The sequence below is a fragment of the Gammaproteobacteria bacterium genome, assembly GCA_013697705.1.
Taxonomy (GTDB): domain Bacteria; phylum Pseudomonadota; class Gammaproteobacteria; order UBA6002; family UBA6002; genus UBA6002.
On record JACCWJ010000027.1, the window covers coordinates 115,343 to 173,013 of the forward strand.

27 protein-coding genes (1 of these 27 cut by a window edge) are annotated in these 57,671 nt (G+C 39.4%); 13 read left to right on the forward strand and 14 right to left on the reverse strand.

Features of this window, described 5'->3' with window-relative positions; genetic code table 11:
* Nucleotides 1–165 precede the first annotated feature (165 nt).
* On the forward strand, nt 166–1,518 hold the full coding sequence (locus tag H0U71_06945; protein MBA2654787.1) for a hypothetical protein: 1,353 nt from the start codon (nt 166–168) through the stop codon (nt 1,516–1,518).
* A gap of 35 nt (nt 1,519–1,553) precedes the next feature.
* Here H0U71_06945 and H0U71_06950 read toward each other — a convergent pair whose 3' ends face one another.
* From H0U71_06950 to glmS, 4 genes are all read right to left on the reverse strand, one after another.
* Nucleotides 1,554–2,525: a tRNA-dihydrouridine synthase family protein gene (locus H0U71_06950; protein ID MBA2654788.1), complete on the reverse strand. Its 972-nt coding sequence runs from the start codon at nt 2,523–2,525 to the stop codon at nt 1,554–1,556.
* Between the two features lie 22 nt (nt 2,526–2,547).
* Nucleotides 2,548–2,994 (reverse strand): YaiI/YqxD family protein, encoded by a 447-nt coding sequence (locus H0U71_06955; protein MBA2654789.1) that lies wholly within the window; start codon nt 2,992–2,994, stop codon nt 2,548–2,550.
* 85 nt (nt 2,995–3,079) lie between these two features.
* Entirely contained in the window at nt 3,080–9,292 is a 6,213-nt protein-coding gene (locus H0U71_06960) for an ankyrin repeat domain-containing protein (GenBank protein ID MBA2654790.1), read from the reverse strand.
* 374 nt (nt 9,293–9,666) lie between these two features.
* On the reverse strand, nt 9,667–11,496 hold the full coding sequence (glmS, locus tag H0U71_06965; protein ID MBA2654791.1) for a glutamine--fructose-6-phosphate transaminase (isomerizing): 1,830 nt from the start codon (nt 11,494–11,496) through the stop codon (nt 9,667–9,669).
* Nucleotides 11,497–11,580: 84 nt separating this feature from the next.
* Between glmS and H0U71_06970 the strand changes: the two genes are divergently transcribed.
* Together H0U71_06970 and H0U71_06975 are read left to right on the forward strand one after the other, a co-directional pair.
* Nucleotides 11,581–12,876, forward strand: coding sequence for a nucleotide sugar dehydrogenase (locus H0U71_06970; protein MBA2654792.1), 1,296 nt, complete (start codon nt 11,581–11,583; stop codon nt 12,874–12,876).
* Between the two features lie 14 nt (nt 12,877–12,890).
* Nucleotides 12,891–13,865: a GDP-mannose 4,6-dehydratase gene (locus tag H0U71_06975; protein MBA2654793.1), complete on the forward strand. Its 975-nt coding sequence runs from the start codon at nt 12,891–12,893 to the stop codon at nt 13,863–13,865.
* Here the strand turns inward: H0U71_06975 and H0U71_06980 are convergent.
* From H0U71_06980 to H0U71_07005, 6 genes are all read right to left on the reverse strand, one after another.
* The gene (locus H0U71_06980) at nt 13,862–15,244 is read right to left on the reverse strand and encodes a glycosyltransferase family 2 protein (protein ID MBA2654794.1); all 1,383 of its coding nucleotides are present in this window, start codon (nt 15,242–15,244) and stop codon (nt 13,862–13,864) included. The genes H0U71_06975 and H0U71_06980 overlap by 4 nt on opposite strands.
* 3 nt (nt 15,245–15,247) lie before the next feature.
* On the reverse strand, nt 15,248–16,312 hold the full coding sequence (locus H0U71_06985) for a HEAT repeat domain-containing protein (GenBank protein ID MBA2654795.1): 1,065 nt from the start codon (nt 16,310–16,312) through the stop codon (nt 15,248–15,250).
* 12 nt (nt 16,313–16,324) lie between these two features.
* Entirely contained in the window at nt 16,325–18,100 is a 1,776-nt protein-coding gene (locus tag H0U71_06990; protein MBA2654796.1) for a tetratricopeptide repeat protein, read from the reverse strand.
* A gap of 55 nt (nt 18,101–18,155) precedes the next feature.
* Nucleotides 18,156–19,073 (reverse strand): NAD-dependent epimerase/dehydratase family protein, encoded by a 918-nt coding sequence (locus H0U71_06995; protein MBA2654797.1) that lies wholly within the window; start codon nt 19,071–19,073, stop codon nt 18,156–18,158.
* A gap of 91 nt (nt 19,074–19,164) precedes the next feature.
* Nucleotides 19,165–23,034 carry a polyketide synthase dehydratase domain-containing protein gene (locus H0U71_07000; protein ID MBA2654798.1) on the reverse strand — a complete coding sequence of 1,290 codons (3,870 nt, stop codon included), beginning with the start codon at nt 23,032–23,034 and terminating at the stop codon, nt 19,165–19,167.
* A gap of 7 nt (nt 23,035–23,041) precedes the next feature.
* Nucleotides 23,042–31,690, reverse strand: a complete 8,649-nt coding sequence (locus H0U71_07005; protein MBA2654799.1) for an AMP-binding protein — start codon at nt 31,688–31,690, stop codon at nt 23,042–23,044.
* A gap of 188 nt (nt 31,691–31,878) precedes the next feature.
* Here H0U71_07005 and H0U71_07010 point away from each other — a divergent pair, with 188 nt between their 5' ends.
* Nucleotides 31,879–33,519 carry an aromatic amino acid lyase gene (locus H0U71_07010; protein MBA2654800.1) on the forward strand — a complete coding sequence of 547 codons (1,641 nt, stop codon included), beginning with the start codon at nt 31,879–31,881 and terminating at the stop codon, nt 33,517–33,519.
* 38 nt (nt 33,520–33,557) lie between these two features.
* Here the strand turns inward: H0U71_07010 and H0U71_07015 are convergent, their stop codons facing one another.
* Nucleotides 33,558–34,847 carry an outer membrane protein transport protein gene (locus tag H0U71_07015; GenBank protein MBA2654801.1) on the reverse strand — a complete coding sequence of 430 codons (1,290 nt, stop codon included), beginning with the start codon at nt 34,845–34,847 and terminating at the stop codon, nt 33,558–33,560.
* Nucleotides 34,848–35,067: 220 nt separating this feature from the next.
* Here H0U71_07015 and H0U71_07020 point away from each other — a divergent pair, with 220 nt between their 5' ends.
* Genes H0U71_07020 through H0U71_07030 form a run of 3 tightly spaced genes read left to right on the forward strand, consistent with a single transcriptional unit; the run spans nt 35,068 to nt 38,851 of the window.
* Nucleotides 35,068–35,850 carry a hypothetical protein gene (locus H0U71_07020; protein ID MBA2654802.1) on the forward strand — a complete coding sequence of 261 codons (783 nt, stop codon included), beginning with the start codon at nt 35,068–35,070 and terminating at the stop codon, nt 35,848–35,850.
* A gap of 41 nt (nt 35,851–35,891) precedes the next feature.
* Nucleotides 35,892–36,737: a hypothetical protein gene (locus H0U71_07025; GenBank protein ID MBA2654803.1), complete on the forward strand. Its 846-nt coding sequence runs from the start codon at nt 35,892–35,894 to the stop codon at nt 36,735–36,737.
* 14 nt (nt 36,738–36,751) lie between these two features.
* Entirely contained in the window at nt 36,752–38,851 is a 2,100-nt protein-coding gene (locus tag H0U71_07030) for an EAL domain-containing protein (protein ID MBA2654804.1), read from the forward strand.
* Nucleotides 38,852–39,031: 180 nt separating this feature from the next.
* Here the strand turns inward: H0U71_07030 and H0U71_07035 are convergent, their stop codons facing one another.
* Nucleotides 39,032–44,263, reverse strand: a complete 5,232-nt coding sequence (locus tag H0U71_07035; GenBank protein ID MBA2654805.1) for an AAA family ATPase — start codon at nt 44,261–44,263, stop codon at nt 39,032–39,034.
* A gap of 158 nt (nt 44,264–44,421) precedes the next feature.
* Here H0U71_07035 and H0U71_07040 point away from each other — a divergent pair, with 158 nt between their 5' ends.
* The 3 genes from H0U71_07040 (at nt 44,422) to H0U71_07050 (ending at nt 51,334) form a co-directional block, all read left to right on the forward strand.
* The gene (locus tag H0U71_07040; GenBank protein MBA2654806.1) at nt 44,422–50,124 is read left to right on the forward strand and encodes an EAL domain-containing protein; all 5,703 of its coding nucleotides are present in this window, start codon (nt 44,422–44,424) and stop codon (nt 50,122–50,124) included.
* A gap of 131 nt (nt 50,125–50,255) precedes the next feature.
* On the forward strand, nt 50,256–50,717 hold the full coding sequence (locus tag H0U71_07045; GenBank protein MBA2654807.1) for a VOC family protein: 462 nt from the start codon (nt 50,256–50,258) through the stop codon (nt 50,715–50,717).
* Between the two features lie 89 nt (nt 50,718–50,806).
* On the forward strand, nt 50,807–51,334 hold the full coding sequence (locus tag H0U71_07050; protein ID MBA2654808.1) for a hypothetical protein: 528 nt from the start codon (nt 50,807–50,809) through the stop codon (nt 51,332–51,334).
* A gap of 35 nt (nt 51,335–51,369) precedes the next feature.
* Here H0U71_07050 and H0U71_07055 read toward each other — a convergent pair whose 3' ends face one another.
* A complete protein-coding gene (locus H0U71_07055) occupies nt 51,370–52,959 on the reverse strand; it encodes a Na+/H+ antiporter (GenBank protein MBA2654809.1) in 1,590 nt (529 codons plus the stop codon).
* A 29-nt stretch (nt 52,960–52,988) separates the two neighbouring features.
* Entirely contained in the window at nt 52,989–53,318 is a 330-nt protein-coding gene (locus H0U71_07060) for a hypothetical protein (GenBank protein MBA2654810.1), read from the reverse strand.
* A gap of 278 nt (nt 53,319–53,596) precedes the next feature.
* Here H0U71_07060 and H0U71_07065 point away from each other — a divergent pair, with 278 nt between their 5' ends.
* The 3 genes from H0U71_07065 to H0U71_07075 form a co-directional block, all read left to right on the forward strand.
* Entirely contained in the window at nt 53,597–54,508 is a 912-nt protein-coding gene (locus H0U71_07065) for a cation transporter (protein ID MBA2654811.1), read from the forward strand.
* 71 nt (nt 54,509–54,579) lie between these two features.
* On the forward strand, nt 54,580–55,980 hold the full coding sequence (locus H0U71_07070; GenBank protein ID MBA2654812.1) for a homospermidine synthase: 1,401 nt from the start codon (nt 54,580–54,582) through the stop codon (nt 55,978–55,980).
* A 12-nt stretch (nt 55,981–55,992) separates the two neighbouring features.
* Nucleotides 55,993–57,671, forward strand: the 5' portion of a protein-coding gene (locus H0U71_07075; protein ID MBA2654813.1) for a cyclic nucleotide-binding domain-containing protein. Its footprint extends 1,393 nt past the window's final position; only the first 1,679 of its 3,072 coding nucleotides appear in the window; the start codon lies at nt 55,993–55,995; its stop codon lies off the right edge, out of view.

Sequence of the window (57,671 nt, forward strand, 5' to 3'; positions counted from 1 at the left end):
ATCCCGCAAAAGAGAATTGAGCTCTCTTGAATAGTTAGATATGATACTTTTCCTGTAATTATTCAGCATCAATTTCGAATTGACAAGAACGTCCCTATTTGGCTGAACTGTTACCTTTTTCTCGAATAAGAAGTAGCACAATATAACATCAATGGATTGAGATAGATGAAAAAAATTACTCTGTTTTTAGCTACTTTTGCCTTAAGCCTTAGTGCCTACGGGGCATTACCTACTGGCTCCGGTGAATTCGAAGTGGATATGCCACTCTTTAATAGGGCATTTGAATTTGGCGCCCGAGCGCTATTCATTAAAACCTCCGCCCCTGAAGTAGACTATGCGTTGCTATTCCCTTCTCCGACCTCTAGAAGCGATGGTCGCTATAAAAGTTCCAGACCCAGCTATGATTTTGGTTACAAATTGTATCTAGGCTACTTTATACCGTGCTCGGGTAATGATATTAGACTTACCTACAGTGACTTTGAACAAAAAGATAGAAGCCATTCTGGGGCGCCTGAAGGTTTCGTTAATCCCCCGAATCCCCGACAATTTCAGGTTCCCGTGCGGGCATTTGTTCCGGGAATCATAGGCGATGTCATCGTCAGCGATGGCGGCGGCCCTGTAGAAACATTTCCGGGTGGACTCGTGTTTGATCCTGCGATAGTCGAAGCAACAGGTTCGGCCATTGAAGGCGATGTAAAAAATACTATTCGGCAAGGTTCTATTGACTTAGATGCTGGCCAATTTATTAATATAGATAACTTTATTCGTCTACGATTTTTTGGCGGATTACGTTATTCGCGTTTAAAAAATAATTTCAATACTACCTTTGTTATTGGCAATTTAACCGCCTCTGAGAGTACGCTTTCAGGTCCTTTTATAGGCACCATTGAACCTTTTACGGTCTCTGGGCTTTCGACAATTACGTTAGCAAGTCAATCGCAATTGCTAGAAAGTATTCGACAAACTAGTACCTATAATGGCATCGGTCCTCGGATGGGGGGGGAAGGCGCATTTCATATTGGGGGAGGTTTCGGTTTAGTAGGAAGTCTTTCTACAGCGATGTTAATTGGCAAACAACAAAGTGCTTTATCAAAAACCACCACAGGTGAACTTGCGCTTGCACTCGCTGGGATTACGACAGTGACAGAGGGGACGCCCGGATTTGACATCTCTATTGATGACTTGACCCCTCCAATCGGGAGTGTATTTACTACCTCTATAAACGAGATTCAAGATTTTGAATTTGATCGCACTACTAGAATTGTACCTAACTTAGAAGCAAATATAGGAATTAATTACACCATTCAATTAGAACATTGTAGAACAGTCACTATAGAAGTAGGTTATTACGTTAATCATTTTTTTAATGCAGTAGATCGATTAGCTGCAACAGCTACCAACCCTTCTTCTGGACCTCTCACTGACGACTCTCCGATTGTTCCGGTAGGGGTCCGGACCCGCCACACGATCGATGCTAGTTTTGCAGGGCCTTATTTGGAAATTGAAGCAACATTGTAATACTGTTGACGGCGAAGCGCTTAATAAGCGCTAATTTATGCAACAAAATGTAAAGAACAAAGGGTTTTTAATTCGTTTAAACTATTTATCTTGTTAGATGCATTAATTAAATCAACTTTGGTGCGAAGTCCTCTTGCATAATACTTCACTAATTTACGTGCTTGAATAATTGCAAATCGTTCGCTACCACAGAACGTAATTAAATTCTCTACATGTTCTAAAAAAATCGCTCCTATTTCTGGATAGGTAGGCATGTGGAATTTTTCTTGGTTAACCTCAGCAATTAATTTTTTGATCAGCCAGGGTTGACCCACCCCCGCACGTGCAATCATGACACCCGCACAGCCGGTAGCAAACATTTTCTGAAGTGAAACTGCACAGCTAATATCACCATTGCCAATTACAGGTATTTTTAAATTTTCTACGAAAAATTTTATTTCATCATAACGACAGGGAATGTCGTAATTTTCAGTCCAATGGCGTCCGTGGACTATGAGGAAATCCGCGCCTGCGTCAGTAACTACTTTGGCGATCTGTGCGTTAAATTTTTCATCACTGTCACCTGCCACTCGTATTTTAATTGAGACTGGAACGGTAGTATTTGATTTTAAGGCAACGATTAATTTAAATAACTGTATTGGATTTGCGAGCAAACTCGAACCCACGCCTTTGCGACGAATTTTTTTGACTGGACAGCCGCAATTCAAATCGATCAAATCAGCTCCCGCATCCGTGGCCATTTTGGCGGCTTGCGCTAATTCATCAGGATCGTTTCCTGAAAGCTGAAAACAGACGGGACCTTCGCCAGGATTTTTTTGGATATAGCGTTTTGATAAATGAGGTTGATGGATTAACGCTTTAGAAGAAATCATTTCTGTACAAGTAAAAGTGGGCCGGCTATGTTGCCAGGTGAGTAAGCGAAAGGGAGCGTTACTGTATCCTGCTAGAGGGCCTTGAATAAGATTAATGGGAAATTCGTGGTTTCCGAGGCGGAGAGGTTTTATCAAGTTTTGAGTCATAGTTTAAAATTTATTTGGTTTTAGTGAGTAATCTATCTAAACAATTTGCAAATGCTTGAATCTCTTTCGCACTTAATTTTGCAGGACCACCCGTTCTAACCCCACTACTACGTAGCTGTTCGTTGAAGTCACGAATTGAAAGACGTTGTTTAATATTATTAATTGAATATAACTCACCGCGCGGGTTAAGTGCAATCCCGCCCTTCTCTACGACTGCATCAGCCAATGGAATATCCGCCGTGATGACTAAATCTCCGGGTTCCATTTGTTTGACAATTTCTTTATCAGCAACGTCAAAGCCAGCTGACACACGCATTTTTTTTATGAATGGGGACGCAGGAATTTGCAAAAATTGATTCGACACTAGCACTACCAAGGTTTGAGTGCGCCCCGCTGCTTTGTAGAGAATATTCTTGACCATTAAAGGACAAGCATCTGCATCTACCCATATTTTAATTGTCATGGAACCAGAAACTCCTTAATGACGGCGAATGGCGCTCGGGGTCTAGACATCTCATACATTGTTCGACAAGTCGGGGGAATTAGACTTTCACTCCAATCGACTGCTTTAATTCCTTTACTACTTTTGCAGTTTCCGTCTCAGATGGCTTGCTAGCGCCTGTTGTAAAGAATAAGAATTTTTTCACATTACGTGGTGTGAATAAAGGCGCCGCATCATTCAATCCACCAAGTATTCCTCGTTGCTCTAGCACATTCCCACTAGCCAGGTCACTCAGAAGTTTATCTATGTGCCCTAGTTTCATAACGGATTCAGCGTCCTGCTTCTTAGATAAAATCTTTTTGCGGTTCACTAAAGCATAAAGAGCGCTTACATATTTTTTGAAATGCGGGCTATCTCCATTGCTGTGCTCAAGTTCCTGTAACGGTGTTCGACCCTTTGCATTCTTGATATAAAAAAGGTCATAAAAATTAGCAGTCGCCATTAATGAATTGAATGATTGGATATTGCCACTTCTACATATTATATGTAATGGCGTATCACCATTATTATCTTTTAAGTGACAATCTGCGCCCTTATCCACTAATGTTTTAATGATTTTATATCGCTTCGAAATAGCAGCACAATGAAGTGCTGTATTATTAAACTTATCAACAGCATTCATTTGATCATTTGCAGCAGGTAGATTGCTAATAAGCTTTACCAACTCCAAATTACCTGAAATACACGCATAATGTAGCGGAGTACGACGAAACACTTTATCGGGAGATAAAACTTGGTCATCTCCGATCTTGAATTCAAAATCATAATCGCGCATACAAATATAATGCAGAGGTAAGCACCCATCATAATCTTCAATTGTCAAACATCTCTGCATTAATGGCTGATTTATTAAAGTTTCGATATCCCGGATATTTTTCATGTGCATAAAGGCGTAATGTAAGGCGGTTTTTCCATATAATGCATCAGGCTGAGCGCCTGCTTTAAGTTCCTTCTGGTTTTCAAGAAGCGGTACGAAGTCGGTTTGCTCACTGCAGGCTTTGTGAAGTGAACTATAGCCATGACAATGATAAGCTGGTGAATTTTGTATATTTTCTGACCGTGACCGAATGACTTTCTCCAGTTCTTTTAAATGATGCGAAACATATTCATATTGTGCAGCCCACATTCTCGCTTCGATTATCAAGCTTAGTTTGCGATTGATGTCCACCGTATGAATAATGGGATAAAGATAATTTTCTAGAAAAAATTGTTTGTCCGCAGACCCGAATGTTGCATCAGCCTCATGTATAACATTTGAATATATGGATTTAAATTTACTGCTAGCAAGCACCGCGTTCGAGGGAATTTGACCCTTCCACAGCAAATCATCAATAATTGTTCGCTTGAAAAAAGAATCTGGTTTACGCATGATATCACTTAAAAATGTACCGCCCTCTAATTGATTACTTTGCAGGGCAAGGCCAGGAACATTTAAATTATTGAAGCGTGAGAATATCTCATTGAAAACAGCATAGTTACCGGTTTTATAAGCCAACAATAACAAATCATCGTTCTCTACCGCGGCAAACATTTGTTGAGTAGAACGCGACGCTAATCTATCCAGTAAAATTTTAGCCTTATCCGCCTTTTTTTGAATAACCGCGATTTTTACTAAACTTCCGCCTTCAGCGTTTACAAGATTTACTTCTTTATTTTGAGCCAGTAATTCCAGTATTTTTAGACTTTGTGGAGTTTGGTCTTGGCATGCGAGCGTTATAAGAGTAGAGCCACCCTCTGGCCAAGGGAGATTCAACCCCGGAACATCAAAATTGGTAACAGCGGATAATAATAATTCAAAAGCTGCAGGGTTAGAGTTAGTTTGAGCATGTAAAAGTAAATTTGGCAATGCTTCCTTGAATTCAGCATTGCCCCGCATAGTAGAAATTAAACCTCTCACACACATCGGCTGATTATTTTTTATGGCATACTCGAGTAATGGCTTAACTTTCGCAAAGTCAAACTTTTCATTTAGATAAGCAAATAACCCCGCTTTCTCCCACCGAGCAAAATAAAAATCAGCGAGAAAATCCTCGCTTTGCAAAATTTTTTCCAAATTGTTATCGTAAAATTGCGCTCTCTCATCAGCATCAGTAATCATTTTTTTGGCAAGCACAAAAAATACTGATTGACTGTTATCAAAAGCTATCTGCAAGAGTAGCTGCTTCGCATTATTCGATGGAAATTCATTCTTTGTTTCATTTTGTTTAAGAAGAAATTTAACTGCAGCTGGCTCATCAGATAAACATGCTTGAGTCAGCAATGTTTGGCCAGCGTACACTGCATCCAGAGATTTTTCTGCTTGGAGAGCATATTCAATAAATACTTCGAATGAAGCATAATTTGCCTTAGCACTCGTAAAATAAATAAATAATTTTTCTAGAACCTCACTTCGTTTAGTCTTATCTTCAATGGCCTCAATAAGAGCCTTAATCAATTCATCATCGCCTTTCTCAGCGGCAACTTGAATTAAGCTTTTATTTTCGGGAGGTACGCTTATATTAGCGGTGCTCATATCAAATATTTTTTTGTCAATCAGCACTTTTATATGATTTTTTTTCTTATTTAAGCATGCATCGACGAGGAAGCTTACATTGTCCAGGCTCTCAACCGGTTTATATAGATATTGGTTATCTGAAATATAATGCAAGATGGTGCCAAAGTCTTGGGCACTACTTGTATATGCGCGCAACAATAAATCTTTAGCTATGCGTTCTTTTTCTGCGGGGGAATTAATTGCACTAAATAAGGTTACAAAAACTCTTTGCCGACAAAGAATAGGTGCGCCATCGGGATTTAGACCTAGCTGTGTAGGGGCGTCGAATGTAACCGTCCAAACAGATTCACCTTTTGTATTAAGTGAGTTTAGATTTATGCCATGATAAATTAGTGCTTGTACATGCTCAAAGCGCCCTTTGCGACAGGCTTCAGTTAATAGTGTTAGCCCTTGGGAGTTAGGTTTATGTAGGCCAGGTGTCTTTAAATCCGCTACAGCCAAAGCCTCTTGGAAATGCTGGAGATTATAATTGTTGTAAATATCGATTAGGTCTTTTTTATGCTTGGATTTCAGCGTGGCTTTTTGCTCTACATCAGCGTAATGTTCTTCGATGAGTTTCTTAGATATTTTAACTATCTTTTCAATCTTTTCAATTGGTTTGAAATTTTCATCGTATTTTATACTTTTGGAGACTACTTTAACGCCTTTATAGTGTTTTAAAATAAAATGGAATTTGTTTTCATAAGAGGCAGACTTGCCTATACTCGTCAAATATTGAGTTGCAGCTATATCTGCTCGAGCCATGACGGTGTCGAGATCAGCAAAGGTTTCAAGTTTAGTTGCCCATTCTAAGGCAGGCTTTATTCTAGCCTCGACACATCCGGTATTGTAAATCTCTGACAAGAATTCTGAGACTCGATCATGTTGTTTTGCTCGACTATACGCACCGACAAAACTTTCCACCAAGTTATTCAGTTGGTGCTTAGCACCAACATTTTTCTGCTGCTCTTCGGGCTTAGGAGTATAACCTTCATTAGATCGAATTTGCTTCCAAAGATTACCCAGCGACTCGGAAGTATGTTTTTCGCGGATCACCTTGATTTCTTTATTTTTCAGGAGGAAATCTTTAATTTGCGCTAGAGTTTCTTTATCTATGTTAAGTTTTGTTGCTTGGCCTGTTTCACTAATTTTATATAGCGTTGTGGAGTTTCTAGTTAGGAGATAACAATTACCATAATAATTTTCTAACGTTTCTTGTGAAGGTAAATCTCGTATCAGGTGAAGATCATAACCATCCCAATTTCCATGATACCCAAGATGTATCATGCCAATTGATTGACCCGCCCCCCCTTTGTCTCTCACGTTATAATTAGAATTTGTTAGTCTACAGGAATTCTGAAACCTATCGAATTCCAAAAACAAAGAATTTGATTCATCGGGCTGTTCATTCTGTTGTTTAATATGCTCAAGCACACCAAGTGTATAGGAAATTAAACTTCTATTTGAAACATTTTTATTATGGCCCTTAGTAATTTCATCTTTAACTTCCTCAAAGGTCATTGCATCCCCTTGCTGACGCTGAACATTCGTATTACAAGTAGTAGTTGATCTTATAGCGTCTATCGTACGAAGGACGCCAGGGTCTTTCTTGTTTGAATCTTTATACTTCTGCATAAAAAATTTCAATGTGGCGGCTGCATTCGAATCCAACTCTGTTTCTAAAGGCAACCCAGCCTTTTTATGAGCCAAAAGTTTATTAATGATTCTAAGAAGCTCGGGTTTAAAGAAGCGATGTTTTCTTTGTAAAATATCTCTACACTGTTGTAATAATCCATAAGTGAGTGGTTGATTCTGGAATTTTTCTAAATTACTCTCAAAGCAATAGATTTTCTTGGCATGTTGAGTAATCTTGCTTTGCACATATTTGCTACATCCCATAAAGTCCGGATGAGCCGTTATTTGAGCGTATTCAGGATTACGTTTTATGAAATCTTCGTAACGATTCTGAGTTTCTTTTTCTAAATGAGCGAACCCTCTAACATCGACATAGGTATTATCAGGGAATAATTTATCCTTGTATTGACTTAAAAAGGCCTCAGCTAATCTCTCAAATATTATGGGTTTTAATTCTAGGCTTCTAATCGAGTGCTTAATATCATCATCAAATTTTTCGGAGAAATTCGGTGCTAATTTGTCTTTATGATTAGCATAGGTGGGACTAAATTTTTTGAATTGTGAAAATTTTTCTTCTAGTATGTCTTCGTAAGCTTGCAAACGTATAGTGGCAATCCTAGCGCTTGGCAACAATTCTTTAGCAAATTTAGAACGCTGGAATTCCGCAGCGATTGACGAAAAGCTGGAATCATACTCGGCCTGATTCTTTTGTGATTCAAAATCATACTCACCACAATAAATATAGTCCTCTTCGTTCGGAAAGATTGCCAGCTCTTTTTTTTCCTCTTTTAAAGCTGATTCCCACTCGAATCGAACAAGAACGCAAGACACCACCATCTCTTGCTCTCTATGCCTAAAATTTTCTGCATTCAATCTAAGCGCTAGAGGATCGATAAAAAGTTTCTCATCTCTAAAATCAAAGAAAGTATTTTTTTCGGGATCAATAAAACTATTAATAATATCTTGTGCAGTTTGGAGATTGCAAATTCCGCAGTCGGAGCCATTAAATTGTTGCACAATATCTAATGCCACAACATCACATCCTGGAATGGCTTTGGCAAACGCTTGCGCCGATTCTTGAAGTGTTTGAGTCTTATATTTACTATGAGGAGCAGGGTCAACTAGAACTACTGTAGTTCGCCCAGAGGGCCACTTATGGATAAAATTTAGAACATAATGATGTGCTTTATGATAGATACCAATATAAGATTGACAACCTCTCGCTTTTATTGAGTCGGAAATAAATTCAGAGCCAGGCTCGGACTGTATAGGTAAGAAAGTAATCGGAGGAAGGTCAGTCGCTTGAGATTTTTCTGCTTCATAAGATTCTTTGAGAATTATTAAACCAAGGTTAATATCTTTTTCCGTTAGAAGATAACCCTCAGCCTGCTTGATATTCTTGAACTGTCGCGGCTTAGGCGTTGATACTAATTCAAAGGTTTTATTTCTTTCGCGCCACGCTTTACAAAATCTAAACATATCATAATTAATTAGGGCACTAAATCGATTACCCTGGAAATTTCCTGCCTCTTGAGCGATAGCTAAATTCACCGCATTAAGATTGCAATCTCTCAAACTTTCTGCATAGGCATTCTCGAGGGCACGGTATGCAAATTTATTGTCTTTTGATAAATAGCGGGCATATAATTTGCTGCTCCATCCCATGACTTTTGGCTTAAATCTGTCTAGATGTTTTCTTAATTCAGCCAATTGTGCAGTCAAATAGGGATAATTTTGCGACATTTTGCAAAAAGGGACAGGGTCTATCTTATCGAGTTCACGTACATCTAATAGAGCTGCTTTTGCCTTATCGATCTCTTTCTTAATCGTTTCATCTTTACCAGGATAAGCAACATTTTTATAACAATAATACAGGGCCGTGATCAGCCCTAATGCTTTTCGAATTCGAGTTTCTGAATCATAAGTCTTACTCCTCTCAGGTGTTATATACTCTTCGAATATCGCTGACATCTCGTTGAGCTTTTTGATGTTATCCGCATCAGCAAAATAATCGGGGCTGATCTTTCTCCAAGGAGAACAAATTTTTTCAAGTTTTGGGTTTAATTGTTCTGACTTTAATTTCATTTATCTTCCACGCGTTAGGCGATCTCATTACGACACTGGGCGAAGCTTTGTTCTGAACAAAAAATCTCGCGACTTACTTCATTTGTGAGCCTCGTCAGAGGTTTTGCTCTTACTTGTCTGACGAAGACGCTACAGCCAAGAGTTAAGAAAGCACATATACCCGCATTTTACTCTCTTGGAGGTAAATTTGTATATTTTCTTTTCCCCGCACATATCCCATCATAATCTTCTATTATTAAAATAGAATTAAAGAGGAGAATAAACATGCGCACAAATACCCACGATAAAGGCAGTCAAGATGAGCGTCGTCACGAGGGGGATAAAAAACATAATAAGCGAATTCAGCCTTAGGCTTGGTGCTTTTGTCTTTATATTTATTCGACTGTAACTGATTTCGCTAGATTACGGGGTTGGTCAACATTCGCTCCCTTAACCAGCCCTACATAATAAGCCAATAGCTGTAATGGCAACACGTAGAGAATAGGTGCCAAAATCCAATTGACACTGGGCATTTTTATAATTTGAATAGCGGAGTCATCTAAATCTGTCTTATGGTCGGCAAAAACAATGAGCTTGCCTCCTCGCGCCTTTACCTCTTGTACATTAGATTTTAATTTGTTGAATAAATCGTTGTCAGGGGCAACTACTACGACAGGTAATTTTTTATCCACAATGGCGATTGGCCCATGTTTTAGTTCACCCGCCGGGTAGGCTTCAGCATGAATATAGCTTATCTCTTTAAGTTTAAGTGCTCCTTCCATGGCGACAGGGTAGAGACTGCCACGCCCTAAAAACAGCGCATGGTGTTCATTTACGAATTCCTTAGCAAGCTGCCGTATGGTATCCCTTAATCGTAACCCCGCTGCTAGTTTTGCAGGGAGCCCCCAAAGCAGCTTTACGATTTTCTCTTCGTCGGCTGAGGTCAATTTATGATGCCGCCCCAGCGCCACGGTCAACATCAACATGGTAACAAGTTGCGTCACAAATGCTTTAGTAGAAGCAACGCAAATTTCCGGACCTGCATGTGTTAAGCAGGCGAGGTCAGCTTCGCGTACGAGGGAACTTTCCGCCACATTACAAATGGCTAAATTACCTATATATTTTTGTTTTTTAGCTAGATGAAAAGCAGCCAATGTATCGGCGGTTTCCCCTGATTGCGATAACGCAATAAAAAGCGTATTTGGCTTGATCACGGGATGACGATAGCGGTATTCACTTGCAATCTCCACCTGAGCAGATATACCCGCTATTTCTTCGAGCCAATAGCGCGCAATCATCGCCGCGTGATAACTCGTCCCACAAGCCACGAGCATGACGTTCTCCACCTTATGAAAAAGTTTTGATGCTTGAGCGCCAAATGTAACCTCTAAGACTTTATTCTGAGTGAGATGTTCTTGTAACAGAAGAGTGACACACTGGGGCTGCTCAAAAATTTCCTTTTCCATATAATGCTGAAATTTACCTAAGCTAGTATCTTGTTCTGAGGCCGCAGATATTATCACTTTTCGTTTAACATGGCCCCCATTAGCTTCATAGATAAGCACTTTGTTTGAGCTCACCACCGCGATATCGCCATCTTCAAGATAAATAAAATGATGAGTGACAGGGAGTAACGCCGCGCTATCAGAAGCAATGTAATTTTCCTTCTCTCCTAAACCAATCACGAGGGGGCTACCCGAGCGAGCTCCAATAATAGAGTCAGGCTCAGATGTACTCATCACCCCAATGGCATACATTCCTTCCAATAGTGGTAATGATTGCTGCACCGCCTTTAAAAGGTCTCCCGTCAGTTCCAAATTTTGATGAATTAAATGCGCGATAACTTCCGAATCTGTTTCTGAAAGAAACTCATAGCCTGCTTTCTGTAAGGAAGATTTCAGTACTTCATAGTTTTCGATAATTCCATTGTGGACAACAGCCACTTGGTGATGGGAGACATGGGGATGGGCATTGTTTTTAGAAGGGACACCGTGGGTCGCCCACCTTGTATGTGCTAGGCCACAGCTTCCAGCTATAGGAAATTTTGAAAATTCTATACTTAATTTTTTCACTTTTCCTCTCACTCGTTCGCATTCGAGCTGGTGAGCTGGCGTCATAATAGCGAGCCCGGCCGAATCGTAGCCTCGGTATTCCAGAAGTTTTAGCCCCTCGAGTAATACCGGGCCAATTTCTTGAAAAGATGCTCCACCAATAATGCCACACATATTCAAACCTTATAAACAACTGAGTCCTTAATAGTATAGTGTGGGTTGCCGCTGGTTATGAGAGTCTAGTCTATAATAAAGCTCATGAAGACAGAAAAAGAGCAACGGAAAATTGCAATACTAGGCTTGGGCTATGCTGGGCTGCATACAGCTTTAGCCTTCCAACGAGTGAAGTCAATAATAGGTTTTGATTGTGATGAAAGCCGCATTGACGAACTCAAACAACGCATCGATCGCCATGGCGAGTTTTCCAAAGAGGAGTTTGGAGACAGAGAGTTACAATTAACCTGCGACCCTCAAGATATTGCCGATCGCAATTTTTATATAGTAATAGTTCCCACCCCAATTACTGAGGGAAATTTTCCCGACTTTAGCTACTTGGTCGATGTTTCGATCTTAATTGGGGGGATGTTAAAACCTGGGGATATCGTAGTTTATGAATCTACCGTTTACCCTGGTGCTACGAATGAAATTTGTCTTCCCATACTCGAAATGGAAAGCGATTTAGTATTAGGCAAAGATTTTGCGATTGGATATTCTCCTGAACGCATTAATCCGGGCGATAAAATTCATACATTTTTAAATACGGTTAAAATAGTGGCCGCAAGCGATGCCGCCGCATTAAAAATAATTGCTGCAGAGTATGCAAGCATTGTTGAAAAAGGCGTTTTTCTAGCCTCTAGCATTGAAGTAGCTGAAGCGGCAAAAATCATTGAAAACATTCAACGTGATACCAACATTGCATTAATGAATGAATTGGCGCAATTTTTCAAAAAAATAAATATTGACACCACTGAAGTCATTAGAGCAGCAAGCACTAAATGGAATTTTATTCCCTTTCATCCAGGATTTGTAGGCGGACATTGTATCAGTGTTGACCCTTATTACATTCTCTACAAGGCGAGTTTAATTCATTATTCCCCTTACCTTATTCAAGCTTCGCGCAAAACGAATGAACAATTGAGCCATTTTATCGCGGATGAAACTATCAAACTTTTAGTAAAACGAAAACTAATCAAAACTCCTACTAAAATTGCTATTTTCGGCATTACCTACAAAGAAGATTACGATGATGTCAGAAATAATAAAGTAGTGGATTTAAGCAAACACTTAGAGGCCTACGGTATTGAAGTCATATTCTATGATCCTGTAGCCAGCGAAGAATCGGCCTTCCACGAATTTGGAATTGAGTTATCAGCATGGGGAAACATTCCAACAGTTTCGGCAATCATTATTGCCGTTGGGCACAAAAAATTTAAGGCATTGAGCTGTGATGATTATCAAAAAAAATTAGACCCAAAAGGTTTTATAATGGATGTGAAAAGTGTTCTTAATGTCGACGAATTTAAGTCGAGTGATCTGACAGTGTGGAGACTTTAACAAGGAGACGTAATATGAGAGTTTTAATTACAGGGGCTGCAGGTTTTATTGGATCTCACTTAGTAGAGCATCACTTAAATAAGGGTGATATGGTCTATGGCATTGACAATCTGAGTAGCGGTCAAGAATGCAATATAACTCCCTTTATGAATAACCCCAACTTTCGTTTTTCGAATCAGGATATCGTAACCTGGAAGGACATCGACAAAATCGTTACCTGGGCTGATCTAATCTATCAGATGGCAGCAGTGGTGGGGATGTTTAAAGTGTTAGAGGAGCCTGAACGTGTTTTAGCAGTAAATATTGCAGGTTGTGAGCGTTTGCTTCGCGCCATTCGAACAGCCGATTGGAAGCCACGTGTCATCATTGCTTCAAGTTCAGAAGTTTATGGACCCACTAACCAAGCCTTACTTCAAGAAGATGCAAATTTGATCATCGAATCTAATGCCAGAAATCGATGGCATTACGCTGTCAGCAAATTGGCGGATGAATCGTTTGGTTTAGCTTATTATCGAAAATTTGGCATCCCTATTACTCTAATACGATTTTTTAATACCGTGGGTCCCAGACAAACTGGACGCTACGGGATGGTAGTTCCACGATTAGTAGACCAAGCTATTGAGAACGAACCGCTCACCGTGTTTGGTGATGGAGAACAGTCGCGATCTTTCTGCGATGTAAGAGATACAGCGAAAATTTTGGACCAATTAGCCCATTCTGAGAAAAGTATCGGAGAGATAGTAAATGTAGGAAATGACCAGGAAATCACCATTAATAATCTTGCCGAACTAATCAAAAAATTAGCAGGGAGTGATTCACCTATTGATCACATTTCTTACGAGAAAGCGTATGGTGAAGAGTATGTCGATATTCGATGCCGAAGACCGGATCTCACAAAATTACAATCGCTTATCGATTTGAAATTTGATTGGAATTTAGAAGGGACGATTAAAGACGTTATCAAATCGAAAAGAAAACTACAAAGTTAAACGGGCCGTCCTCGGAGCCGATTCCATATGTATTGCATGGTTCCAACAAAACAACAGGCCGCCCGTATCTGACGAAATCCAAACATTTCTAAGGTGACAAGATACACCACACGCAGAGTATCATAAAAATTATGATACTTTTTGTAAGTTATGATATTTAAGAAAAAATTGGCAAGATTGATAAAGGCGGAGAAGGCAGCAGCTAATATGAGGGCCCACACTAAAGGTTTGACCGCTACAGTACTAAAAATGAGCGCAAGGATGAGTAGCATATAAGAGAGAAACTCAACTACCGACCCCATTATTTCGTAGAAAAAATTAAAGGGAACATTGAACATTCCAACAATTCCATAGCGAGGATTGAAAAACATGTTGCTATGTTTGGTAAATGTTCGGAGCATTCCTCGCTGCCAAAAATTGCGTTGCTTCCAATAATGTTTAATTGTGGCGGGCACTTCAGTCCAAGCAAATGCATTTGAAGTAAAATAAGCGGTATATGGATATTTATGTCGACGCATGTAATCATGTATGTGAGTCACTACTTCAGCGTCATAAGCAAAATTTTTAGCGTCAAGCCCTCCCATATCCACGACAACTTGTTTTTCGAATAAAGTAAATGCGCCTGCATAACAAAGGGCGCCGCTAAAAGTATTCCATCCCGCACGACCAAATAGAAAAGAGCGAATGTATTCTACCGCTTGAAAAGCCGCAACTGTTTCGGAGGGTAAACCTGTTTTAACCATTACCCCCTCTTGCACTTCATTACCATTTAGCACATACACTGCCCCACCCACCACGACACAGTGAGGTTTGGAAAAAAAATTAAATAATAGTCTACTGATGGCTTGAGGCTCTACAATCGTATCTGCGTCTACCGTCATATATAATGGAGTATTACATGCATTAATACCCACATTAATGCTATCGGCCCCATTGCCAAAACCATGTCCTTTATCAATGACTAATAAATTTGGATAAAGCGTCGAACGGTAAGTCGCTCTTATAGGCTGTGTTTTAATAGTTTGTTTTATCACTGTGGGAATGACATATAATTGAAATTTTTGGATTAATAAATCCATGGTGTTGTCAGTCGAAGCGTCATTAACGAGGGTGATATTTATCGGAGAATAATCGCTTTTGACCAAGCTATATATTGTATTAAAAACTCTGGTTTTTTCATTCCAAACTGGAACAATGACAGTGAGAATTGGTAGTGAACCAAATGCAGTGAACACATCGGATATGTTGCCATAATCAGCTTCTTTAAATTGTCTGAGTATGTCAGATAATGATGCAAATAAAAGAATGCAATAACCAATAGTTAAGGATGCGAAATAAAATAAAATAGTATAGCTAGCTATTAAAATAAAATTTTCCATAGCTTACTCCTTTAACTGCTTTGAAGTTTGAAGGATACGAGTAGCTACTTCATAGGCATAACGGTCTACCTCAGGATCTTGAGACCGCAAAATAGCTTCGCCCTTTTCCCCAAAACTCATTAATGCTTGCGCCGCATCCATTCTTACCCACCATGCTTCATCCTGGAGACTTTTGCCTATTATATCCAGCGACTCGTAATCCTTTAGAGCACTCAATAGTTTTATAACCACTACACGCACTTGCCAATGTTCATCAGATAAATAACGTCGGATTATTTTAGTTGTCTTTGGTCCTTGATGTGCTAAATATTTAAGCGCAGCAATTTTCAAATCAATAACAGCGCTGTTAATATCTCTTATTACAGTTGGGCACATCTCATCTGGAACGGGGAGTTTAGTCAGTAACGAATAACAAAAGGCCAATATATAAGGATCTGTTTCCACCGCTAGTCGTTTAGACACCATAGCACCAATAGCCGGATCAGACTCAACAAATTTAGCAGAAAAAATAGATTGCTGTAATCTTCTTCCTTTCGAGTAGAAATCAATTAAGGTATCGACGAGAGATTGCGTTGGTTTTTTGACCGCCACTAATGCGGCATTGAGTGAAATTAAAAAGGTATGATCTACTATTAATTTTGCTAATAAAGGTTCGTCTCTTGCATCCCAGCCATAACTAAAACATCTTACCGCAAAGTATCGTTTAGACCAGCGCCTGGATTTTGCATAACGTCTCGCTTTAGGTTTTAAAATTTTTTCTACAAGAATCACCTGGATAGAGGGCCAATGTGGCAAGGATTGCGCCTCTATGCGAGGGAGAATTTGGAGTAAGACTGGAAGGTTTTTTTTAAAAAAGTTTAATTCATGTGAAATGTTCTGCTCAGATGTTGACGCAAGGCTAACGAATAACTTTTCCATATCCGCAGTCGTAATTACCCTACGTTCGGCTTTTTTTCTATAGTAAAACTGAGCACTATAAGCAAATACAATTAATAGAATAACTAAACATATTTCTACAATTGCCGCCCACTTTATGTAGTAGAACGCATTTATACTTATCAATGTCATTGTTTTTCGCACTTAGAAACGTGCTTGGATACCAAAAATACCACCCATCAACTCCCTTTTACGACCAGTCGGGAAAACTTGAGATTGATAGTCTCCTCCGATATTAAATGCCACTTTATTATTGAGAACAGGAAAGTGGTAACCTAGATAAATAAAATCATTTTTAATCACAATAAAATCTACAGTTAATAGGTCGTTCAAATCGGGGCTTTTGCCGGTGCCGAGTGTAACCCACACAAAATGGTCGTTATCATTTTTAAAATATCCTTTTAGATTGAGAATATATAAAGTGGAAGCCTCCCCTACTTCGGGAAGATAACGTATGGATCTGAAATTTATATAGGCTTTCGCGAATTCTTTAGTGAGTGAGTAAGTGGTATAAGAGTAATGGGTTCGTTGAATATCAGCATAATATTGGCCCACTGAAAACTCAATAAATTTTGGAATATTGAAATAGCCTTCTGCACGGGAAGCAAATCGGGGGAACAATGCAATTTTATTAGAAAAGGCCATGTCCACTTCCATGCGCACATTCTTATCCAAAAAAGGCACCCACAATACTTCCTCCTGCGTACCCTTTATCCCTCTTCTTTGGGCAAAATTAACCAGCATATTAAGGTCAGCTGCTTCTCCGTGATGGGTGAGATAAGTAGTAGATGAATTCCACCATTGATCTAGATCTGAGACGTGATCGTCTTGCCTTAAATAACCGATTTCATTTAGGCCGGCTGCATATTTACCGCTGGCACTTTTCAAGTTAGCAATAATTTCTTTGCCCTTTTTGTTCTGGGGATCAAGCGCTAAAGCATCTTTTGCGTAAGCAGCAGCGACATGATGCTGCTTGTAGGAATAAAAATATTCTGCCCTTTTCGCTAACTCCTCAGCACATGCCTGATCAATCTTATAGATTTTTTCGAGTTGAGGCAGCACAGCGGGAACGGGCAATTTGATCTGGGCTAGAACAGTGGTTTGGAGTTTTAATAAGTCTTGATTTTTTGGGTCAAGCTTCAATCCTACTTTCAATTCTTGAAGCGCATCCTCATATTTTTTGGATGCAGCAAATACCCTAATAAGCAACAATCGGGCGTCAGTATACTTGGGCGCATTTTGCAATATTAATTCAGCTGCTTTCTTTGCGTCGTTTAAATTGTTTTCTTGAAAATAGATATTGCCTAAAATTAGCATTGTGTCCCAATCTTTGGGATAATTTTTGAGTTGCTCTAATGCAAGTTGTTTAGCCTTGGCTAATTGGTTGTTATTTTTTAAGGTTTGAATTGTTTTATAAGAAATTGCCATGGGTTTGTTAGTGGTCACCGCTACTGGAGCCACCTGAGGCGGATTTTTTAGAGTCACCAATGTCTGTTGCAACTTTTTCAGATCAGGATTGTTTGGGGCAAATTTCAATCCCTCCTGCAACTGACTTTGTGCTGCATCGTATTCTTTCAATACAATCTGGATCTTAATTAATAATACCCGCGCATCGGTATAAGTTGGCACCTGTGTTAGTACTTTTCTGGCTAAGATTTGCGCTTCGGTCGTATTCCCTTGTTGAAAGTTGATGGAAGCTAACACCAAAATAACATCGCCATCTCTAGGAGTGTCTTTCAGATATTGTTGCGCATCGGCTTTTGCCTTATTGAGCTGCCCTGCAATTCTAAGGGCTTGAATAGACTGCAACGTTATATGGCTATTTGTAGTGGGGTTAACCGCTTTGACATTACCACAAAAAAATAATGCTAAAAAAATTGTTAACGTACTGGTTAACTTCAACAAGTCCTTGTTAAGCATTTTGATCCTTTAAACTATCACTGCAATTCGGTAGCGCTAGCTCCTACTGTTTAAATCAGCGCTTAAGCATCTCGCTCAGACCTTCCTTCATTGTATAACGGGCTCTATATCCTATCTTAGCTGCCTTACTGGGATCACCGCAAGAATATAAAACATCTCCCGTGCGTTTTGAGCTGTATATTTTTTCAACCGGTCTTTGGTAGATTTCGCTAAAAATTTGCACAAGATCATTGATAGTTACCGAATTGCCGGTGCAAATATTATAAACTTCAGCAGTTTCACTTATATTCTCCATGAAAAAAATAAATGCGTCGATCACATCTGCCACATAAATAAAGTCGCGAGTCTGTTTCCCATCCCCATAAATTAGCACTGCCTCATGATCATCGATTTTTGCTATAAACTTTGAAATGACGCCGGAGTAGGATGAAGAGGGATCTTGGCGCGGACCATACACATTAAATAATCTCAGGCCGACATTGGGGATACGATGCTCACACCATGCAGCATTCGCTTGCAGTTCACACCCTAACTTGTCAGCACCGTAAGAAGATATTGGTCGAATAAAGAGTGTTTCATGTAAGGGAAGATGTTCGCAATGACCATAAACCGCGCAGGAAGAGGGATAGACAATAGGGATAGGATTGTCTTTTCGAGCGCGCCTTGCTGCATCAAATATTGTTACTGTGCCACCCAGATTTATATTGTTGGCTGCTACCCAGTGATCTTGATTGTAAGGAATTCCAACGATGGCGGCTAAATGAAAACATCCTTGCATTTGACTTAACAATTTTTGTACTAAGGGGCCATCTAAGACGTCTCCTACGACGAGTTCAGCCTTGGGTGAAAGATTTTCTATTTTGCCCGTTGATAAATTATCCAGCACCACTACTTCGTGATTTGATGCAATTAATCTATCGACGAGATGTGAGCCGATAAAGCCGCAACCACCGGTTACTAAATATTTTGCCATTAAACTCTTCCGTAAGTTTGAGACCGTATCTGGTCCTAAAAATCCTTTTGGGTTTCCTTGATTTCACTGCGTTTCATCAAGGCTACATTTTTTAGGTCACTTGTTCTACGCTGAATTCTATTAATTCTGATCGAATTTTATTTAGCATCCGCTTTTTAAAGGACGCTTCCTTGATAAACATATGGCCACTCTCAAATTCTATTATCTCGCATTCATCCTTGGTATGCATCTTCCATTCAAGATGATCTTCATACGCTACCCAGGTATCAAGTTTACCCGCAAATACAGTAATGGGTATTTCGAGAGGCAAATCGTCGTAGTAATTGTAGCTTTTAACCATACCCATATCACCCATGAAAATGGGCAATAACACTTTAATAATCTCTCTATCCTGCAAATAGTCGCCGTAGCCCATAATGCCATTCTCATTAAAAATCCTCGATAACTGATTAAGTTGTTGCGGGGTGAGCTGATCTATAGCAACAGAATTATTGATATCCTCTAAACGAATATTTATAGTTTTTAATTGTTCAAGTAAGGTATCCAAACTTTTAGTAGGCACACGCGGATCTGGAAAGGCAGAAACAAAAAGATGTTTGGGCGTTGGGAGGTTTTTTCTGCGTAAATTACGGATTAACTCAAAGGCCAGCAGTGAACCAAAGCTATGTCCGAAAAACGCAAAAGGTAAATCCAATTCCTGTTGCAACTGCTCGGTAAGGATATTCACGACCTTCATTAAATCATTGAGAGGTGCTTCACCCATCCGCTCTTCCCGACCTGGCAATTGAATAGGACATACTTCGATGGTATCACCTAACTGTTCTTGCCAATCGCGGTAAATAGAGGCTCCCCCTCCCCCATAAGGGAAACAAAAAAGACGTGTCTTTGCATTAGGTTGTTTGATGCGATATGCAATCCAGGGGTTGACATGCTGAGGCGAAGCTTCCGCATGACCTATTAAATGATTTGCCAATTCGTTAATCGTTGGGCCCTCAAGCAAACCTTGCATCGCATAACTTTTCTCTAACCCTACCTCTATCGCTCGCATTAATACTAATGCCATTAAAGAATCAATCCCTAAATCCCGCAGCGAGGAATGGGAAGAAATATCTTCTTTAGGTAACGAAAAAATAATGGCAATCTGAGTGATTAAGAAATCAGTCACATATTTTTTTCGTTCCAATAAAGGTAGAGCATCAAGGTCGGCTGTACTAATATGAGTTTTGGCTTTTAAAAGCTCTTCTATCTGAATTTTGTTATCTAATTGAGTTAAGCAAATATCTTGAAAGGAGGCGACGACTTCACCTTCGGCATTCATTAACCAACAATTGCCCCATATTTTTTCACCGTTATTTTCAATCTCTTTTAACTTGGCCCATAGATATAACGGTCCTTTTTTTACGCCCGAGAAATATAATTTCTGAGCTCCGGATGCAATATAAGGTTTATTCAATTCAGGAGGTAATACTTGGAACAACGGTTGGATGGAGGCATCAAACACACCAGGATGAATTTTCAATGTGTATTTATCATTTTGACTAACATCGGTCGGTTGTTGGAACTCACAGAGTATTTCCTGATCCCCTAACCAATATTGATGGGTCCAACGGATACTTTCCCCCGCTGGCATGCCCATGGCAATCACCCGTGCGTAAAGTTTGTCAGCCGCTTCATTGATAGCGCAACGTTTTTTGATGATATCAATACTCTCTCTATTTGCTATCACTTCACGCGCTCTACACAATTTCCCCGTGGCATTCTTAACCCAATTCATTTGCTCGGTCGTGCTGCTATAAAACTGAAATGCATAATCACCTTCATCCGTTGGATTGAGTACCAGCTGCACCGTCATAGTATTATTGTTGGGTACAATTATCGGCGATAAAAATTTATGATCTTCAATGACAAAAGGCGTCTCCTTAAAAATTTCTTTTACAGCGAAAGCCATTATTTCTAAGTAATATCCCGCGTGTACAATATTATAGGTATCTTTCAAATCAGGCAGTAATTCATTAGACACTGTGAATGCAAATTGAATAGTTTCCAAGGGAGAATACAGCCTTCTGCCTTGCAAGGGATGAGTGGTCGCTGCAGTTTGAACATGGGACTTTGTTCCAAGGGGAGGCCAATATGCTTTATGCTGCCAAGGGTATAAGGGCATTTCAATATGAGCATAACTTCTAGTCGCTTCAAACTGTCGCCAATCAACACTGGCATTATTAACATAGAGAGTGGCTAACGTGGTTAGCTCGAGGGTGGCGAGTTCTGGTTGAGTTATTTTCTTATGGGTTTTGCTATTTTTTTCATCCCACATAAATACGCTATTAGGATCTACTTGCTTGTCTTCATTTACGCATCGAAGCTGCTGCAATAACTCATTTTTAGTTGCTGCGATGATTGCAAGACGATGAGAATGATGAGTACGCCTTACATGACTGTTATAGCAAATTTCAGCTAATTCTAGTGCAGGATTATTTTCTAAATGATGGCACCATCTACCTACCAATTCTTTTAATGCCAGCAGGTTCTTCCCAGAGACGGTAAAGAGTTCCAAAGGATGTTTTACTGCCGGAGAAGCGTCTGTGTTTTTTTCATAGTCGGCTAAATCACGCATTACGAGGTGCGCATTGGCCCCACCAAATCCAAAGCCGCTTAATCCGGCCACTCTGAAATTGCCATATTTTGGCCAAGATTGCAGTGTGGTTGGAACACGTAAATTATATTTATCAAATGCAATATGCGGGTTAGGTTGACTGAAATTTAAATGCGGCGGTATCTGGCCATATTTTAATCCTAGCGCTACTTTAATAATACTCGCTATCCCTGCCGCAGGTTCCAGATGTCCTATATTTGTTTTAACCGAACCAATCCAACAAGGTTGTGTTTTTTCGCGGTTTTTTCCGAGCACTTCTCCCAACGCCTGAATTTCAATCGGATCACCTAGAAAAGTACCGGTACCATGACATTCCACATAAGAAATATCCTGTGGTGGTATATTTGCCGTTTTATAAGCGGTATTCAATAGTAATTCTTGTTGCAATCCATTGGGTGCAGTTAACCCATTGGTTCTTCCATCTTGATTAATAGCGCTCCCTGTAATGACAGCATAAATTTGGTCTTTATCTTTAAGCGCTTGAGATAGAGGTTTTAAAACGACAACACCCACCCCTTCACCTTGAACATAACCATTAGCCTCTGCATCAAACGTTTTGCATTGCCCATCGGGAGAAAGCATTTTAGCTTTGGTTAATACAAAATTTATATAAGGTAATAAATTGAGTTTGGCACCACAAACCAGCGCAAGATCACAGGCCTTTTTTTGAATATTTAAACAAGCTAAATATAAGGAGGTCATAGAGGATGAACAGGCTGAATCAATGATAACACTCGGGCCTCGCAAATCGAATAAATAGGAAATTCTGTTCGCTGCAATGCTCATAGCATTCCCTGTGGGCAGATAGAGTGCATCCATCTCTGTATCCATTTTTTGCAAATGCGCTAGCTGACTAACATATAAGCTGGAAAATACACCCGTGTTAGTTCCCGCGAGTGCCTCTAAAGGTAAACCTGCATCTTCAATCGCCTCGTGTGCCACTTCGAGTAATAAACGATGCTGCGGATCAATTCTAATCGCTTCGCGGGGACTAATACCAAAATAGTAAGCATCAAAATGGTCAATATCGGACATAAACCCTCCCCAATAGGGATGCGTTCTATCACGCAGTAATGCTTCCTCCGACCCCTCCAGTAATTCCCATCTTTTCTCCGGAATTTTGGAAATAATATTACGTCCTTCTTTTAACATCTCCCAATATCCCTCCTTACCTATCGCTTGAGGGAATCGACAACTTAGGCCAATTATGGCCACCGGCTCGAACGCATTCGTCTGTTGTTCTTGCAGTAAATGTTTAAGTTTTTTTATGGTATAGAGAGCTTTTTGTAAGGTAGTTTGTTCGTTCATACTAATCCTATATTGCGTCGAGTAGTTTATCGATTTCAGTTAATTCATCTTCAAGGAGTTGATTCATTTGAGCATGGCTAAGGTGATTGATTTGATTCAGAAAATCTGCTTCGTCAGGAAAAATTTCAGAGGTGGTTATAATTTCTGGTTGGACAGTGACTGTTGCGCTAGCGATGATGTAATCAATTAATTGGCTTGAGGTTGGGTAACGATACAAATCCATCGGCGATAATAAATCAGAATAACGCTGATTTAATTGAGCAATAAAGTTTATTCCTGAAATAGAATCCATGCCATACGTTAAAAAAGGTTCTTCTATATTTATTTCATCACTGTTTAGTTCGAGTAGTTTAGCCATGAGAGTAATTACATAGTGCAAGGTTTCATCTCTATCCAGAAGAGAAACTATAGGTGCGGGTTGGTCATTGACAGAAGGCACGACCTCCGTCATGAGTGGCTCTTCTAAAATAAGCGGTGTATTTGTAGTTACCCAGCATCTTCTTTTGACGAAAGGATAACGCGTCAGCATCACTCGTTTAATTGGGTGGTCTTCATATAATCTCTCCCAGTTAATTCGAGCACCGCTTATCCATAACCGCGCTAGTGATGAACACTCTTTATTTTGCAAGGCATCTGCAACTTCATTACTTTGAGTTACAGTAGGCCGAGGGCAATGCGCTTGATATAATCCTGGCAAATCTGCGTTTGGATTTTCAGCATGCATTTTTAATGTAGTCATCAGCGCATCATACGAAGGGGCGACAATCGCTAGGCGAAACGCCATCGCTTCACGACCCACTTGTGACGTATGACAAATATCATGTAACCATTGATTGTGTTTTATAGCCGAATACTGCGCAGAGTCGGCCTTCAAAAACAGGTAGGTTTGTTCAACATACTTCTGCAATACTTCTTTATTTTGTGCAGAGATTAACAATAAGAATGGTAAATTTATAGCAACGAGTGGCGCCTCTTCCGCAGCGATATATTCTTCGATGATCACATGAATATTCGTTCCGCCAGCACCAAAAGAACTTAAACCAGCTCGCCTTGGATAAGCATCATTTCCCACCCAATCACTTACTTCACGTTGAACATAAAACGGTGTTTTTTCAAATTCAATAAATGGATTTAATTTTTCTGCATGTAACGATGGCACAAGTTTTTTATGCTTAAGCTGTAGTAAAACTTTGGTGAGTTGCGAAATTCCAGCGGCGGCTTCTAAATGACCAATATTTGATTTAACAGAGCCTACCGCACAGAACTGCCTATCACTTGTGTAGTTTTCAAACGCTTCTTGCAACCCTCTAATTTCGATGGGATCACCTAGAGAAGTACCTGTTCCATGTGCTTCAATATAGGAAATCGTTCGCGGATTTATGTGCGCTTTATCTAAGGCACTCTTTATCAAGTTAGCCTGCGCAGTGGGACTCGGAACAGTATAACCGCTTGTCTTGGCACCATGATTCATAGTAGTGCTTTTTATAATGCCATAAATACGGTCGCCATCTCTTTCGGCTAATGTAAGTGGCTTTAATAAAACACTGCCCACTCCTTCAGAGGGAACATAACCTTCTCCCCCTTCTCCAAAGCTCATACATCGACCATTTGCCGCTAAAAAACCATAGCCACCTAAAAAATGGTATTTCGCGGGATGCAGTGACAAATTTACACCCCCTGCAATCGCAGCTTGGCATTCCCCGCGCTGAATACTTTCACATGCCAAATGCAGTGCAGCGAGTGAGGATGAACACGCAGTGTCAACCACAATGCTCGGTCCATTTAAATTAAGAAAGTAAGATACTCTGTTGGCAATAGAAAACATTTGAATGTCGAGGGGGAGCTTATTACCTTTCGCCCATTCTTCAGCAATCAGAAGGGGATAAAAATTATAAGTGGCGCCTGCAAAAACGCCGACTTCATTATTCACAGTACGTTGCAATGTGTCTCGGGTATAACCCGCATCTTCGATCACCGCCCAGGCACTTTGCAAAAATAAACGTTCCTGTGGATCCATCAACATGGCTTCACGAGGAGAAATATTAAAAAATAAAGGATCAAACTTATCGATATCGGGAATAAATCCACCATAGTTAAAATATTTTTTCTCATCACCCATGTCGACCGGGTGCTGACGATAGTCCCATCTCTCTGCTGGAATTTCTGAAATGCAATCGCGACCTTGAACTAAATTATTCCAAAATTCTTGGATGTTGGCAGCGAGGGGGAAGGTGATATCCAACCCTACTATAGCGATATCTCCATTATGAGTTTTATCCGGAATATTCTTCACAATAGAAGAGCTGCTCGAAATAATTTGTGGGGGGGTATCAGAAATATTTACCACTTCAACCTGGCCACATAGCGATTGAACAATAGGCAAATAATTTTTTATTAAATAGGTTGCGAGTAATGCGATTTTATTTTTTTCATATAATAATGTCTTCGGTAAACTACCAAAGTTTTTTTCAAGTTGCGTTGTTATTTCTAACGTCAATAGAGAATCGATACCGAAAACTTCATAGGTTTCATCCACCGCAATTTGCTCTGGGAGTAACCGAAGTTTCTCTGCAAAAATTTGCTGTAAATAATTGATAACATTTTCCGTATAATTACCCTCCACTATTTTATTCTCAGGGGAATGCGCAGGTATTGCCATAGATAACTCCTCATTAAACCAATAACGCTTTTTAACGAAGGGATAGGAAGGTAAGGCACCGAGGCGCTGTGGTTTCGAATATAGCGTGTGCCAATCGATGGCGTCCCCTTGCAAATATTTCGCCGCTATTTTCTGTAACACGCTGGTTCTGTCTTGATCGGCAGAATGACTGAAGCTCGGTGTCTTCAACTCAGATATTAATTGGTCAAGGGAGCTCACTATAAGCGCAAAGCGATGCTCAAAATGCGCCCTGCCCGCATTCAATGTAAAACTAAGCGACTCTAAATCAACCGTAGCATTACGTTCTAACCAACGGAGGAGATCTATTTTTTTCTGTTGCAGGCTCTCTGGCATTTTTGCTGACAGTGTAATTAAAAAGTCACCGGATGTAGCCCGTGTGCGGCCCAACGACGCAACTATATTTTCTTCAAGCACAATATGCGCTAGGGTGCCTCCGAAACCAAAGGAACTGACACCGGCACGACGAGGAATTGTTGACCCATTCTTATCTTTCAATTGTGGCCAATCTTGAGTCTTGTTGATCAGATAAAAAGGGGTATTTTCTAGATTAATAAAAGGATTTAATTCGTGAAAATGTAAATTCCCGGGTATTGTTTTTGATTTCATGGCGAGTAGCACTTTGAAAAGTCCCGCAATGCCAGAAGCAGGCTCTAAATGGCCAATATTTGTTTTTAATGAACCGAGTCCACAAAATGCGTTAGCGGGTCGAGCATCAGGCGGTATTAGTTGGCTAAATGCGTCCTTCAAGGCTTCGATTTCGGCAGGATCTCCTAACTCTGTTCCCGTACCATGCGTTTCAATATATGAAATGGTAGAGGGTTCAATAGCGGCATCTTTATAAGCTTTAATTAAGAGATCGGTTTGTGCAGAAACATTCGGTGCAGTTAAAGACCGCGCCTTACCTCCATGGTTTACTGCCGAGCCTTTGATCACTCCATAAATAGGATCGCCATCTCTTTCCGCATCACCCAGGGTTTTTAGCATTATCGCAGCAACACCTTCTCCCTTTACATAACCATCTGCAGATTTATCAAATGTTTTACATTGGCCTTCAGAAGATAACGCTCCCAATTGACTGGTAATAACGTAGGTATCCGGATTTAAAATTAAATTAATGCCTCCAACGATGACTGCTTGACATTCACGATTTCGAAGTGAATTCACACCGCGGTGCACTGCCACCAGGGCACTGGAGCAAGTGGTATTAATCACTTCGCTCGGGCCTCTCAGGTTTAAGAAATAGGAAATACGATTCGCTAGCATGGCATGGGAATTACCGGTGGCAACATGCCCATGAAATATTCTTTTTGGAGCAGCAGCAATAAGTGATTCATACTCATGAAATTCCATGCCCACAAAAACACCTATATCTTTATTTGCAAAATCAAAAGGGTTGTACCCTGCATCTTCGATTGTTTTCCAAACTACTTCTAAAAACAATCGATGTTGAGGATCCATCAGATTGGCTTCGCGTGAAGAGATATTAAAAAATGCTGCATCAAAGGTATCAATTTCGCTTAAAAAAGCGCCCCATTTTGAATTTGTTTTTGCCGCATCCTTTTTAGAATCACCATAGTTATTTTGCCAGTTCCATCGCTCTAAAGGTATTTCCGTAACAAAATCATGACCCGCAGTTAGCTTTTCCCAAAAGAGTTGCAAGTCAGCCGATTGAGGGAAATATCCTTGCATGCCCACTATCGCAATGGGCTCTCTTAGATGTGTGGTTTCTCGATGAGTGATTCTTGTACTTATGTCATGCAAAGGAACGATCAAGGGAGTGCTTGTCTTTTCGAGGCGTAACGAGAGGAAGTGTTCACTCAAGGTGTCAATAGAATCATAAGTAAAAAAGAGAGCAGGATTAATTTCGACTTGATACTCTTTTTCCAATTGCAAAATCAGCTCTTTTAAAGCGAGTGAATCTAACCCCATGTCATGGAGAGAATGTGCTGTATTGATAGTTGCACTGTTAATTTTTAGAATGGCACTAATGTGATGAGTTAAATTTTCTTTGAGCAAGGACAAGTTAGCCGTGGTCATGCCAAGTTGAGGAGCGCCATCACTGCGAACAGCAAAATTCTCTGCAATCTCTGGCAACCAATATCTGTTTTTAGCAAAGGGATAGGGGGGTAGAGAAAGTCGTTTTTGTTGTGTGGAGTGCAAAACTTGCCACTCTATTGTGTAACCTTCTGTAAAAAAATTTCCCAGTGCTAATAATTTAGATGTATGCTCTGCGTTAGTAAACTGATCAGACAATACCTCTTTTAAGAGAGATTCACACAGTTTTTGAAGCACGGGTTGTTCACGATAGGGCTTACCACTCATATTAATAATGCAGTTTTCGGGAGGTTTACCCTCGATTAATTTCCTCAAGGTTTCCATCAATTCTTTGACAGTGGCAGCGACGATTATACAGCGCATCTGGAAGTGATCACGGCCGACATTTAATGTGTAACTGATTTCGTCAAGAGAAGATGATGTTGATGTAGAGAGCCAATCATTAAGGTTTTTAATTTTTTCCTGCAAGGCAATGTCTGTTTTAGCACTAAGTGCGATTAAATATGCTTTTTCTTGAGATAGCGGAACAGAGTTTTCTGGAAGTGGTTCACAATATTGTTCCATAATTAAATGCGCATTGGTACCACCAAAACCGAAGGAACTAATACCCGCCCTAAGCGGAGACTGATTATTATTTTCAGTGGCGGGGTTTTGCCACTGGATGCCTTTGTTTACCACATAAAATGGGCTGTCCGCTAGATCAATATAAGGATTTAACGTTTTAAAATGCTGATTAGCGGGTAAGTATTTATTTTTCATGCACAGCAACACTTTAATCACACTTGCGATGCCGGCCGCAGATTCTAAATGACCTATATTGGTTTTAACTGAACCTAAACCACAGGTATTTTCGGCCAACGAAAGACCTTTTTTTTCTGCTAAAAAACTAAAGGCTTTTTTTAGGCCACTTATTTCAATGGGATCTCCAAGCGTAGTGCCTGTACCATGTGTTTCAATATAACTCAGCGTATCAATATGAATATCTGCTTTTTCACACGCATTAATAATAACTTGTGCTTGCGCGTTCGGATTAGGCACAGTAATTGAGCTCACATGCCCGCCATGATTAACCGAGGTTGATTTAATAATCCCATAGATATGATCATTATCACCAATCGCTTGTTGCAAAGGTTTCAGCAAAATTGCGCCAACACCTTCTGAGCGTACATAGCCATTGGCGTCTTGATCAAATGTTTTACATTTACCCTCCATGCTGAGCATGCCGGCATTAGTAGCGGCTTTATAAGCAGTATTAGACAAGAGTGCATTCACTCCCCCCGCAATGGCTATATCTGATTCTCCATTTAAAATCGATTGAATTGCATGATGAATCGCTACTAAGGAGCTCGAACAAGCTGTATCAATCGCTTCACTCGGCCCCTTCAAATTCAGTAAGTATGAAACACGATTCGCTAAAATACTGTGGGTGGTGCCTGTGGTGAGATAAGCGTCTGTAATATTTCGTTGATGTAACAGCTGCGCATAATCATGGCTAAACACTCCGACAAATAAGCCTACTTTTTGCTGCGACAAAGCGCTTATTGAATAGCCGGCATCTTCAATTGTTTGCCAGACCGTCTGCAAAAAAATACGTTGTTGTGGATCTATAATCTCTGCTTCGCGAGGTGAAATATTAAAAAAGTTAGCATCAAATGCTTGGATATTATCGATGAATCCCCCCCAACCTACGCTGGTCTCATCCATTTCCCAACGATCTTTTGGGATCTCGGTAATAACATCCTTGCCATTCACTAGATTGTCCCAAAAATGGGCTAAAGTTGGCGCTCCAGGAAAGCAGCCCTGAACGCCTATAACAGCAATATCGTTAGAATTTGGTGAGATATTATGGTTCATCGATGAATATACGATGGGGTTCTCACTCACTTTAGACGGCAATTCTTTATCAGAATAATAGCCCTGAAAACTCAGGGGATATTGTTTTAAAATGTCATTTATAAATTCATCGAAGTTTACATATTCATACATTACTGCAGGAGAAAGCGTTAACCCATATTTTTCATTGAATAGCGCTATAAATTGCACAATCGTAATGGAGTCGAGACCAAAGGAACTCACATCTGCATGAAGATCGATGTGATGAGGATCAAGCCTAAAAGCACTAGCAAGTATTGTTTTAAAGTCGCTCATTAATTTTTGCGGAATTTTAAAGTTGTTTTTTATGCCGCTTATGCCTTCACGACGATTTTTTGACAGCTCGGGTTGATTTTTAAAATGGGCATAAACAATTGCAAACTCATCTTCCAAATATAGTTTTTTAGCTAAGGTACGTTGCAGTTTGCCACTACTCGTTTTTGGCAATACCGTTTCTTTTACAAAAATTACCCCGTGTATTTCCAACTGGTGTTGCTGAGTAATAGCTTGGCGAATTGAAATTATCATCTTATCAATTTCCGCTGCCTTCGTGGTGGCCTGAATTTCTTGTAAAATAAATATTTCATCTCTACCGCCAAGTTCCACAGCAAAAACAATTTGTTGTCCTGCTGGAAAATTCCGGATGGCATCACGCACAGTCATTTCCAAGTCTAATGGATAAAAATTCTTGCCATAACGAACTATCACTTCTTTCAAACGCCCCGTTACGCAAAGCTCGTTTTTCTTTAGAAAACCCAAATCGCCGGTTCGATAGTATTTAATTTTTGAATGCGGCAGCCTTACAAATAGATTGTCATTTAACCCCTCTGCACCTTGCCAATAGCCATCCATTAACGCTTTGCCGGCAACACAAATTTCGCCTATTTTTCCAGCGGAAAGCGGTTTCAACGTAGTAGGATTAACGATAATTACACGCAAGCCCGGCAATACTCTACCGCTAGCAACCTGTTGAGTATGAGATTTATTTTTATTTACAGTAACCGCTTTATGCTGTGCAAGTTTGGGAATAGATAAATTAAAAATGACGGGTTTTTTTCCAAAGCGACTTGCAGCAATTGTGCCTGCTAATTCAGACATTCCGTAAGCACTACAAAATTGTTTAATGCTAAATCCGGCATGCTTAAATTTTTGGGCAAATTGATAAAGCGTTCCTGCTCGTATATTCTCCCCACCATTGATTGCAATTTTCCAGCTCGTTAAATTCAAATAATGATTTTCTTTACCACTTCTTTGTACGCATAAATCATATCCAAAATTAGGACAGCCACTATGGGTCACCCCATATTTTGTTATCGCTTTAAGCCATAAAAGCGGTTGATATAAAAATGTCTGTGGCGGCATAAAAATTGCCAGGCTGCCACGATATAGAGGAACGAGTAAACCACAAATCAGTCCAAATACATGGCCATGAGAGGCAAAAGTAAATGTGACGCTCTTTCGTGTATAACGCCAAATAGTAGATGATTGTTTTATATTATGAATAAGATTTCTATGTCGAATGATAGCGGCTTTGGGTGTAGATACCGAACCCGAGGTAAATTGTAAATAAGCGATCATATCCCCCTTTATTTTCAGTGATTTATAGTCCCCTGACAATCCAGGATCAAGAAGACTAACATCGGTGATAAATGTCGGTTGTCTAAATAAGGGCGATGATTCTTGCGCAGCTGAGAAAAGTGACGCCTCTGTTAAAACCCCACTGATTTCCAGATCTTTTGAAATAATTTTTAAAAAATCGCGCATTTTATAGCAGTGTTCTATTGTGGGACAAAATAAAGGGACCGCGATCACACCTGCATACAGGCAACCAAAAAATGCCACAATAAAATCGATGCCGCTAGGAAACAACAATAAAACGCGTTCGCCAACAACCGTATTAGCTTGAAGATATGCGGCAATTTCACGGGCTTTTTGATCGAGGGAGGCATAAGTTATACTGGCTGTTTCCTCTTGGCCATCCGCTAAAAACAGATAGGCGTTAAGAGAAAGAGAGGAACGTTTCTGAAGAATAGAAACTATATTTGACATGTATTTTTCCGGTGTGCTGAAGGTTTTTTTAAAAAAATCCCCAGTGAGGCTGAGGCAAAGAGACCGGTACAAAACTTAAGATTTTATTAAATATTTACACAAAAGCTATGATATGTAATTATATGCGCCTCTGTCTACAAAAAATAAAAAAACCCCTCAATTACAATTTACCCCTATAAAGGAAATTTATGTCAGATTTAACCTTTCAAAAATCCATACAAAATCATCCTGACAGGACAACTGGTACGGACGAAATCATAATTGGACGGGGGTGTAAATTAACAATCAGCGATGCAAAGAAACTGTTTCATAACAATCCACGGGTAAATTTAAGCGTAGAATCTAAAAACGAGATGCAACGTTCTTATGATTTTTTGAAGGGCTACATTGATCAACGGCTTCCTATCTATGGCATAAACACACATTTCGGCGATCAAGTAAATTTGCTTGACCCAAACCTCGCCCCCCAAAATACCACTGAAAAATACGGTGAATCAATTAACCAGCGCCAACTTAACTTAATCAAATCACATGCTTGTGGATTAGGTTCAATTCTTTCACCCGATATTGTAAAAACAGCGATGCTGTTAAGAGGACATTGTTTATCACAAGGATTTTCAGGCGCTACCCCTCAGGTAGTCACTGCTATCATAAATTTTATTAATCACGATATTGTTCCCATAGTGCGCTGCTATGGCTCCATTGGTGCTAGCGGAGATCTTATTCCCTTAGCAATGATCGCAGCAGCCATGGTGGGTGAAGAAGTTGATGTCTTATATCAAGGCAAACTTATGAAGGCCCCCCTTGCATTAAAAATGGCAGGGTTACAGAAATTTCAACCGGAAGGTCGCGATGGCTTAGCATTAATCAATGGCACCTCATTAATGACTGCCATTGCATCACTCGCCGTCTATGATCTGCACCGTATCTTTAAACAAGCATTATCGGCTATTGCGATGGCATTAGAGTCAATGTTAGTGATAGAAAGCGCTTATCATCCCCTCGTCCATCAGTTAAAACAGCAACAAGGTGAAATCCTCGTTAATGATTTTTTGCTGGCATTTTGGAAGGGAAGTCAGTTACTAACCGACCTTGATGAATTGCGTCAATCTAATCTAACGCATTTGACCCAGAATGATTCAAAACCAGCACGAGCAGTGCAAGACTTTTACTCGCTTCGATCTGTAGCCCAGGGGTTTGGGCCCTTTCATGAAAACCTAGAGCGCGCTACCACTTGGATTGAAAATGAAATGAATTCGGTGAATGACAATCCCATTGTTGATTACGTCACACAAAAAATACATCACAACGCGAACTTCATGGGGTATTACGTCACAGATGCCTGTGATATTTTAAAAATGAATATCTCACAAGCTTCCACTTGGTTACATGCTCTGCTTGCAAATTTAGTTCATCCACGTAAAAGTCAGCACCTTCCTGCCAATCTAGTTGAAGATCCGGGAACTCAGAATGGCTTTAGACCATTGCAATTATTGGCGGCTTCCTTAGCCGTGCAAAACCGCAAATTGGCACAAGTGCATCAGTCTTATATGTTACCCACTGAGGGTGATAATCAAGATGTAAATAGTCTTGGCACGCACGCAGCGCTCGACTTGAAAGAATCTACTGCTAATTTTGAACGATTAACCGCAATTTTGCTGCTCGCTGCTTGCCAGGCATTAGAATTTAGAGGCTTAGAAAAATCATCACCCAGAGCAAAAGAAATTCACTCTGTGATGCGAGAACACTTTGCTCCCGTGACGAGCTGTCGCCCGCTATCAGATGAGATTGAAAATATTGTGAGTGTTTTACAGAGCGATATAATTTAATCCCTCTCCCTGCTGAGCAGGGAGAAGAAATTATTTAATTACCATCGTGTGTTTGGAAAACTCCAATTCATTTGTACCCCAAATGAATTAGTTTGAGTTTTAACATGACCCACTGCGGAAGTGAGAGGCGTAACCAAGTTGATGGCATTCTCTTTAAAGAAGGCATGTCCGTAACCTAAATCAAAACTCACACAGGGAGTTGATTGGTAACGTAGGCCCGCAGCAAGAATAATGGCTGATCCAACAGGGTTAACCACCGAGCGAAATTTGTCATTAATAGGTGTATCTAAATATTGAACACCTGTTCGCAATGATAATTTGCGCGTTGCTCTAAATTTGAGACCGAGTGAGTAATCATAAGTATGGTGATAATCAAATGGGATATCTAAGGTGAATACTTCACCTCCCAAGGTCACTGCATTCTTAAGCGTGACTTTATCAAATACACCCCAATGAGTGTAAAAAACAGTTCCCATTACGGCCCAGCGAGGAGCAACATCATAATAAAAACTGAATTGAGCTCTAGCAGGTATAGGTGCATCCGCTCTTAATCGGCCTGAATGAAATACATTTGGAGGCAAGGGAACATATAATTTGCTGTCACCACTTGCATGCAACCATGCTTTAGAGTTAAAGCTTGCACCAAAACGCATACAAGGAAGGAATTGATATAAAATACCAGCGTGCCAACCATAACCAGATCCAGCAAGATGATTTTTAAATTCAGCATCAAAAGGAAAAGCAACTGGTGGGCCGAGCATATTATTAAGAGTAAATTGAATGAAATGCACATCAAAACCTGCACCCACTGAAAAATCATCAGTTACTCTGAAACCAAGACTGGGGCCGGTATCAATAACAACGACTTTTCCTTCCGTACCCAGAAAGCGTACCAGGGAATTTTTGCCATAATCTGACCCTAAACCAAAGGGAGAGTTAGTGCTCCAACCAAAAGTTAAACGAGGGGTTACTGGCGCAGAGAAATAAGTCGAGGGTATTAATACCTCTAATCTGTCATGCGCGCTGCCGGTTTCCCTGCGTGTAAAAAAGAAGGGGAATGGGGGCGTTGTGGTACTACCTGAAAAAGTGGTGCCGCCTATAATACCAACGAGGGGTAATACAAATTGGTAATCCTGAATTTTGACCAGACCAGCTGGATTTGAGTATGCCGTGCTAGCATCTTCCGCTGCTGCAGCCCATCCAGCATAAGCGGTTCCTAAATCGGAAACATTTATAAATGGGGTGTTAAAATCAGAAGCGAGTATGGAGGATGAAAAGCACATTGATAATAAAACAGAGGACCAGCGTAGTATTCTTCTGAAGGTCATTTATTTATCGTCCCTAATAAAAAAAAGTGATGTTATCCCAGTTCTAGAAGAGAAACAATAATTATCGGAGTGATCAAAATGTAAACATTGAAACTTACCAAAAAGGCACTGATTTTATTATCATTTGAATAAATTGCAGACAGTTATCTGATTAAATATAACTTCTTTACTTTAATTATTTTTTTTCTAGTATATACCCATACACTTCAAGGAGATTACCATGTCCCTTCAGGAGCTTACCGTTACACGATCACCCACTCATCTTTTCAAAAAAATGCGCAGCAGTTTCAAAAAATCCAAAATCCGTTTCAGTCACTGGTTTGTGCGTACGATGGATATTAGTAATCGCGAGCTAGATCCTGCGCCTACTTTTCTGAATAAGATAGGGGATTTTATTTTAAAACCTTTTATTAACAAAGACTCGATGTCTCAAATTTTAATGGGGCAATTTAGTTTTCAGGCCTTTAAAGTGGGCTATGATCTGGGGTTATTCAACTATCTAAATGATCACCCGGGTTCAAGCTTAGATGACATTGCACGTCAGCTCAAAACTGCGCATTATCCTACTGAAATTTTACTAGTAGGACTTGCAGGCTTAAAACTCATCAAAAAAATAGATGATCTTTATTATAACAGTGCCATTGCGATGATCATGACGCAAAAATCGGCTAACAAATTTACGAATTTTTATCCAAAATATATGCAATATGCTCACAATGTCTTATCGCATGGCATTCAATATCTTCAAGAGTCGGTCGTACAAAATAAACCGGTTGGCTTACATAAAATGTTTGGCCCTCAAGCGACAGATTTTTATTATGAGCTTTCGAAAAATGAAGTTGCAAATCAACATTTTGTACAACATATGTCAGCATTCAGTGAAATTAATGCACAGCGAGTTGCCAGCTTGCCTATTTTTTCTAAGCTAACCCACCTATGGCAAAGGACGCTTCTACAGTGCCGTTCAAATTATGGATTGGATGAAAACCATCGGTTTTACTGAGATCAAGCTGAAACGTTTACCGTCCAGTGAAGCAGTCATTATTGGAAAAAAACCACAATGAAGCTAAGCTATTAAGAATCAGATATAAACGAATGGGAATTCTTCGTATGGGACGCAGGCATTTATTTGAAATTGAAGACCAGCGATGGTGTCCTCACGTCATAAGAGAATCCATTACCGACTGTTTATTGGGGCTTTATAATCTACTCCATATGTATGAGCCGGCATATCAAAAAATTGCCGAGCTTTTGCATCAAACTAATACTAACAGCATTATTGATTGTTGTTCTGGAAGTGGCGGGCCCGTTAAACAACTTCGTGATTATCTCGATTCGAACAATCTACAACATATTACTATTACGTTAACGGACAAATACCCTAATCTAGAATTGTATAAGCGATTGGAGAAATCTTACGACAATAGATTAATTGGTCACCCGTCGGCTATTGACGCTTGTCGGCTACCCCCCTCTTTGAAAGGATTACGCTGTTTTTTTTCGTCCTTCCATCATTTTGGGCCAGCACAAGCAAAAAATATTTTACAAGACGCTGTAGATAACGAAGCCCCCATTGCTCTCTTTGAATGCACGCAACGTCATGTGAGTGATATTCTACGCGCTTTTCTAAGTCCAATAATGGTATGGTTGGTAATACCTTTTGCAAGGCGACTAACATGGCCGAAGTTTCTTCTCACTTATGTGGTTCCCATTACTCCCATTTGCTTCATGTGGGACTATTTGATTTCGAATTTACGAACTTATTCTCAAAAAGAATTGATGCTCATGATAAAAGAGCTGGATGCCCCTCATTATAAATGGGAGGTAGGTAAATTATGGTCGAAAAAAGCTAAAAGCTATATCCCCTATCTTGTAGGATACAAACACTAGCCAAGGATGTAACAATGCTAGAAGAGAAAACAAATAATCCGAGCCATGAAACGCATTTTCTTAGCCCGGAAGAACGTAAAGTTATCGATGAACAAATCTATCTGGAAACTTCCAAGATTGCCATTAATATGTCTACGCTGGGTGGTACCACTAATATTATTTCCGGTTTGTTTGTTCTGTGGGTAATGTTCAATAAGGCAAGTCTTGGTCTCTTATTAGGATGGTATGGCCTTTTAGTGCTAGCAAATTTAGTTAACATCGGCGCTGCGCGATATTATCGCAATAAAATAGCAGACCCGAGAGTGCATAAAATTTGGCGCCTAGTATTCTCAATTATTTTTGGGGTCATCTGTATCTTATGGGGCATTATGCCTATCTTGTTTTATACGCCTGAAATTAATTTTCAAGTCTATACTTTGTCGTTTTTGTTAGCCGTCATTATTGGTTTTAGCTTCCCCTCTATCACCGATTTCACTTTAGCCGTTATTTCACTTTGTTGCTTATTAGTGCCCTCGATAGTTTTTTATTTATATCAATGGATACATAATTTTAATGTTCCCAACCAAGGCACGGATATTAGTTTTGGCATTGGTTCCAGTTTATTGATCCTAGGCTTATTCCTTATTACCGTCTGTCGCTTTGGCTCGAGGTGGGTAAAACGATTCTTCCAATTGAGTCTCACCAATGTTGCCTTGACCGGTAAACTTGAAAATATGAACAAACTTCTAGAGCAACGCGTTAAAGAAAGAACAACAGAATTGGAAAAATCTTTAGGGCAAGTCACCTATCAGGCTACCCATGATTTGCTCACAGATTTACCCAACCATCGATCGTTGGTTCAGTTCATGAAAAAAGCCGTCCGTTTTTGTCGTCAACACGACGAAATGTTAGGTGTAGTGTTTTTCTCAATTAATGAAATCGATCGTATTTATAACGCCTTGGGTCATCAAACTGGGGATATCGTTATCAAAACGGTTGCATCACGTTTTCAAGAAGCTTATGGCGAACCCAACATAGATAATATTGAAGTATATAATTATGTCGTAACGCTATCGCGTAAAGATGTCTTTGTTATTTTACTGCAACATATTACTAGCCCTGAAGAAGTGGAAGCAAAAATTGAGCCCTTACTTAATATTCTTGAAAAACCGATCTACACCGAAAAACAAGTTATAAAATTAACTGCCAGCGTCGGAGCCAGTCTCTATCCACGTAATGGCAGGGATATCTCCTCGTTAATCATGAATGCAGACGCTGCCATGTTGTTAGCCAAGCAACCCGGCGGTAACTGCATAAAAATGTATAAAGCTGAAATCAATGCTTCTATTACTAAACAATTAGAAATGGAAAGTGGTTTACATACTGCCTTATTACGAACCGAATTCATTATCCAATATCAACCGTTCATTGATCTAAAAACAGGGTTAATTTCCGGGATGGAAGCTTTAGTGCGCTGGGAAAATCCCGCATTAGGTCGAATTGGGCCAGATAATTTCATCCCCCTTGCTGAAGCTAACGGTATTATTATCCCCCTAGGCGAATGGGTGCTGCGTTCTGCCTGTGCGCAAACTAAGCAATGGCATGAGGAGGGCCACTCTCCTTTAAAAATCGCCATTAACTTGTCAGCCAAACAGCTGCACTACAAGTTCATCATGCAATCCATTATTAATATATTGAAAGAAGTCAAACTTGATCCCCATTTTATTGAATTAGAATTAACCGAAACCACCGTATTCCAAAAAGATGTTATTCCCATAGTTAGAGAATTAAGAGAAATGGGATTTCTCTTGTCAATTGACGATTTTGGAACCGGTTATTCCGGCCTTACCAACTTGAAACAACTCACTGTCGATAAGATTAAAATTGATAAATCGTTTGTTCAGGATGTTGTGACCAGTAGTGATAGTAGAGCCATCGTCGCCAATATCATTGGATTAGCAAAAAAATTAAATATTGTTGTAGTAGCAGAAGGTGTCGAGACCAAGGAACAGCTAGAATTTCTGCAAATGAACGACTGTGATGTCGCGCAAGGATTCTATTTTAGCCCCGCAGCTGACCCGGAAGTCATTAGTGAGCTGCTGCAAAGTAAAACAAGGTTTATGCGAGATTTGTAATAATAAAAAATGTACTATTCAGCACTAAATCTGGTTCGGCAAGAACATTCAGATTTACGCTGAATTCCAACGAAAAACCAAAAGAAAAAGCGCAGCATACACAAGTATGTGAGCAGTTTTCTTTTGGTTTTTCGTTGGAATTCAGCCAAATATGGATGTTCGCCTCTAGAGGCTAATAAGCTAAAAATGAACTTTGGCGGCGATGATAGTTACCCCTGTCCAATTTTCAGGGACGCCTGTGGTGAGCAGCTCTTCGCATTTTCTAACATAATACTCACTTACCTTATCATGGGGAGAGTATTCCAAACATTTCAAAAAGAGCGTTCTTGCTTTGGTGAAATCACCCTGAGAATATTCATCAAAAGCTTGGGAGAAAGTATTGATAAGATTCTTCTCCTGCTCTGGGTCGAGGTCGAATAACACTTCCCAAATCGCAATAATTTCTTCTTTGCCCTTTACCTTGACATTATCTATCAATCTCAAGTGATATTTTTCAAGATGCTGCAACGCCTTGCGCGTGTGCTCACTGATTAAAATAGAAGCGCCGTAAAGTTCATTCAAGTCGGTAATTCGCGAAGCTGTATTCACCGCGTCACCTATTACTGACCCGTCAATACGGTGCTTACTGCCAATTGTTCCCAGAATAGATAAACCCGTATTGATCCCCACGCGTGCGCTAATCGTGAAATCAGATTGACTCAATTCAATCTCATTAAAACGTGTGATGGTCTTTTGCAGGTCAATGGCAGCCTTAACCGCATCATCGGCATTTTCAGGGAAAAGTGCCATGATTCCATCTCCGATATATTTATCTATGAAACCCTGGTTCATGCTAATGATGGGCTCCATGTAACTCAGATAGGTATTAATAAATTGGAATACATCATTAGGTGACATGCGTTCTGATAAAGCGGTGAAACCACCAATATCCATAAAGAGAACGGAAATGGATTTCTGCATACTATCGCCTAATTGAACATCCACCACATTATCTTTATCGAGTAAGTTAAGAAATTCTTGCGGCACAAATCGTTTAAAGGCTTCATACAATCTCGCATTCTCAATCGAAATTGCTATTTGTGCAGAGAGCGAATTTAGCAATTGCAAGTGATTGCTGGTAAATGCATTAATAGCTACTTTGTTTTCAAAATATAATATTCCTTGCAATTCACCGTGTTGCAGCAGTGGAGAACATAATATAGATTTAGGTTTTTCTAACATTAAATAGGAGTCATGTACGAAAAGCTTATCCGTAGATAGATCATCTATCTTCACAAGTTCTTCTGTTCGCCTTACAAAATCAATGATGGAGGTAGGCAGCGTCTTACTCTCTAAATAAGGGATTGAATCTAACATATATAAAAATTTACCTCTACGCGTATACTCACCCTCAATCAATAATTCATTATTACGTAAAAGCAACAACACCCCTCTATCGGCACCTAAGTTTTCAACTATAATTCGCAGCGTTTTCTTAACCAGCTTTTCTAACGCTATTTCTCGAGAGATGACTTGAGATGCTTTTAAAATACTGCTTAAATCAAGTGACTGCGGAAATGACGCCTGACCTTTGGTATTCTCTAGAGTAGGATCAAAAATTAATCCTGGATAAGTATTAAGTAGATCATAGGTTTTTGAAAAAGCTCCCCATTTTTTGTAAGCATAGTAAGCGTCTTGTAAATAGGAAGGCGCTAATTTTTTGTTGTAGCCTAAATAGAATCTTGCTACTACTTCATTCGCCACTGCTTCTTCGTGTAGATGTTGGTCATTGTGAGCCGCTTCTATTGCCCTATCATACAATTTAATCGCCCTGGGTAGCTTGTTGGTAATCCGTGCATACTCTGCTTGTAACAGCAAATATTTATCCATGAAGTTCATTGGTGCCGACTTAACCATTTTCTTATATATTCGAATATTTTTTCGCAAAATCTTTAAATTAGATTGTTGTTCACTACTTGAGAGCTGGTGAAAATAAGCACAGCGGCTTAAGGAACCGAAAAATAAAATAAGTGGGTAGCTGTACATTCCAATAAAATATTCCACATTGATTTTATCCGCTAACTTACACGCGTCTGCGTATTTGCCGAATAAAAAATTGAGATGTAATTTAACAAAATAAAAGGCAGTAACTTGTAATTGATTTTTACTTTTACCTTGAAAATGGAGCCATTCTTCCTCATTCATATGTTCCCCGCTCAGAGTTAGCGGGTCAGTAACATTATATCGCAGATTCTGCATCCATTGCAGAAGGAGATTAATTGAATAAATAGGAATATTTTGATTGTAAGGAATGATTGCATTCAAAAAATTAAGAGAATCATTATAAGTGGCTTCTAAATCATTACGAGACCAAAATTCATAGATACTAAGAAAGAAGGCACTATAACCGATATAGGAAATCTCCCCTAAATCGGTAGCAATCTTGTAAGACTCTAAAAGACCTGGCAGACATTCGGGTAAGGGACCCAACCAGGGTTTTAAATATGCACTCGATGAAAATAAAGACAGCCCTCTGTCTCGCTTAGACTTTGAATGAGCTCCTAGGGTGGCTGCCAAATCACTAAACTTACGGGTATTTTTTATATCACCTATTCTCCAGAAGATGAGTCCCGTCATTCCATAAGCGATTGGCGAAATAGAGGTGTTACCATATTTTAACGAAAGTAAAACAGTAGTTGTTGCCAAGAGAGCTAACAAATCAATAGCTTTAGTCTGTGCGGCGGGCATGGTCTTAACCAAAATTCTAAGTATTGCCATCATTTTAGGGTTTTTCAAAGGTGGCATGTGTATTATTGAGTCAGTCGATTTTACATACGAAATCGCTTTGATTTTGAGAATGTTATTAACCACATGTAGTTTAGTAAGTTTTGTGGGTAGGGAAACCCCGAGCTTATATAATGCTTCCTTGGCGGTAATAATTGCTTTAGTGCATTTATCCTGTTTGGTGTAAGCATCTATTTTTAACTCGTATATTTTCATGGTATCGAGTAAGGTTTTTGCTTTTTGAAAAACTTTAGCACTCCACTGTTCCATATCACTATGATTATTCGTTAAATAGGCGAGCGTGGCCGCTTCCGTGTAAAGGGCCAATGCTAGCGAATAGTTTTCATTCCAGGCATTATCATCGATTAACCACAAACCAACTTGTAAATTCAACAGTGCCTGGCTAAAAGCAACTGATTCTTTGGCTTTTTGACCTGCCATTAAATTCAGGTTAGCTAATTCTAATTTCTCATTCGGCAGAGTCATCAAATCAATAGCGGAATTAAAATGATTAACAATGAAAAAGATATTTTTTTTAATCGTTTCGTTGTCAGCATTAGCTAACATCACTTCACCAATTTTTTTATGCGCAATCTTTTTTTGCTCTTCGCTGATTAATTCATAAGCGGCTTGGTGCACGCGATCATGTAAAAATTTATAATAGAAAGAAGAAGAGCCATCGCCGTATGCCTGCATCTCTCCATCATAAGGAAGAATGTATCCTTCATTTAAGGCAGGGCGTAATGCCGTTACCACATCCAACATGGTAGCAGAATGACTGATTTGCGTTAATGTATCGAGTGAAAATGCATTGCCAATACAAGCAGCTAGTTTCAATAAATCTTTCGTTTTGTCAGGAAATTTTTTAAGTTTTCGGATCATCAAATCAACCACATTCTCCGTGGCGGGAAGTTTTTTAATTATGTTAATATCCCATTTCCACATTCCATGCACAGGATCAAACCAAATGAGTCTTTCTTCATACATCATGATTAATAATTGATTGGTAAAAAAAGGGTTACCTTTGGTTTTTTGGTAACAAATTTTTGCTAGATCAGTCACAGCACTGGGTTCACGAAACAAAGTATCAGAAATTAATTGTTGAACCTGCAACAAACTCAACGGCGTGAGTTTGATGCTTTTAATAGTTCCAAATACATTAGCAAGAGGATGTTGACTAGTTATTTCGTTAGAGCGATAAGCCCCAATAATTAATAGGTTACTAACGTCTGAATCAATTATGCATTTTAAAAGCTCGAGGGATGAAAAACTACTCCATTGCATATCATCAATAAAAAGAACCAACGGATGATCCTTAGTGGCGAAGACTTGAATGAAATCTTTGATAACACGATAAAAAATTACCTTGGCATTCTCAGGCTCTATTTCACTCTCATCTACATGGTGCCCAACAATAAGTTCCAGGTCCGGCACTAAATTAGTGAGTATAGATATATTGTCGCCTACTTTTTCGATGATGGCTTCCTTCCAGTAACGCAAATTCTCTTCATTTTCAGTTAGAACTTGCTTCACTAAGCTAGTGAACAGATTGACGAATGCACTGTAGGGAATGTCTTTTTGAAATTGATCAAACTTAGCGCTGCAATAGTAGCCATGGTTGGCTACCACAGGTTTATGAATTTCATTTATGAGCATCGACTTACCGACACCCGCAGAGCCCGTCACAAAAACGATATTGGCTTTACCTTCACGCGCTTCTTCGAAACCCTTTTGCAATAGCTCTAATTCTTTTTCTCTGCCATATAATTTACGCGAAATAATAAAGTGTTCGGAAATATCGCGTTTTGCTAGTGGAAATTCCTTTATCATGCCAGTCGCTTTGTAGCGTATAAGACATTGTTGTAAATCAGTCTTTAATCCAAAAGTACTTTGGTAGCGATCTTCGGGAATTTTAGATAAAAGCTTCATAACAATATTGCTAATCATGGCAGGAATTTTAGGATTTATTATTTCTGGAAGTACAGGAATTTTGGTGATGTGTGAATGCACCATTCCAATGGCATCCGATGATTTGAAAGGTACGTCACGCACTAACATTTCATACAATGTGACACCGAGTGAATAAAAATCGGTGCGGTAGTCTATAGGGCGATTCATACGCCCAGTTTGTTCTGGTGATATGTAGGCCAGTGTCTCTCGTAAAAGATCAGAGCTATAAGCATGCCAAGGAATAGTCATGGCTTCGAAGTTAATGATTTTGGCATTACATCGTTTTAAATTGATTAAGATATTCGCAGGTTTGATATCTTTATGGATCATATTTCTGTAATGCAAATCGCTAATAACGTCCGTTAAGGAAATCGCAATAGATAAAAACTGCTCTATGCTGAAGGTGTTTTCGGACATGAATTGCGATAATACTACTTCTCCATCATCCTCTAAGACATAAGCTGCTTGTTTGCCGTTATCAATAAATTCAATAGGTTTAAGGATATCTTTTAAAGGGAGCTTAGTTAGTAAGACATACTCTTCCTGTAGACGTTTTAAATCATCTAAGTCTGGGGGCTCAGTTACAATTTTTTTTAATATAACCGGTCTATTATCCTGCAACCTTATACATCGATAGAGAGCTGTTCTACCATCTCTTTTCAGAAGTTGCAGGGATGAAAATCCGCTAACTTCAAACACTTACCTGTCCTCTATATCTACTACTGTAAGTATAGTAGTTCCTTAATAAGGGTAACGCTGTCAAGCTACAGGCCACAATTTGATGGTAGAGTAAATGCTATAATTAAGGGACTTGAAGGATCACCTTGTTGAAGTGAAATCAACATATAGGAATATTGATGATTAAGGGGTACTTGCTACAGGAAAAATTACATTATGATGATCGCTTTGACGTTTATCGCGGCTTATGCATTAAGAATAATAAAAAGGTTATTTTAAAAATAACACGCCAGAAACACCCTTCGGAAAAAGAAATTGCCTTATTGCAGCATGAATATCAAATTTTAAAGCAGATTGAGCACATAAAAGGAGTTATTCATGTTGTTGATTTTATCGAAGGCGATATTACAGCATTGATTTTGGAGGATGTTGCAGGAGAATCACTTCAGACGTATTTTGACAACCAACCTATCGATTTAGATAATTTTTTCACCGTAGCCTTAGCTCTAAACCAAATTGTTGGCGAACTTCATGAAAATAATATCATCTATAAAAATTTCCGACCGGTCTCTATTTATATAAAGGATAATATTCTTAAATTAGTTGACTTCAGTCTCTCCGCTCAATTAGTAGAGGAAAGCCAGGAGTACCAATCTGACAAAGAATATCAAGAACTTTCCGCTTATACCGCCCCAGAACAAACAGGAAGAATTAATCGACCGATTGATTATCGTACGGATTTTTATTCTATGGGAGTAGTTTTTTTTGAACTGCTAACTGGGCGCCGCCCCTTTCAATCCCAAGATCAGCTACAATTAATACATTTAATTCTGGCAAAACCCGCCCCTTTAGTCAGTCAGTATAATTCAGCTGTTCCTGCTCCCATTGATGCCATTATTACTAAGTTGTTGTCTAAAATGTCCGAAGAACGCTATATCAGCTCCGCTGGGCTTAGAGCCGATCTATTAGAATGTCAACGGCAGTGGCATGAAAATAAAAAGATCGATCTATTTACTATCGGTGAAAAAGATATGCATGATCGTTTGTTCATTTCGGATCGATTATATGGTCGAAAAAAACAAGTAGCGGATTTATATTCCGCCTTTATGCGTGTCAGCCAAGGTGCCAGTGAAATTGTATTAATATCTGGGTACTCGGGGGTGGGTAAAACCTCAGTGGTGAAAGAAGTTCAAAAGCCTATCATTGAAAAAAAGGGCTACTACATTCAAGGCAAATTTGATCAAATGCAATCCTCGATTCCCTTTAGTGCTATTGTAACTGCTTTTCAAGGTTTAGTTACCCAATTGCTTGCTGAAAGCGAAAATAATTTAGATAAAATACGTCGTCTTTTGTTGAAGGCGCTTAACAATATGGGCCAAATTGTAATAGATGTGATTCCCGAAGTAGAATTAATTATCGGCAGACAACCATCCGCCCCCCCCCTAAATTCCGCTGAAGCACAGCATCGATTTAATTTTGTGTTTTTGAAGTTTGTACAAGTCTTTGCCCAAGCTGATCACCCAATTGTGATCTTTTTAGATGATTTGCAATGGGCTGATATTGCTTCATTGAAATTAATTGAAAATGTCCTTTCAGATAAAGAAACACACTATATATTAATTATCGGTGCGTATCGAAGCAATGAAGTAGACAGCAGTCACCCATTAAAAGTAACCCTTCGTACGCTGAAAAAAATAAATGTAGCAGTAAGCAATATTGCATTAAAACCGTTATTATTGAAAGACATTCAAGATCTACTCAGTGACACCTTAGCGGCTACAGAGGATGATGTAAGCGGATTAGCCACTCCCTTACACCAAAAAACTCAGGGCAATCCTTTTTTTCTCAATATATTTTTGAAAATGCTTTATCAGGAAGGTTTACTGTTTTTTTCACATCAAGATAGTCAATGGGAATGGAACATTAAAAAAATAATGCAACAAACGGTCACGGATAATGTAATCGATCTACTCACCGCTAAAATCAATCAACTCTCTCCAGACACGCAAGAAATACTCAAATTAGCCGCATGTTTTGGCCATCGCTTTACCCTTAAACAGTTAGTTTTAGTAAGTCAGCAGCCAGCGATGAAAATAGGGCAGCAGCTTTTAGAAGCGATTAAATATAATTTGATAATTAATTTGGATGAAATTTATAAAACTACAACAGTAGTAGCTCTCGTTGAATCAGATGTAACGCTCGACAAGCTTGAGTTACATTATCGTTTTGCCCATGATCGAATTCAGCAAGCGGCATATGAACTCATTCCTTATACTAAAAGAAATGATCTGCATCTTAGAATTGGTCGATTATTGTTAAAAGAAAAAATTTTGACGGAACAAGATGAACGCCTCTTTGAAATAATGGAACATTTCAACTACAGTCTGTCGCTTATTTCTTCGCCTGAAGAAAAACACCAGCTTGCTCAATATAATCTTTGGGCAGGAGAAAAAGCTAAAGCATCTACGGCTTATCAAGCCGCTAAAGAATACCTTCAAGCAGGAGCGAATTTACTCAACGAAGATGACTGGAAAGATAATTATAATTTAACTTTTAATATTTATAAAAATTTAGCAGCATGCAAATATCTCACCGGTGATTTTGAAGAAGCAGAAAAGCATTTCCAAACACTCATAAATAATGCCAAGAATACTTTAGATAAAATAGAAATTTATCGACTCAATTGCGAAATGCTATCTACTTTGAATGCCCATGGAGAAGCACTTACTCTTGGCTTGCGTGCTTTAAATATGCTTGGCATTAAAATACCACGCAAAGCAAAAACACTTCACGTGTTAAAAACAATTTTAAAAATTAAAATTAAAATAGGTAGGAGACGAGTCCAAGATATCGATTTGTTGCCCATCCATAACCCGGAGCAAAAAGCGACAGTAGATCTTATCACCCAACTTCTAAATAACGCGTTTATTATCGACCAGAATCTGTTTGTTTTATTATCGTGCACCAACATTTATCTCAGCCTTAATTATGGTTACACCGATAGTAATGCCATGTCATTTCCTGTCTATGCCTTCGTTATTATGCATTCACTTAACATGTATCAAGCGGGCATTGATTTTGTAGAGTTTAGTAATAAGTTAAAAGAAAAATATGGCACCTCTACTTTTGAAGGTAAAAATCAATTTATATTAGGCGCCTTTATTGATCCGTGGCGAATTGATGTTAATGCTTGCCCTGAAATTCTTAGCCGTGCATTTCAACTAAGTTATAATACTGGCGATTTAGTCTACGCTCACTATTGCAATTTATTATTAGTAAATACTTCTTTTTTGGCAGGTAAATCATTATCAGAGACAATTGGCTATCTACAGGATACTAACTCATTTGTGGCTAAAGCAAAAATTAGTGATTTCAGAGGAGTAGTTTCATTTTGGAATTATCTTATGCCCTGTCTAGAGCAGAAGAGTGAATTTAAACAATCAACCGTACTCGAATATGAAATGCGTATTCTTGCAGGTGGCAGTAAAACCGAACTGTGCTTCTTTTATAGTTATCTCACTAAAATCTTCTTTCTATATGGTGATATGGCTAATGCATTAAAGTATGGACATCATTATTGGAAAAATTCCCAATATGGGCAAGGTATGGTGAGTAATGTTGAATTTATATTTTATTATGCACTTGCTATGACAACTTGCTATAAACAAGCGGATCCTTGGGAACGATTTAAATTTTCGAGAGCGCTTAAAAAAGCACTTCGCCAGATAAAGCGTTGGGCGAGCTGGTGCGACATTAACTTTGGCGCTTATCTTTCCTTGTTAGAAGCCGAATTGGCTGCGAATAACAAGGATACCAATAAAGCAATCCTCTTGTATGATCAAACTATTAAAACAGCACAGAAAAATAATGCCTTATTCTTAGCCGCAATTGCCAGTGAATGTACCGGACGTTTTTACATTAGCCTAAAAACACATAAACTGGCGGCTTTTTATTTTGCAGAAGCCTATTCAATGTATAAAGAGTTTGGTGCATTAGAAAAATGTAAAATACTTGTTGAAACCTATCCTGAGTGCTTTTCTATTTCTAAAGATGAAACACCTGAAATGCCCCCTGCCATTAATCAACCGATGTCATTAGATATGCTGGCTATTTTAAAATCTACGGAAATTATAACGAGCGAAATTCGTCTAGACCGCCTCCGTAAAAAACTTTTATTAGTGATCCTCGAAGTTACTGGTGCCCAACGTGGTATAATTTTGGTTAAGAAATCTAATAAGTGGCTAATCGAAGCAGATGGAAACATTGAAGAGCAATTAATCTATCTCAGCAAAGAAGAACCAGTAACCTCCCAGAAACTTCCCCTTTCATTATTAAATTATGTCCAACGCACAATGCAGCCAATCATTATTCAAGAAGCTACTCAGTCTCAGATAACAATGATTGATCCTTACATTCAGAATGATAAGCCAAGGTCTCTGCTTATGTTGCCCATCTTATATCAAGGGCAATTAACACGCATGTTGTATTTAGAAAACAAAAGTAGCAGCCATGTTTTCACGACACAAAACTTACAAAGCTTGCAATTAATTGCTTCGTCGGCAATGATTTCACTTGAAAATGCACGGCTTTATCATCAAGCAAGTCATGATTCATTGACGGGATTGGCAAATAGAAATCTATTGGAACAAATTTTTAAAGTTAGCGCTAGTCAAGCTACGCGCATGAATAAACAAATCGTATTGTTCTTTTTGGACTTGGATAATTTTAAAACCATTAATGATACGTTAGGCCACGAAATTGGCGATAGATTACTTGTTTATGTTACCGAAAAAATCTCAGAGGGATTACGCGAGGGAGATATTGCTGCGCGACTTGGGGGCGATGAATTTGCTATTATGCTGGTAGGAATAGAGGACGTTCGTCAAATTACGGTGATTGCAGATCGATTATTTCGTTCCATCACTGAGCCTGTGCAACTGCTGGGTCATCAAGTGCAGATTACCTCTAGCATGGGTATTTGTCTTTACCCCAAAGATGCTAAGGATGTGAAATCACTTATTAAGTTAGCAGACATTGCGCTTTATCAAGCCAAGGAACAGGGCAAAAATCGCTACCACTTTTATTCAGAAAGTTTACAAGAGCAATACCGTGAAATACATCGCATGGAATCGGAGCTGCAACACGCTCTCGAAAATCATGAATTTCGAATTTATTATCAGCCAATCATAGATATTATGAATAATAAAGTCGTCAGTTTTGAAGCGTTACTGCGCTGGGATCACCCTAAAAAGGGTTTATTAGAAGCGAAGCATTTTATCGATGTATTAGAGAAAAAAGCACTCATAATTCCTGTGAGTGAATGGCTTATTTATAAAATATGTCAGCAAGCCAAGCTATGGCAGATGAGTAATTTGTTAAAAGTTCCTATCGCGGTCAATACCTCAGTGATACAATTTCATCGCCAATCCTTAAGTAAGTTTATTGCTGCCACTCTAAACAAATTTGATTTAGACGCACATTATTTAGAACTTGAATTAACTGAATCGACCTTTATCGAAACCAACACTCGGGTATTTGAGGAAATTGATGCGTTGCTACGCTTAGGAATAAAACTTGTCATAGATGACTTTGGTGCCGGTTATTCTAGTTTAGGATATCTTAAACGCTTGCCTGTAAGTAAGATCAAAATTGATCAATCATTTTTCAAAAAAAGCTCCGATAATGATTTCGATTTGATTATCGTAGCGGCCATTACCGCTCTTGCGCATGAATTAAAATTAGAAGTAATTGCTGAAGGCATTGAAAATGAAGCGCAACTAAAGATCGCGAGAGATCTAAATATTGATGCCATCCAAGGCTACTACTTTAGTTACCCCCTTAGCACAGCAGAATGCGAAGAATTTTTAAAAAAGACCGCATAATATAATAAGTCCGTTTGGTATTTGCAATGTTGAGCTCGGAAACACTCTCTGTAAAGCTAATCTCACCAATTTAGGGTGACAACCAGCCTAAATATTCTTATGCTAGCTCCTTTAATTATGGAGCCACCAATATGACAAAAGTTAAAGCCATACCTGAAGGGTATCACAGCGTTACCCCTTATTTAATCGTAAACAATGCTTCAAAAGCTATTGAATTCTACACCAAGGTTTTCGGTGCTAAGGAATTTATGCGTATGGAACGCGAGGGCAAGATAGCCCATGCTGAGTTGGAATTAGGCACCTCCAAAATTATGCTTGCTGATGAATGTGAAGAAAGCCATGCTAAAAGCCCTCACACACACGGTGGGTCTTCAGTGGGGCTTCTATTATATGTTGAAGATGTAGATAACGTTTTTGCTAAAGCGCTTGCCTGTGGTGCCAAAGAGATTCGGCCTCTTACCAATATGTTTTATGGTGATAGAAGCGGCACTATCGAAGACATCTCAGGGCATCAATGGACCATTTCTACCCATATTGAAGATGTGACGCCTGAAGAAATGGAAGTTAGAATGGCAGAATTCCAAAAAAATTGAGTAGTCGGGTCGACTGCACCCACACTTTTATAAATATTTGAATGTTTTTTTTTTACGTTAATGATCATTAATCTATGGAGTATTTGTTTATGTTAAAAAAATTCGTGTTAGGTTGCTTAGCGCTTGCTGCGTTAGGAAGTATATCTTCTGCTTATGCTAAAGATGAAGCTGCAATGATGCCTCCTAAGCCAGTTGAAAATGCAGTATTGGAAAGCATGGTTGGAACTTGGCAAGGCCAGAGCAATATGATGGGAACGAAAATGAATGACACCATCAAAATTTATTGGGCACTGAACCATCAATTTCTTGTGACAGAACTCAAAGCCGTTGCAGTCGATAATGCAAACAACACCTACGAAGGCATGGGTATGTATGGTATTGATAAAGAGGGTAAAGTAAAAATTTGGTGGTTTGACAGCTGGGGCGCTCCTACTGTCACGACCGGCAAAGGCGTGACTCAAAATAATGAGTTGATTATCAATGATAGCAATTCTCGGTTTAACGAAGTACGCTCGTTTAAAGTGAATGGTAATGAAATGACCATGCACGCTAAAGGTAGCATGAACGTTAATGGCAAAAATGAGCCTTTCCAACAAACAGTGGTTTACAAAAAATAGATTTTTTCCCGGTACTCGCTAGGTACCGGGATTTTTTAAATGCGAGGACTTTTTAGCCTCATATCCTCCAGGTCTAGCTCCCTCTCCAAACGATGAAAAACATCATCATGTATAACACCATTTTTTCTAAGATCAATAAGTGCCTTACGTTCGGTATTGATTAAATTGCGAGTCAGTTTTCTTATTTTTTGGTCGATCTTATTAAGTGTCGAATAAGGCGCATCTTTCAAATTCGATTCTAAAGCAGCTAATCGTCTTATGTAACGCACACGCAATTTTTCGATATAACCTTTAATATCGGTAGATGCCTGAGAGTTTCTATCCAGCTCCTCAAGCACCGCCTTCATGGTGACAATTCTGGCAAGTGCCTCTTCGTGATTAAATTGACTATCTTTCTCAAAATGAAACCATTTAGATACCAACGAAAGCGTCAAGGTGGGCAAGAGTAATGTGATTAAAATTATCGAATAAGTTAATAAAATAAGGAGTGACCTATATGGAAATGGCTCACCCGAGGGAAGAAAATTGGGTAAAGACATCACTAAGATAAGGGACAAAAGCCCGCGCATACCAATCCAACTTAAAGTTGCCAATGCAGACCAGTGGGGCACGGGATCGTTTTCACGCAGCTTAGCACTGAAATATCGGGGAATGTATGCTGAGGGGTAAACCCAAGCAAAACGGATAAAAAGAATCACCACGTTTATAATTACGACATAGGAGATAATTTGAGACCAGCTAAATTGCCCTAAGTCTTGAATTACAAATCGCAGCTGCAATCCAATTAAGATAAAAATCAAACCATTAATGACGAAAATAAATTGTTCCCAAACGGTATGTGCTTTGTGGCGAGATAAGGGGCCTGTAATAATAGGGAATTTACGTGAAAAATATATTCCTGCAGTCACCAGACAAATGATGGGTGAAATTCGGAGACGGTCAGCAATAATATAAGCAAAATAAGGCACAAGGAGAGAAAATATATTTTGCGCTTTCGCAACGGTTAACCAGATATACATGCGTGTACTCAACCATCCGATGAGATAGCCTAATATTACCCCACCTAAAGCGGCTATAAAAAAATCAACTCCTGCACCCCACAATGAAAATGTTCCCGTCATTAATGCAGCAATCGCATACCGATAAGCCACCAAAGCGGTTGCATCGTTGATCAAACTTTCGCCTTCAATGATTGTTATTAGGCGTCTAGGGATGTTTAGTTTTTTTACAATAGAAATGGCTGAAGAGGCATCAGTCGGCGACACAATTGCCCCAAATATAAAACACACCGCCCAACTCATCGCCGGAATTAATAGCTTCATTACGACTGCAACAACGCACATTGTGAATAAAACCAAACCAATCGCTAACATCGTAATAGGGCGTTTGTTAGCCACAAAATCGCGCCATGACGTGAAGAAAGCGGCAGAAAATATTATGGGAGGAATAAACAAGACGAGCAATAAATTGGGTTTAAAATTAACATCGGGTAGGCCTGGGATGAAACTGACTAGCAAACTTGCTAAAAGTAAAAAAATTTCGGCGGGCATTTTTATTTTAGAAGCAAGTGTGGTAGCTATTGCTGAAAATAAAAGCAACGCCAGCAATATTTCAATGAAACTCATCCATTATTCCATTAGTGTTGACGGTAGAGCTAATAATACTTCTGATTAAGTTGAGGCGTTTCTTCTTCTTTAATTAAGTATGAGGTCATTGCAATGATAATCAAGGATGAAACTTTGTAAGCATCCTCCTCATTCAAACCGCCTTCTAAATAATATCCTAGCAAGTTCGTGGCAAAAATGGCGATTAAATTCATGAAGGCGTCATCAAATCGTCCTTCACCAAAATTGTAACAGGGAGCAAATGCAGCAAAAAAATTGCCAGTATACAAAGAGCTGCGCCCCGAAAAGAAAGTGAATAGAGTTCCTAGACAAAAAAATGACGAGCCCTGTCTGACACTTTTTAAACGTTTTTCTAACATTTTTTTCTCAAATTTATCATTGAGATGCTTGGATACAGAGCCAAAATAGAATGGCTTAATTAAAAAGTACTGATCGGTCTTACGGGAGGCACTGAATCTTTAACGCGCTAACCCAGCGCGAATAATAACACACATTATACATAAGAAGCCAAACACGCTACTTGCTAGCGGCTAATAAAACAATTAATCTCTTATCACAATAAAGTTAGCGGGGTAGTACTCTCTCACCCGGCAAGTCAAAATTCTACCGCAGTGCGGCAAAGAACAAGGATAACTCAATGGGCAAAGGTCACAGTCATGCTATTCCAACTACGACTAAAGAAAGGCCGTTAATCTATGCCTTGATTCTGACGGGTCTTTTTATGTTTGCTGAGATCATCGGTGGAGTGCTTACAGGGTCTCTTGCATTAATTTCAGATGCGGCGCATATGCTAACAGATGTGACTGCATTAATAATCGCTTTAATGGCCATTAAAATTGGTCGGCGCCCCGCTGACGCTTCACGGACATTTGGTTATTATCGATTCGAGATATTAGCCGCTGCTTTTAACACGATGATGTTATTTGTAGTTGCGATTTACATTTTGTATGAAGCCTATATCCGCTTTAGTAAACCTCCTGAAATCCATTCCCAAGGTATGCTGATCATTGCCACCTTAGGTTTAATAGTTAATCTTATCTCAATGAAATTACTTACCGCTGGCAAGGATAAAAGTCTTAATATAAAAGGCGCTTATCTCGAAGTATGGAGCGACATGCTTGGCTCCCTCGGCGTAATTTTAGGCGCGATTATCATTCAAGTCTCAGGTTGGACTTTTGTCGACTCGATCATTGCCGTTTTGATAGGGTTATGGGTGCTCCCCCGCTCCTGGATTCTACTAAAAGAAAGTGTGAATATTTTATTGGAAGGGGTGCCTGAAGGAATAGATTTACCCAAACTTTCGGCGGCTATCTGCTCTATTGCAGGGGTGCTGAATATCCACGAATTACATGTCTGGGGAATTACCAGCGAACGCATAAGTTTAACCGCGCACGTTGTGGTTAATGAGAAATATGATGGCGCCCAAGTGGTGCAGCAGATGCGTGAAATGTTAGCCACCGAATTTAGTATTACCCATACCACATTGCAGTACGAACGTAAAATATGTATGGATGAAGATAATTTTTGTAGTTTAGCTTCACAGCACTAATTTTTGAATTTTGCTCGAACGTTCAGTTTTGCGCTGAACTTAAAGGAAATACAGTGAGTAATGCGAACCCTATTTATTTTAAATTCACTCAGAAATTAGTCATCATTGGATTCGGTAGCATCGCTCAAAGTGTTCTGCCGCTTATATTTCGCCACATTCAAATAGAACCACAACAAATCACCATCATTACCGTGAATAATCAGGGGTTAAACGTTGCTCAAGAATACGGCATTAACTTTCAATTAGAGACCCTCACTGCTCAAAACTACCAAGCAGTGCTGAGCCCCCTTCTTTCGCAGGGTGACTTCGTTCTCAATCTTTCGGTGTCTGTCTCAAGCCTTGACCTGATTAAACTCTGTCGACAACAAGGGGCGTTGTATCTTGATACCTGTATTGAGCCTTGGGAAGGTGGGTATACAGATGCTGAGCTTGATCCATCACTTCGCTCAAATTATGCGCTCAGAGAACGGGTAATGGAAATTAAGCATCATAACTCGGGCGGACCCACCGCGGTTATTACGCATGGTGCAAACCCAGGCTTGGTATCCTATTTTCTTAAAGCTGCATTATTAAATATCGCCAAAGATAATGGCGAAGTAGTGAGTGAACCCTTGTCACAATCTGGGTGGGCTAAGCTGAGTGAGCAGCTTCATATAAAAGCGATTCATATCGCGGAATATGATTCACAAACTTCGACCATACCAAAGTCTTCTGATGAATTTGTCAATACCTGGTCAGTAGATGGCTTCATTTCAGAAGGATTACAGCCAGCGGAATTGGGTTGGGGGACACACGAGAGACATTGGCCGGCTGATGGACATCAGCATACGTTTGGCTCAAAATCTGCAATCTATCTCAGTTGCCCTGGCGCTGCAGTGCGTGTGCGGACATGGGCACCTATCAGCGGATCATTTCATGGCTTTTTGATAACACATGGCGAAACGATTTCGATTGCAGACTATTATACGATACAGGAAAATGGCAAAGTTCATTACCGTCCCACGGTGCATTATGCTTATCATCCGTGCCAAGATGCTGTGTTGTCTATTAATGAACTAGCAGGACACGAGTGGCAACCTCAAAAATCGAAACGCTTGTTGATGCAAGAGATTACCGACGGAGCGGATGAATTAGGGGTGTTATTGATGGGCAACACCAAGGGCGCCTATTGGTATGGATCTATCCTTTCGATCACAGAGGCAAGAAAGTTAGCGCCTCATAATAATGCAACTAGTTTGCAAGTCTCCGCAAGTGTACTTGCGGGAATGCTTTGGGCATTAGAACACCCCGATGAAGGTCTCGTGGAGCCGGAAGACATCGATCATACATTTATACTGAATATTGCACGTCCTTACCTTGGAGAGGTCGCAGGATATTATACTGACTGGACCCCCATTAATGATCGTGAAAAATTATTTTCTGAAAAACTTGATCGAACAGATCCTTGGCAATTTATAAACATTCGCGTTTGATAATTTTGACCTATGAATGGATTCAAGCTACTAAATTTTTTTTCACGCTGGTATCAAATCAAGCCAACTGAATTCTTTATCGTTCAATTGTTCCTCTTCTATTTAACCGCCATCAGCAGTTTCTATGTTGTCGGTGTGAGTACAGGAGAAACACTTTTTTTATCACGACTCGATATAGGCACCTTAAAGGACCTGCTCCCCTGGATTTTTATCAGCATTTCAGTCTCCACTATTATTATCACTTGGCTCTATAGTCATTTTATAAATAAATTACCTCGCGTTAAATTAATCATCACTTGCGATGGGCTAATTGCGCTTAGCATCATACTATTTAGACAATTACTTGAGCTCAGCCCTGTACCCTCTTGGATTTATTTTGCGCTAATTGTTTGGATCGAAGCCTGTGCTGGATTTAAGATAGCGCTGTTTTTTTCTTACCTGGGAGACTATTTCTCTTCACGCGATGCGAGGCGTTTGTATAGTTACATCCTGATTGGTATGGCGCTCGGGTCAATACTAGGCGGTTTATTCACATTAATAACCTCAAAATACATTCTTGTTAAAAATTTACTTTATGTAGCGGTGATAATTCTTTTGTTAACCAGTGTGATTGGCTACTACATATCCATCGTGGCCAAACCTTGCCAAATTAATAGTCATAAACAACACGTTAAAATACCCTTAAAAAATTTAATAGAACACCCCTATCTAAAATTAATTTTTTTAATAACTATTGCCAGTGCCATCTGCTTTGTTATTGCTGATTATCAAATGTTAATTACGGCAAGTCAGGTTATTGCAGGAGCCGAACTCGCAGGATTTTTCGGTAAATTTTTTATGGTGATTGGCTTCGTGCAATTAGGCATTGAAACGTTATTGGGCACATGGCTACTTACACGTTTAGGGGTAATCAAAAATCTGTTTGTACTGCCATTTTTGCTAATGATTCAAAGTATATTTTTTGCAGGTTATCCTACTTTATTTTTTGCAACCGCAATCAATTTCACTTACTTAGCGCTCTCAGAAACAGTTGACCTATCCAGTCGCCAATTATTGTTTTTACCATTATCTACCAAGACGCGTCTTTATAGCTCAGCCTTAGCTAACGGAATTCTTGAACCTGCCGGTAAAATTGTGATTGCATTAATTCTTTTTGTTTATGCCATTATCAACGCGCCCATTCAAGTTTATACCGTCACTTTATTCTTAATGGCTGGTGTTTGGATTGCTTTGATTTTTCCTCTCAAAAAACGTTATCAAATAGCATTATCTAATATGTTACGTAGTGATAAATTGTACACTGAGGAATTGGAAGCTGATATCGCTACCTTTCACAAATCATTAATGGCATCCGATAATTATCCATTGGTGAAAAATTTATTAGAAGAAACGAATGCGACAAAATTACTTTTTGTCTTGAATGTTTTGCCCGAGAAAACACTGAAACAATTTAAGCCACAACTTAAAGAAATACTGAGCTTTAGCAAAGATAATGCTGTCATTGAATTTATCTTAAATGTGCTAGGGCGTGTAGGAAATAGAGAAGACCTACCCGTCATCGAAAAATTCTTAGTAGCAGAAAACGCCCGCATAATCAGGGTGGCATTAAATATATACTGTAAATTGATGAATACATTTCCTCTTGATGTCTTTGAACGATTTTTTCATTCCGAAGATAGTTCAATTAAGAT

Excerpts from the sequence above, each read along its gene's own strand:
- H0U71_06960 (MBA2654790.1), bottom strand. The coding sequence starts at position 9,292 with ATGAAATTAAAGTCAGAACAATTAAACCCAAAACTTGAAAAAATTTGT.
- H0U71_06970 (MBA2654792.1), top strand. The coding sequence starts at position 11,581 with ATGAAGACAGAAAAAGAGCAACGGAAAATTGCAATACTAGGCTTGGGC.
- H0U71_07010 (MBA2654800.1), top strand. The coding sequence starts at position 31,879 with ATGTCAGATTTAACCTTTCAAAAATCCATACAAAATCATCCTGACAGG.
- H0U71_07060 (MBA2654810.1), bottom strand. The coding sequence starts at position 53,318 with ATGTTAGAAAAACGTTTAAAAAGTGTCAGACAGGGCTCGTCATTTTTT.
- H0U71_07030 (MBA2654804.1), top strand. The coding sequence starts at position 36,752 with ATGCTAGAAGAGAAAACAAATAATCCGAGCCATGAAACGCATTTTCTT.
- H0U71_07055 (MBA2654809.1), bottom strand. The coding sequence starts at position 52,959 with ATGAGTTTCATTGAAATATTGCTGGCGTTGCTTTTATTTTCAGCAATA.
- H0U71_06945 (MBA2654787.1), top strand. The coding sequence starts at position 166 with ATGAAAAAAATTACTCTGTTTTTAGCTACTTTTGCCTTAAGCCTTAGT.
- H0U71_06975 (MBA2654793.1), top strand. The coding sequence starts at position 12,891 with ATGAGAGTTTTAATTACAGGGGCTGCAGGTTTTATTGGATCTCACTTA.
- H0U71_07050 (MBA2654808.1), top strand. The coding sequence starts at position 50,807 with ATGTTAAAAAAATTCGTGTTAGGTTGCTTAGCGCTTGCTGCGTTAGGA.
- H0U71_07040 (MBA2654806.1), top strand. The coding sequence starts at position 44,422 with ATGATTAAGGGGTACTTGCTACAGGAAAAATTACATTATGATGATCGC.
- glmS (MBA2654791.1), bottom strand. The coding sequence starts at position 11,496 with ATGTGTGGCATTATTGGTGGAGCATCTTTTCAAGAAATTGGCCCGGTA.
- H0U71_07015 (MBA2654801.1), bottom strand. The coding sequence starts at position 34,847 with ATGACCTTCAGAAGAATACTACGCTGGTCCTCTGTTTTATTATCAATG.
- H0U71_06980 (MBA2654794.1), bottom strand. The coding sequence starts at position 15,244 with ATGGAAAATTTTATTTTAATAGCTAGCTATACTATTTTATTTTATTTC.
- H0U71_07020 (MBA2654802.1), top strand. The coding sequence starts at position 35,068 with ATGTCCCTTCAGGAGCTTACCGTTACACGATCACCCACTCATCTTTTC.
- H0U71_06985 (MBA2654795.1), bottom strand. The coding sequence starts at position 16,312 with ATGACATTGATAAGTATAAATGCGTTCTACTACATAAAGTGGGCGGCA.
- H0U71_07005 (MBA2654799.1), bottom strand. The coding sequence starts at position 31,690 with ATGTCAAATATAGTTTCTATTCTTCAGAAACGTTCCTCTCTTTCTCTT.
- H0U71_07045 (MBA2654807.1), top strand. The coding sequence starts at position 50,256 with ATGACAAAAGTTAAAGCCATACCTGAAGGGTATCACAGCGTTACCCCT.
- H0U71_06995 (MBA2654797.1), bottom strand. The coding sequence starts at position 19,073 with ATGGCAAAATATTTAGTAACCGGTGGTTGCGGCTTTATCGGCTCACAT.
- H0U71_07000 (MBA2654798.1), bottom strand. The coding sequence starts at position 23,034 with ATGAACGAACAAACTACCTTACAAAAAGCTCTCTATACCATAAAAAAA.
- H0U71_06990 (MBA2654796.1), bottom strand. The coding sequence starts at position 18,100 with ATGCTTAACAAGGACTTGTTGAAGTTAACCAGTACGTTAACAATTTTT.
- H0U71_07065 (MBA2654811.1), top strand. The coding sequence starts at position 53,597 with ATGGGCAAAGGTCACAGTCATGCTATTCCAACTACGACTAAAGAAAGG.